Genomic DNA, 56926 nt, shown 5'->3' with positions numbered 1-56926 from the left:
GGCCGTTGCGGCACAGACGCATGCCTAAAGCCCGTCCCTCCGAGAGCAGTTTCTCCGGCGCACAGAGCCGGTGCGCCACGTTGAGGCGGCAGGCGGTGATGGCATCGAAGGGCTCGGCGCTCAGCATGTAGCGGCGGGCCTGGCGCATCCCCATGGCGCGCACCACATAGGGGCTGATCACCGCAGGCACCAGCCCCAGGCTCACTTCTGAGAGGCAGAAGCGGGCGTCGTCGCTGGCCAGCACTATGTCACAGGCACAGAGCAGGCCGAGCGCTCCGCCATAGGCCGCCCCCTGCACCAGGGCCACGGTGGGGAAGGGCAGCTCGTCCAGGGCTTGCATCAGCCTGGCTAGCACCCGGGCATCCTCCCGGTTTTTTTCAAACGAGCTGGGATCGAAGTCGCCATTGAGCTGGTTGCGCATCCAGTTGAGATCGGCACCGGCGCAAAAGTGCCTGCCCTCTGCCCGCAGCAGCAGGACATGGGGGCGTTCGGCCAGTGGCTGGCCGTGGCGATGGGCCAGATCATCCAGGCAATCGAGCAGCTCCTGCATCAGATCGGCATCGAGGGCGTTGTGGCGGGCGGGGCGCGCCAGCACCAGCTCAACCAGCGGACCGTGGCGCTCAAGCCGACAGCCAGCCAGGGGGTCATTGCACAGTGGATCGGACATGTCGAACTCCTTACATCCTGAAGATGCCGTATTGCTCGGGCCCGGGCTTGGCCCCCTGGCAGGCGGCCAGCGCCAGGGCCAGCACGGTACGGCTCTGGGCGGGATCGATGACGCCGTCATCCCAGAGCCTGGCGCTGGCGTAGTAGGGGTGCCCCTGGCGTTCATATTGCGCGATGACGGGGGCGCGGATGGCGTCCGCCTCCTGCTCCCCCAGGGTCTTGCCGTCGGCCGCCAGCTTGTCCCGGCGCACCTGCACCAGCACCCCGGCAGCTTGCTCGCCTCCCATGACGGAGATGCGACTGTTGGGCCAGCTGAACAGAAAATCGGGCTCATAGGCGCGGCCACACATGCCGTAGTTGCCGGCGCCAAAGCTGCCCCCGACGAGCAAGGTTATTTTGGGCACCCGGCTGCAGGCCACGGCGGTGACCAGCTTGGCGCCGTGCTTGGCGATCCCCTCTTTTTCCGCCTGACTTCCCACCATAAAGCCGGTGATGTTCTGTAAAAACAGCAGGGGAATGGCACGCCTGTTGCAGAGCTGGATAAAGTGGGCGCCTTTCTGGGCACTGTCGCTGTGGAGCACGCCGTTGTTGGCGAGTATCCCCACCGGCATACCCTGAATGCGGGAGAACCCGGTGACGAGCGTGGTGCCGAACAGGGCCTTGAATTCGTCGAACACGGACCCATCCACCAGGCGGGCGATGAGCTCCCGGGCGTCATAGGGGCGCTTGAGGCTGGTACCCACCAGGCCGTAGAGCTCCTCTATGGGGTAGAGGGGCTCATCGTAGCTTGGTGCTGAGCTTGCGAAGCCCAACACCGGAAAATCTCTCGATTGCGAGGAGGAAGCCCCAAGATTGCCAACCAGAGTGCGGGCTATGGCCAGGGCATGGGCATCGTCCTCGGCCAGGTGGTCGGCCACCCCGGAGTGGGCGCAGTGCACCAGGGCGCCCCCCAGGGCCTCGGCGCTGATCTCCTCGCCGGTGGCGGCTTTGACCAGGGGCGGACCCGCCAGGAAGATGGTGGCCTGTTCCCTGACCATGATGGACTCATCCGCCATGGCGGGCACATAGGCGCCCCCGGCGGTGCACAGCCCCATCACCACGGCGAGCTGGGGGATATTCTGGGCCGACATCCGGGCCTGGTTGTAGAAGATGCGGCCAAAGTGCTCCCGGTCGGGGAACACCTCGTCCTGCATGGGGAGGAAGGCGCCGCCGGAATCCACCAGATAGAGGCAGGGGAGGCGCAGTCGCTCGGCGATGGCCTGGGCCCGCAGGTGCTTTTTCACCGTGAGCGGGTAGTAGGTGCCCCCCTTGACGGTGGCGTCGTTCACCACCAGCAGGCAGAGCCGGCCCGCAATCTGGCCGAGCCCTGTGATGATGCCGGCGGCGGGCACGGGTTCCTCATAGACCTGCCAGGCGGCCAGGGCCGAGAGCTCGAGGAAGGGGGAGCCCGGGTCCAGCAACTGATTGATGCGTTCGCGGGGCAGCAGCTTGCCACGGCCCTGATGGCGGGCGTTGTTGGCCGCGCCGCCGCCCTGGGCTATCTCGGCGAGGCGGGCGTTGAGATCGGCCACCAGGGCCTGCATGGCCTCCCGATTGGCGGCAAAGTCGGCGCTCGTTGTATCCAGGCGGGAGTGGATCTGGCTCATGGGTTCTCTCCCATCTGGTTGTTGCTGCCAATGGCAGGGGGCAAAGAGAGAAGCATCATGCGTTATCTCCCATCAGCTCGCGGCCGATGAGCCAGCGGCGGATCTCCGAGGTGCCGGCCCCTATCTCGTAGAGCTTGGCGTCCCGCAGCAGGCGGCCTGTGGGGTATTCGTTGATATAGCCATTACCGCCGAGCAGCTGGATGGCATCCAGCGCCATCTGGGTGGCATTCTCGGCGGCAAAGAGGATGGCGGCGGCGCAATCCTTGCGGCTGGTATGGCCCTGATCGCAGGCCGCAGCCACCGCATAGACCAGGGCGCGGCTGCTGGCGAGCCGGGTATACATGTCGGCGAGCTTGCCCTGCACCAGCTGGAAATCGCCGATGGCCTGGCCGAACTGCTTGCGTTCGCGCACATAGGGGAGCACCACGTCCATGCAGGCCTGCATGATGCCGAGGGGGCCGGCGGCCAGCACCACCCGCTCGTAGTCGAGGCCGCTCATCAGTACCCGGGCCCCGCCGTGCAGGGCGCCGAGCAGGTTCTCTGCCGGCACGGGGCAGTTGTCGAACACCAGCTCGCAGGTGCTGGAGCCGCGCATGCCGAGCTTGTCGAGCTTCTGGGCGGTAGAAAAACCGGGAGTCCCCGCCTCGACGATAAAGGCGGAGATCCCCTTGGCCCCGGCATTGGCATCCGTCTTGGCATAGATGACGAAGGTGTCCGCATCCGGGCCGTTGGTGATCCACATCTTGTTGCCGTTCAGCACGAAGTGATCGCCTTCGCGCACCGCGGTGAGCCGCATGCTGACCACGTCGGAGCCGGCCCCCGGCTCGCTCATGGCCAGCGCCCCCACATGCCTGCCGCTGACAAGATCAGGCAGATAGCGCGCCTTCTGATCAGGGGTGCCGTGGCGGTGGATCTGGTTGATGCAGAGGTTGGAGTGGGCGCCGTAGGAGAGGCCGACCGAGGCGCTGGCGCGGCTCACCTGCTCCATCACCAGCACATGGGCCAGATAACCCAGATCCACCCCTTCATACTCTTCCGCCACAGTGATGCCGTGGAGCCCAAGCTCACCCATCTTTGGCCAGAGGTCGCGGGGGAAGGCGTTGCTCTGGTCAATCTCGGCGGCGCGCGGGGCTATCATTTTCTGGCAGAAGGCCTCGACCTGTTCGGTCAGGGCGCGGAGGGTTTCATCCATCAGGGCATGCATCCTTGCTCTCCTTGGTCTCTGGTGCTCACCAATCTCGCGCTCTCGAAACAGAGGGAAACTGGTCAGTCCATTCGTGATTTAAGTTTACGTTAGCGTAAACGTAAATGAGTTGTTAGTCTAAGGTAAATTCGTTGAGTGCCGACTGCAAGGGGCATGCCCCCGAGCGGGCAAACGCAAGGAGTGAGCAAGATGATCAGCGAGTGCATCCGGTCTGCCGGCCTGCCTGAGGGGCTCTGGCACAGTGCCAGCCCCCGGACAGCCAAGGAGAGTGCGGCATGAGCCAACACCACACCCAGTACGGGGATCTGCCGCTTTATATCGGCGGCGAGGCGTACCCTTCCGCGAGCGAAGCCTGGATCGAGGTGACCAACCCGGCGGATCAGAGCCTGCTGGCGCGGGTGCCGAGAGCCACCCCGGCCGAGGTGGAGCTTGCGGTGCGCCGCGCTCACGACGCCTACCTGCTGTGGCGGGAGGTGCCGGCCCCTGAGCGGGCCCGGGTCATGTTCAACTACCAGCATCTGCTCAAAGCCCATCACGACGAGCTGGCGACCCTGCTGGCCCAGGAGACAGGCAAGAACTTTGCCGATGCCAAGGGGGATGTGTGGCGCGGCATCGAGGTGGTGGAGCAGGCCTGCGGCGTCGCCAGCCAGACCATGGGGGAGACCATGGGCAACGTGGCGCGCCGGGTGGATGGCCACTCCTGGGTGCAGCCGCTGGGGGTCTGCGTCGGCATCACGCCGTTCAACTTCCCCGCCATGATACCGCTCTGGATGTTCCCCCTGGCGGTGGCCTGCGGCAACGGCTTCGTGCTCAAACCTTCCGAGCAGGATCCCCTGACCCCCATGCGGCTGGCCGAGCTGTTCACCGAGGCGGGGGCGCCAGCGGGCATCCTCAGCGTGGTGCACGGGGGCGCCGAGCAGGTGGATGCGCTGCTCGCCCACCCGGACGTGAAGGCGGTGAGCTTCGTGGGCTCGGCCCGGGTCGGGGCCCATGTCTATCGCATCGCCACCGACCACCTCAAGCGTGCCCAGTGCTTCGTCGGTGCCAAGAATCACATGGTGATCATGCCGGACGCCAACAAGGCGCAGGTGCTGAGCAACCTGGTGGGTGCCGGGGTGGGCGCTGCCGGTCAGCGCTGCATGGCCATCAGTGTGGCGGTCTTCGTGGGCAGCTCCCGCGACTGGATCCCGGATCTCGCTGCCGAGTTTGCCAGGGTCAAGCCGGGTGTCTGGCACGATCCAGAGGCCGCCTATGGCCCCCTTATCAGCCCTGAAGCCAAGGTTCGAGTCGAGGGGCTGATTGAAGCAGGCATGGCAGAGGGAGCCCAGTGTCTGCTGGACGGGCGTTTTTGCGACGTGCCCGGCTACCCGGTGGGCAACTGGGTGGGGCCGACCCTGTTTCGCGGCGTGACCCCCGAGATGCGCATCTATAAGGAGGAGATCTTCGGCCCCGTGCTCGCCTGCCTGGAGGTGGAGAGCCTGGACGAGGCGCTCGCCCTCATCAACGACAACCCCTATGGCAACGGCACCTCCATCTTCACCGGTTGCGGCGCCGCGGCCCGCAAGTTCCGCCACGAGGTGGCGGTGGGTCAGGTGGGGATCAACGTGCCGATTCCTGTGCCGCTGCCCTTCTTCTCCTTCACCGGCTGGCGCGGCTCCTTCTACGGTGATCTACACGCCTACGGCAAGCAGGCGGTGCGTTTCTACACCGAGACCAAGACGGTGACGGAACGCTGGTTCGATGAGGACATACCAACCGGACCCAACATGACCATCCACCTGCGGTGAGCAATGGCCGATGGGCGACGGCACTCCCGCCAGCGCGCAAAACACGATCATCCACCTGCGTCGAACGGTGGATCTGCGACAAGCAATCGAGATAACGAGGAAGCGAACAAGATGGATTTTACCCTGACCGAATCCCAACGGGCCTGTGTCGACTCGGCCGGTGCCTTCGCCGATCTGGCGCTCAAGCCCCATGCCGCGCGCTGGGACAGGGAGCACGAATTCCCCATCCCCACCATCAAGCAAGCGGCGGCGCTGGGTCTGTGCGGCCTCTACACCCCGGAGCAATATGACGGCCTGGGCTTGAGCCGACTCGACGCCAGCCTCATCTTCGAGCGCCTGGCCATGGGCTGCACCTCCACCACGGCTTACCTGACCATACACAACATGGTGAGCTGGATGCTGGGCAGCTGGCTGCCGGCCGAGGTGGCTGCAGAGTGGGTGCCGAGGCTGGCCAGCGGCGAGCTGCTGGGCTCTTACTGCCTCACCGAGGCGGGGGCGGGATCGGACGCCGCCGCCCTCAAGACCCGTGCGGTGCGGGACGGCGATGACTACCTTATCGACGGCAGCAAGGTCTTCATCTCGGGGGCGGGCAGCACCCAGGTGCTGGTGGTGATGGCCCGCACCGGGGGCGAGGGGGCCAAGGGGATATCTGCCTTTATGGTGCCCGCCGAGACGCCGGGTGTGAGCTATGGCAAGGCGGAGGAGAAGATGGGCTGGAACAGCCAGCCGACCCGGGAGGTGAATTTCAGCGCCGTGCGCATTCCCGCCCGCTACCGGCTGGGGGAGGAGGGAGAAGGGTTCAGGTTCGCCATGCAGGCGCTCGATGGGGGACGCATCAATATCGCCAGCTGCTCGCTGGGCACAGCCCAGCAGGCGCTGGACGACGCCCTGGCCCATGTGCAGCAGCGCCAGCAATTTGGACACCCGATCAGCGAATTCCAGAGCGTGCAGTTCCGCCTCGCCGACATGGCCACCGAGCTGGCCGCCGCCCGTCTGCTGGTGCGCCAGGCCGCCGCCAAGCTCGACAGCTGCAGCCCGGACAAGAGCGCCTGGTGCGCCATGGCCAAGCGTTTTGCCACAGACGTGGGTTATCGCGTTTGCGATGAGGCCCTGCAACTCTTTGGTGGCTATGGTTATATCCGCGAGTATCCGCTCGAGCGCTACCTGCGCGACACCCGGGTGCACCGCATTCTGGAAGGCACGAACGAAGTGATGCGGCTCATCATCGCCCGCCGTCTGCTGGGGGATCCCGGCCTGTCGCTGGAGTAAGGGGGGCAGCGCGTCCTCCGCCTCTTGTTGCTGGGGGGCGGCGGACTGGCGCCGCGCCGTCGTCAGGCTTTGTGAGCCAACCGAATTTCGGCTCCATTCAACCCTGTCATCATGGCGGCAGGTTTAATGACAAGGACAGTGCAATGACAAGGATCAGGCTCGAATATCACGGTCACGTGGCCTACATCACGCTCGACCACCCGCCTGCCAACACCTGGACTCTGGCCAGCCTGCAAGCCTTCTTGCAGATGATGGTGGAGCTCGACAGTCGCCCCGACGTGGTGGCCCTGGTGATCCGCGGGGCGGGGGACAAGTTCTTCTGCGCCGGCGCCGATCTCAAGATGTTTGCCGACGGCAATGTGGAGCACGCCCGCGAAGTGGCAGAGGCCTTCGGTCGCGCCTTCGAGGCGCTGGCCCGCTTCCACGGGGTGAGCATAGCCGCCATCAATGGCTTTGCCATGGGGGGGGGCCTCGAGGTGGCGCTGGCCTGCGACATTCGCATCGCCGAGCAGCAGGCGCTGCTGGGGTTGCCTGAGGCCTCGGTGGGTTTGCTGCCCTGCGCCGGTGGCACCCAGCGTCTCACCGAGCTGGTGGGGCCGGGCTGGGCCAAGCGGATGATCCTCTGCGGCGAGAAGGTGAGCGCCACCCTGGCCTACGAGATGGGGCTGGTGGAGGAGGTGGTGACCGAAGGGCACGCCTGGACGGCGGCGCAGCAGATGGCCCAGCGGGTGGAGCGCCAGAGCCCCAGCGCCCTGCGCGCCTGCAAGCAGCTCATCAATCAGGGGCGCAGCGGCCACAGGGATGCGGCCCTGCCCCTGGAGCGCAGCCTGTTCCTCGCCCTGTTTGACGATGCCAACCAGCGCGAGGGGGTGGCGGCCTTCCTCGAGAAGCGTGCCCCGCGCTGGCGCTATGACAAGAGCGCGGGAGAGTCCCATGACTGAACCCGTGCGCCTGGCAACCCATCCCACGGCGGACGGGCACCTCATCGGCATCCTGACCCTGGACAGCCCCGCCTCCCTCAACGCCCTGAGCCTGCCGATGATCCAGCGCCTGCAAGGGGCGCTCACCGCGTGGGAGCAGGATCCTGCCATCGTCTGCGTGCTGTTGCAGGGGGCCGGGGAGAAGGCATTCTGCGCCGGCGGCGACATTCGCTCCTTCTATTACCGCCAGCAGGAGGAGAGCGAACAGGCGCTCTTTGCCTATGCCCGCGACTTTTTTGAGCAGGAATACCGGCTGGATCAGCATATCCACAGCTACAGCAAGCCGCTCGTCTGCGTGGCGGACGGCATCTGCATGGGGGGCGGTATCGGCCTCTTTGCCGGCGCCGATTTTAGGGTGGTGACCGAGAAGAGCCTGTTCGCCATGCCGGAGGTGACGATCGGCCTCTACCCGGACGTGGGGGCCAGCTGGTTCTTGAGCCGCATGCCCGGGCGACTCGGGCTCTGGCTTGGTCTGACCGGTGCCCGTTTCAACGGGGCGGACGCCCTGGGGCTGGGGCTCGCGGATCACGCCATGGCGAGCCGTGAGCGGGCCGAGCTGCCGGCGCGGCTCGCGGCCCTCGACTGGGCCGATCAGGGCGATCCGCGCGAGCAGATAGATAGGCTGCTGGGCGGGCTGCACGCCGAGGCCGGCGAGCAGCTGCCGGCTCCCGTGATCCTGCCCCATCAGGCCAGGATCCATGCCCTGCTGGCCGGACGTACCCTGCAAGGGGTGCTGGACAGGCTGGAGCATGCCGTCTTCGATCCCGCCCTTGGCGAAGGGAGCCTGGCACAGGCCAGCGACAGCTGCCGCACCGGCAGCCCCATCAGCCGCGCCATCCTCTGGCGCCAGTACTGGACGGCGCGCCGCCAGTCCCTGGCCGAGGTGTTTGCCGACGAGTTGGCGCTCTCGGTCAACTGCGTGCTCAAGGGAGATTTCGTGGAAGGGGTGCGGGCCCTGCTCATCGACAAGGACAAGTCCCCCCGCTGGCAGCCGCCCCGGCCCGGCACTGACTGGCTTGAGGATTTCTATCGCTGGCCCGAGGGAACAAATCCCCTGGCCTAGCGCTGGCCAAGGTGCTGCCAAGGGCGCGCCGGACGAGGGGCCGGATAACGAACGAAGCAAGGAGTGAAGAATGACAAGGATTGGATTTATCGGGCTCGGCAACATGGGGGGGCCCATGGCCGCGAACCTCGCCAGGGCGGGCCATGCAGTGCAGGTCTTTGATCTGGTGCCCGAGAGCCTGGAGCGGGCCATCAAGGCCGGTTGCATCGTCGCCGGGGATGCCCGGGAGGCGGTCACCGGCTGCGATGTCGCCATCAGCATGCTGCCGGCCGGGGATCATGTGCGCGGGCTCTGGTTGTCAGAGGGGGGCGGCCAGGATCTGTTGGGGACCTTGTCGGCGGGGGCCCTGGTGATCGACTGCTCCACCATAGACGTGGCTTCGGCCCGCGCTGTGGGGGCTGCGGCCAAGGCGCGGGGCATCCGCTTCCTCGATGCCCCCGTCTCCGGCGGGGTGGCAGGCGCCGCGGCGGGCACCCTGACCTTTATCGTCGGTGGCGAGAGCGCCGATTTCGAGGCGGCCAAACCCATCCTGGCTAGCATGGGGCAGAACCTGTTCCATGCCGGGGCGCTCGGGGCGGGGCAGATCGCCAAGATGTGCAACAACATGCTGCTCGCCATCCACATGGCGGGCACCGCAGAGGCCCTGGCGCTTGGGGTCAAGGAGGGGCTGGATCCGGGCGTGCTCTCCACCATCATGGGCAAGAGCTCGGGCAACAACTGGAGCCTGGAGCGCTACAACCCCTGGCCCGGGGTGATGGAGAATACCCCCGCATCCCGCAACTATGAGGGGGGCTTTATGACCCGGCTGATGGTCAAAGACCTGGGGCTCGCGATGGCGCTGGCCGAGCACGCCCACAGCGCCGTGCCCATGGGGGCGCTGGCCCGCAACCTCTTTAACCTGCACGCAAGCCAGGGCCAGGAGAGCAAGGATTTCTCCAGTATCCTGGCGTTGTATCTCGGTAAAGATCAGGGTGAGAAGTGAGAGCGCTGGCCTCCCATCATTCTCTTTAACCTGCACGCAAGCCAGGGTCAGGAGAGCAAGGATTTCTCCAGTATCCTCGAGCTCTATCGGGACAAGACAGATCCGGGTTAAGCGCCGCTATCAAGCTTTTTACGCGATAGTCTTTTACTCGACAGTCACCGGCCATCTCATCAGGAGCATTCATGGACATTCATAACAGAGTCATTGCCATCACGGGGGCGGGACGGGGGCTCGGCCGCGCCATCGCCCTGCGTCTGGCCAGCCAGGGGGCCATATTGGCCCTGATCGACGTCAACCGCGCCGATCTGGAGGTGACCGAGGCCGAGGTGCGCAGCCGGGATGGTCGCTGCGCCCTGTTCGTCTGCAACGTGGCGAGTGAGCCCGAGGTGGAGGCGACCTTTGCCGCCATGGAGGAGCAGCTCGGCGCCCTGCATGGCCTGGTCAACTGCGCCGGCATATTGCGGGACGGCATGCTCATCAAGGTGAAAGAGGGGGCGCTGGTGGAGAAGATGAGCCTGGCCCAGTGGCAGGCTGTCATCGACGTCAACCTCACCGGCACCTTCCTCTGCGGCCGCGAGGGGGCGGCCTTGATGGCGAAAGGGGGGCAGGGGGGGGTCATCATCAACATCTCCTCCATCGCCCGCGCCGGCAATATAGGCCAGAGCAACTATGCCGCCAGCAAGGCGGGGGTGGCCTCATTGGTGGTGACCTGGGGGCGGGAGCTGGCCCGTCACGGCATCCGGGTGATGGGCATAGCCCCCGGGGTCTTTGCCACCGACATGACGGCGGCCATGAAGCCCGAGGCGATGGCCCGGATGCAGCAGGCCATTCCGGTCGGCGCCCTGGGGCAAGGGGAACAACTGGCCCAGACGGTGCAATTCATCTTCGCCAACGACTATCTGTCCGGGCGGATCATCGATCTCGACGGCGGCTTGCGACTCTAACCCCGGCGGCGATCCGCCCATGCCCCTTGCCACCGGCACAGGGGCATTTTTATGGCCGCTTTACCCAAAAGACCTGCCTGACACCCAGGGAGACCCGTTGCATGGGCATGCAGGGCTTCTTTGAAAAATAGGGCTGACATCATGGAAAAACGTGAAAGATCAACGGGTCTTTCTGAATTTGAACCAGCTCACAGGCCGGGTGAGTGAGTGCTGTAGAATTGCGCGCGGTCAAGGCGGTGCATGATTGGCACTGCGAAGGATTGCGGTCGGAATAGTCATGCAATATAGTTGCCGCCTTTTTCACGGGGTACGGATTTATCGCCCCTCCCATGTCGCGCGCTGTATGAATACGGATGCTCAGCCGCCGCTTAATAAAACAGGTTTGAGATGGACAAGAAACTAGGGCTCGGCGCCCTCATTTCGCTGGTGATCGGCTCCATGGTCGGTGCCGGGGTCTTCAGTCTGCCACAAAACATCGCAGCGCACGCCAGCGCCGGGGCCGTCGCCCTGGGGTGGGCCATCACCGGTCTTGGCATGATCTGCCTCGCCCTGGTCTACCAGAACCTCTCCATGCGCCGCCCGGATCTCGACGGGGGCATCTTCAGTTACGCCAAGGCCGGTTTCGGTGATTTCGTCGGTTTCAACGCCGCCTGGGGCTACTGGCTGTGCCAGCTGCTGGCCAACGTCTCCTACGCCATAGTGGTGTTCAGCGCCCTGAGCTACTTCTTCGACACCCCGGACAGGGTCATCTTCGGTGACGGCAACACCCCGGTCGCCATCACCCTCGCGTCTCTCCTCATCTGGTCGGTGCACGCCCTGGTGCTGCGCGGCATCCAGGTGGCGGCCCTGGTGAACATAGTCACCACCATCGCCAAGATGGTGCCCCTCATCGTCTTCTGCGTCGCCGTCCTGCTCGCCTTCAACATGGAGACCTTCACCCTGGACATCTGGGGGCAGGGCAACACCGAGCTGGGCTCGGTGATGGATCAGGTCAAGTCCACCATGAAGGTGACGCTCTGGGTCTTCATCGGCATCGAGGGGGCCGTGGTGGTCTCCGCTCGTGCCCGTCACCGCAAGGACGTGGGCCGTGCCACCGTACTGGCGCTGCTCGGCGCCCTGGCGCTCTACGTCATGGTGACCCTGTTTTCGCTAGGGGTGATGAACCAGCCGCAACTGGCGGCCCTGAAGAATCCCTCCACCGCCATGATCCTGGAAGCCGTGGTCGGCCCCTGGGGCGCCTGGCTCATCAACATCGGACTGGTGATCTCCGTGATGGGGGCCCTGCTGAGCTGGACCGTGCTGGCGGCGGAAGTACCCTATATCGCGGGCAAGACAGGGGTCTTCCCGGCCTGGTTTGCCAAGGAGAACAAGAACGGCTCCCCCCAGGTGTCGCTCTGGTGCTCCACCTGCCTGGTGCAGGTTTTCCTCATCATCATCTACTTCCAGAGCAGCACCTACCTGGCGCTGGTGAACATCGCCACCTCGGCGGCCCTGGTGCCTTACGTCTTCTCCGGCGCCTATGGCCTCAAGCTGGCGCTGCAGGGCACCACCTACGAGCACCAGCCCCATCAGCGCAAGCGTGATCTGCTGCTGGCCCTGGTGGCAACCGTCTACGGCTGCTGGCTGGTCTATGCCGCCGGGGTGGAGTACCTGCTGCTGGTGGCCCTGCTCTACAGCCCGGGGATCTTCATCTACTGGAAGGCGCGCCAGCACCATGGCCTGCGCAGCCTCAACCGGCTGGAGCGGGGGATGACGGCGGCCCTGCTCGGTTGCGCCGTGCTGGCCTTCTACAAGGTGATGGACGGTACCATTCCCCTGCATTAATCGGCACAATAACGAGATGGCGCAACGCCATCTCTTTTTTTATGGGCAATGGCGGTCAAGTTGACCGCCATTTAGCTATATAAGGAATTTTTATGCTGTTTGTGGGTTATCTGGTGTTGGGAGCCTTCGCGGGCATGCTGGCGGGACTGTTCGGGATCGGCGGCGGGCTCATCATAGTGCCTGTGCTGGTGCTGAGCTTTCATGCCCAGGGGGTGGCCCCGGAGATCATTACCCACCTCGCCCTCGGTACTTCTCTGCCCACCATGATCTTCACCGGCTTCAGCTCCCTGCGGGCCCACCAGGAGGCGGGGGCGGTCGACTGGGTGATGATACGGCGCCTGGGGGCCGGCATGCTCATCGGCGCCTGGCTCGGCGGCCTGACCGCCAGCCAGCTCAGCGCCAGCACCCTCAACATCATCATCGGCTGCTTCGCCTGGACCATGGCGCTGCAGATGGGGCTCAACCTCAAGCCCAGGGCGGAGCGCCACATGCCAGGGCCGGTCGGCACCGGCATCGCGGGCACCATCATCGGCTGGCTCTCGGCGCTGTTTGGCATAGGAGGGGGCTCCATGACGGTGCCTTATCTCAGCTGGAACTCGGTGCCCATGCGCAACGCCGTGGCGGCCTCCGCCGCCTGCAGCATGCCCATCGCCCTGGCGGGCAGCCTGAGCTACCTCTATGCCGGCTGGGGCCATGCCGGCTTGCCCGAGTGGAGTGTCGGCTACATCTATCTGCCGGCCCTGCTTGGCATAGTGCTGACCAGCACCCAGTTTGCCCGCGTCGGCGCCAGGCTGGCCCATCGCCTCTCCCCCAAACGGCTCAAGCAGGCGTTCGCCCTGCTGATGCTGCTGGTGGGCGCCAAATTCATGCTGTTTAGCTGATCCATTCGGCAGATTGTTGAAAAATAAGGCGAACGGTTCGCCTCCTGGCAGAAAGCCATTGCATTGGCAGGCCAGTTTGCCTATTCTCCTCGCCGGTGGTCCCATTGGTCCTCTCGCATTGATAACTCGTCAACCTGGTCAGGACCGGAAGGTAGCAGCCAAGGCGGGGGACTCGAGTGCCGGGATGTGGCTGGTGGGGCCACCACCTGTTTCTGCAATTCAATAAGTTAGCTTCCTAAAGCCCTTGGTCATCCACTTTGTGTGGACGACGAGGAGCTCATCGATGAATCTCTGGCTCAGTCCCCACGGCATCTGGTATTACCGGAAAGTCACCACGCTCCCCTGTGGTCGTCGTAAAGAGATCAAAAAATCCCTGCATACCCGAGACAAGCTTACGGCACGAAGCAAGGTTGCCCAGTTGCTTGCCTGTGTGCGTTCCAGAGCTCAGCCAGTCGTGCAATCCGCAAGCGAGCCAGAGAACCCTCAACCTCAGTCGCACATCAAGCCTGCTGTTCCGGCGGCCAAACCGCTTGCTCCGCTCTTGTCGGTCTTGAGTGACCGCTATCTGAAAGAGAAGGCCCTCTCCTGGGCACCGAAAGAGCTCAGCAACCAGAAGAACTACATCGGCTGCTTCATCAAGGCGCTGGGTGATAGACCGGCCGCTGACTATGGGAAAGCGGATGTGGTCAAGTTCAAGGAGGGCCTGCTGAACTCCGGCAAGAGCCCGACCACCATCAACAAGTATCTCCAGAAGCTCTCCCTGCTGTTTAACTGGCTGGCTAACCATCAGGATGGGGTCATCAACCACTTCGCCGGATTGAAGCTACAGCGAGCCAAGGAGGTGAACTCACGAAGTGGGTACACAGCGGAAGAACGTCGCAAGTTTATCGGGTGGGCTAAGCAGCAAGAGCCCCACCGTAGGTGGATTGCTCTGCTGGGTCTGTTCACCGGAGCTCGTGCCAACGAAATCTGTCAGCTCTATGCCGATGATGTGCAACAGGTTGACGGTATATGGTGCCTGAATATTCGCAGTGGACGGCCAGACCAGAAACTCAAGACGGCCAATAGTGCTCGTCTCGTTCCTCTCCATCGGCACCTTCTCCAGAGCGGTTTCATCGAGTTTGTGAAGGGGAGGATAGGGGGACGCATCTTCCCTGAGCTTCCCCATCGACAGGACAGTTACAGCCACCTGTGGGGGCAGTGGTTTAGCCGCCATCGCCCCGTCGACAAGGACTTCCACAGCCTGCGGCATACCGTGGGGGCAGCACTCAAAGATCACGGAGTGCCATTGCAGTATGCGGCGGCGATCTTGGGTCACACCAACGGGGCGATCAGCTATGACCGATACGGTGGGGATGTCTCGCTGGAGAAGCTCAGCGAGGTGATAGAAGCGGCCCTCTCATCCTTTGCTGATGCCGGATAAAAGGAGGGATGGGTCTGCCGATCTGCTGAAATTTTGGCAGATTTAAGAACTTTTTCTACGAGATTTCATACAGAAAAAGTTCTATAAAATGCTGAAATTTCTGCAGATTGACTGCTTGGTTTGGGCCCTTTGCTTTTGTTGGCGGGGAAAGCAGGGAAATCAAAAACGGCAGAGGGGCCCGCAGGCCCCCCATTCGTCATACAGTGTAGTTCGCTCCTGTTTCCGGCTGCTCCCTACGGACTGAGACCGTCATGTCAGCCATCTCGCTATCGAGCAGGGTCAACCCGATGATGGTGTCCTTGCTGTTATAGCGGGGGATCAGATAGCCCTTTTCTAGCAGCTTCTTCTTGAGGGCCAGCTTCTTCATGGCCCATTCACCGTTCTGCTGTGCCCATCGGCTGTAGACCGCGTAGACCTCGCTCATGGGCACTTTGGCCCCTGCTCTGGCCTGGGTGCACTCTTCAAGGAAGCAGCCAACCATATCTGACTCGGCACGGTAGGTCTCGACATCCTGCTTGAGACGAGCAGGAATCGATGCCTTGAGCCTCTGCTCTTGCCACATCTGGCAGCCCTGGATGGCCCAGTTCAGAATGCCGGGCATCTCGGCCCGCAGCTTCTCCATCAGCATTGGGTCCAGCTGTTCCTTCGTGAAGGAGGCATTGAAGGGCAGCATCAGCATCCGACGCCACATACCATTGCTGGTATCGCGGATCTCGGGCTTGTGGTTGCCCACCATCACCAGAGAGAAGGTTGGACGGAACTCCATCTCCTTCTTGGCGTAGGGAGCACGAGCGACAATCACGTCATCCCCCGTCATGGCCTTCACCAAGTTCTCATCCATACGGGCCCCCTCTGGCAGCTCGTTGGCGACCACCAGACGTGCATCCACCAGCTTGGTCAGGGACGGGTTTGGACCAGTATTGCCGTTGCGGTTGAACAGCAAGACGTTACTGTTGATCTGCCGACTGAACTCCCCCAGCAACTGCTGAATGATCGACATGAAGGTACTCTTGCCGTTACAGCCGCCCCCGTGGAGGAAGAACAGGAGCTGTTCGTCAGTGCGGCCTGTGATCCAGTAGCCCACACAACGTTGCAGGAAGGCCGCATACTCGGCATTACCACAGCAGATCTCGTCGATGAACTGCTCCCATCGCTGGCAGACAGCAGCTGGGTCATAGGCCACCGGGCTATGGTGGGTCATCATGAATGCCCGTCTCGGTGCCAACAGGCGACCCGACTTCAGGTCGATGACACCGTTCGCCGTGCCCAACAGCATCGGATTGGCGTTCAGCTCGTGCAGTCTTGCCGTCATCATCGGCTTGGCCAGCTCCAGCATGTTCTGAATGCCTGCTCGGTTAAGGCTGCTAGAACCGTGTCTGAGCACCGAATATGCCCAAGACAGCTCCTCTTTCTTGCACGCCTGCTTGATCAACATCTGTCCGATTTCCTGGATCTCTTTGCCCACGGTTTGAGCAAGGATCATGGGCGTCAAGTCATTCTGGGTCCAGTGCGTACCATCGAAGTGGATGAAGCCACCTAACTCAGGGACGAACTTCAGGTTATGCCCGTGCATCTGCACGAACCGTTCAGCGTTGGCTGAATCGTTGAGCTCGTTTTCAAAGATGGCAGTACGTGGCATGACCTTGACTACTTCCGGCTGCTGATCATCGTCCTGAACGGCTTCGGCTTCGGCTTCGGCTTCGGCTTCGGCTTCGGCTTCGGCTTCGGCTTCGGCTTCGGCTTCGGCCTCAGCCACAGGCTCAACTAGGGTGAATGCCGCCACCAGTTCGGCCAGAGGCAAGGGGTTGTCGCCATGCAGGTATTCGTCGATGTCCTTGACGCTATCCGGCAGCTTTACTTGGGTCAGTTTGAGACCGAGTTGGGCCACCTTTGAGCGGTACTTGTCGCCCGCGTCATCAGTGTCGAAGAAGGTGACAACATCACTGTCAGCCAGCTCACGCTTCAACCACTCCAGCTGGGTCTGTGACAGCGTGCCAATGCTAGCCAGCACAGGGCCCGGCCAACCGGCATCCACCAGCGACAGGCGGTCATTCTCCCCTTCTACCAGGGCGACAGGGCCGGGGGCATTCAGACACTCTTCCCCGTAGAACTGCACCCCGTTAAGCCAACAGGCGCTCGGCAGTTGGTACTGGTGCTGCTTATTTGGGTCCTTGAAAGTGAAGCGGCTGACTTGTCCGTTGCGGTCGAAGTGCGGGAACACATAGACACCGCTCGGGAAGTAGTCACGAAGCAGATCTGGGGCATCGTTGCGAAGCTTGACCAGACCGGAGGCCAGTCGCTCCTCTTGGCTGAACCCTGCATCCTTCAGAACCTTGTTCAGGCCACCGGAGAAGCCGATATCCAGCCCCGCCAGCACCTCCTCAGAGTGGCCACGCCGCTCCATCAGTTCGTCTACATCCAGACGGGACTGATAGTGACTAGCTGCGAGATTGAAGAGTTCTTGCAGGCGAGCAGGTGGGGCCGTGTAGATCGGCTGCTCCAGCTTCACCACTTTGCGAACGGTTGGGGTGACTGCCAGTTCTCCCAGCAGGAGCAGACGAGCAGCATCAGATGCCTTGTCGGCTTGACCGCACTTGACGACTAGATCGAACACGTCGCCTCTTTCCTCGCAACTGAAGCAGTGGAAGCTATCGTCGTCAGGATAGAGGGTGAAGCAGTCGTTATGGCCACATAGTGGGCAACTGGCATCGTCCAGTCGATAGGTGTTGGAGCCGACTTTCTTTACGTCTTGCCCGGTCAGGGCCGAGGCGACATCCATGATGGGGAACTGCTCTTTGATGGCAGCAAAGTCGATAGTCAGGGAGTGGCCTGCATCGGCCAGGGCAAATTCAAGGTCAAACTTGGTGGATTGAGACATGATGTCTCTCCTCTTAGATGACCGCTGCTGTGGAACTAAAATTAGGTTGTGTGTGTTCCAAGCGGCGGTAATCAGATCGGGTAACAGCGCCCCCCGTGGGCCTATGGCGTGAGCCAAGGTGCGATGTGCGGGGGCGTCTGCCCGCCGACAACCCCGACTATACGGATCGGCAGAAGCAATACAACCCCTCTTTTTTCCTCCCCAAGGTCCCATTTCGAGTTTTCGTTGTGAACAACGCAAAAACGGCTATTCATGAAATATTCTAATGATTGACAACAGGTGATGTAGTGACATTCCTTGCTAAGTTGATAGCTGGCCTCCGCCCCCGCCAAATAGGTGGGATATGAGGTCTGCCGATCTGCTGAAATTTTGGCAGATTTAAGAACTTTTTCTACGAAGTCTCACACAGAAAAAGTTCTATAAATAGCTGAAATTTCGGCAGATTGAGCACCCTAATTGGCCCCTTTGCCCTTGTTGGCGGGCCAAACGGGAAAATCAAAAACGGCAGATTTTCACAGCCAGCACCGAGGCCACGACTGGAGGCCAGATGCTGTGATAGGATCACGCTATTTCGAGCGTCCCACGGGGTTTCCATGACAACCAATATCTCATCCCTTGCCAACCTTATCTGGTCGGTGGCTGACCTCCTGCGAGGTGATTTCAAACAGTCCCAGTATGGCCGCATCATCCTGCCATTCACCGTGTTACGTCGTCTTGAGTGCGTACTGGCCCCGACCCGTGACAAGGTGCTGGCCACCGCCGAGAGCACCAAGGCCATGCCCGAGCTGGCCCGCCATAAGCTGCTGCTCAATGCCGCCGGGCAGAGCTTCTACAACACCGCCAAGCTCACCCTGAACAACCTTGGCGAGAAGCAGATTGGCGATAACCTGGATGCCTATGTGCGGGGCTTTTCCCGTGAGGCATTCGAGGTGTTCGAGCACTTCAACTTTGCCGCCAGCATCGATCTGCTGGAAGATGCCGACCTGCTCTACAAGGTGGTTCGCAACTTCGCCAACGTCGATCTCTCCCCCGAAACCGTCGACAACTACCACATGGGTCTGGTGTTCGAGGAGCTGATCCGCAAGTTTGCCGAGAGCTCCAACGAGACCGCCGGTGAGCACTTCACCCCCCGTGACATCGTCCGCCTGACCACCTCCCTGGTGTTTGCCGCCGATGACGAGGCCCTGACGACTGCGGGCGTAGTGCGGACCATCTATGACCCCACGGCGGGCACCGGTGGTTTTCTCTCCTGCGGCATGGAGTACCTGCACGAGCTGAACCCCGCCGCTCGTCTGGCCACCTTCGGGCAGGAGCTCAACCCCGAGTCGTTTGCCATCTGTAAGGCCGACATGCTGATCAAGGGGCAGGACATCAGCAACATCAAGCTCGGCAATACCCTCTCTGACGACCAGTTGCCGACTGATCGGTTCGATTACTGCCTCTCCAACCCGCCATTCGGGGTGGACTGGAAGAAGGTCGAGAAGCAGGTACGAGACGAACACCTGCTAAAGGGCCACAGTGGCCGCTTTGGGGCGGGTCTGCCCCGTGTCTCTGACGGCTCACTCTTGTTCCTGCAACATCTTATCGCCAAGATGAAGCCGGAAGGTTCCCGCATCGGCATCATCCTCAACGGCTCCCCGCTCTTTACTGGTGGGGCAGGCAGCGGCGAGAGCGAGATCCGCCGCTACATCCTGGAGCATGACCTGCTCGATACCCTGGTGGCCCTGCCCACCGATATGTTTTACAACACTGGCATCGCCACCTATATCTGGGTACTGTCGAACCACAAACCGGCCGAGCGTAAGGGCAAGGTACTGCTCATTAACGCCAGCGACTTGCACAGCCCGATGCGAAAATCCTTGGGCTCCAAGCGTAAGCAATTGAGCGACGAGGCTATTGAGCAAATCGTCCGCCTTGCCAGCCGTTATGAAGAAGGGCCCATCGCCAAGATCTTCCCCACCACCGCCTTCGGTTATCGCCGTATCACGGTGGAGCGGCCGCTGAAACTTGCATTCTATCCGCAGGATGCCGAGCGGCTCGCTAGCCTCACTGCCGACAAGGGCTGGGACAAGCTCGATGGCACTTTGCAGTCCGCCATCCTGACTGCCTTGGGTCAGTTCGCTGAGGCCAAGTTGCTCTCTCGCGACAAATTCAAAAAGCAACTGACCAAGCTGCTAGGTGAGGTCAAGCTGCCAGCCCCAGCCTTTAAGCTGTTGGTGAGCCATCTGGGTGAGCAGGACGACGCCGCCGAAGTGTGTAAAACCAAGGGCGAGCAGGAGGCTAATGCGGATCTGCGGGATAACGAAAATGTGCCGCTGGGGGAAGACATTCATGAATATCTCAAGCGTGAGGTGTTACCCCATGTGCCGGATGCCTGGATTGACACCAGCAAAACCGACCCGCTCGATGGGCAGGTCGGCATCGTCGGTTATGAGATCCCCTTTAACCGCCACTTCTACCAGTACCAGCCGCCCCGCGAGCTGGCAGCGATCGATGCCGATCTCGATGCAGTGGCCAAGGAGATTATGCAGTTGTTGGCGGAGGTGCATTCATGAGTCAGGCAGTGGCAACTCAGCAGCAGAAACTGATAGGAAGGTATCGTCCCTATCCGGAATATAAGGATTCGGGGGTAATTTGGTCAGGTTTTATACCGTCACATTGGGAGCCGATTCGTTTCAAGCATGTGTTTGTTGAAAAGCCAAAAACATCGAACATTGAATTACCTGCTGGCTCAATCAGTTTTGGGCAAGTTGTATTCAAAGATGAAGAGAAACTAGCGGAAGAAACAAAGGCTTCATATCAAGAGGTTAAGGTTGGTGAATTTTTAGTCAACCCCCTTAACTTGAACTTTGACTTAAAAAGCTTGCGAACAGCGTTATCAGAAATTGATGTAGTGGTAAGCACTGGCTACATCGTTTTGCAATGCTACAGACAACTAGAAGCTAGATATGCCCGCTGGCTTTTACATGAATTTGATGTTGCTCATATGAAATCACTTGGGGCAGGGGTGAGGCAAACTATTGGTTTTAACGATATCGGTAACAGCTACTTCTGCATGCCTCGGTTGGAAGAACAACTTACTATCGCCGCCTTCCTAGACCACGAAACTTCCCGAATTGATCGGCTGATTGCCCAGCAGCAGCGGCTGATCGAACTGCTTAAAGAAAAGCGGCAGGCGGTGATCTCCCACGCCGTCACCAAGGGACTGAACCCCAATGCCCCCATGAAAGACTCCGGCGTCGAGTGGCTCGGCCAAGTGCCGGAGCATTGGGTGGTTGGCCCAATTAAATACACCCTCCAATCGAAAAAAGGAGCTTGCAAAGCAGGCCCCTTTGGAAGTCATCTTACTAATGCTGATATGACAGGGTCAGATGTAAAGGTAATCACTCAGCGGAACGTCATTGATGATGACATGGAGGTGGGGGACTCATATATCAGTTCAGACAAGTACAAAGAGCTGCGAGCGTTTACTATCCAAAAAGGCGATATATTGGTTACGACGCGTGGGACTATTGGCCGGACGGCACTTTTTCAGCAAGAGTACACCGCGATCCTTCACCCATGCTTAATCAGACTGCAGGCGGACGGTGCGATACTCATACCCGAATGGCTGTCACTACTTATCCAAGAAAGTGGCTATGTGGTGGAGCAAATTCTGATTAAGAGTAATGCTACCACAATTGAGGTTATCTACAGCGAAAGCCTTTTAAATGTTGACATCGCTTATCCCCCGAGCGAATCAGAGCAAATTGACGTTCTCGATTTCATCAATTGCCAAAAGATGAAGTTTCAACATCTGATCTCGGCAGCAGGAAGAGCAATTTCTCTTATGCAAGAACGCCGCATCGCACTTATCTCCGCCGCCGTCACCGGCAAGATCGATCTGCGTGGCTGGACACAGCCTGCCGAAGAGGTGGCCGCATGACGCTAACGGGGTTGGCGTGCTACGACTTTGTCAGCCAACTGGCAGCCTTGCCGTTTGTCGAGGCGATCTGGCTGTTTGGTTCACGGGCCCGTGGCGACCACCGTGAGCGTTCCGATATCGATCTCGCCATCGAGTGCCCCGGTGCCTGCGAGGCGCAATGGCAGCAGGTGTTGGCGATCATCGATGAGGCCGATACCCTGCTCCCTATCGATTGTGTGCGACTCGATGAGGAGTCGCCCCAGAGCCCGCTGTATCAGGCCATCCTGTGTGACAGGGTGCCGCTCTACCGTCGAATGACGCCTTAAGGATGTGTTATGAGTCTGGATCTGAATCTGGTTGCCCTTGGCAACGCCCTCAAACGCCTCGCCGAATCCCTGAGCTATGACGCGAGCCAACCGCTGGTGGTCGATGCCAGCATCCAACGCTTCGAGTTCTGTATCGAACTGACCTGGAAGACCCTGAAAAAGGCGCTGGCCGCAGAAGGGATTGAGGCCAATACCCCCCGTGAGTGCATGAGCCAGGCCTATGCGGCCCACTGGCTGGCCGATGAGACGGTCTGGTTGTCGATGCTCAAAGATCGCAACCTGACCTCGCATACCTACAAGGAAGATCTTGCGGTCGAGATCTATAGCCGTCTGCCGGGGCATCTGGCGGCGATGCAGTCGCTTTATCAGGTACTGCTGGCCCGAGGGGGTCAGCCATGAGCCTGGACCTCAGTTTGGATAACAAAGCACGGGAAAAAGCCTTTCAGGACCATATCATCGAGCAACTGGTCGCATCAGGTTGGTTGGTCGGTGAGTCGGCACGCTATGACAAAGAGCGAGCCCTCTACCCGGAAGATGTGATCGCCTATGTGCAGGAGAGCCAGCCAGAGGGGTGGCAGAAATACTGCAAGACCTACGGTGAGGAGCCCGAACGTCACCTGCTTAACGCCGTGGTCAGGGCCCTTGAGAGCGATGAGCGGGGCACCTTGTGGTTACTCCGTCATCAAGTAGAGGACAGAGGGCATCGGCTGGCAGTGGCCACCTTCAAGCCCGACCATGACCTTAACCCAGAGCTGGTTGAGCGGTATGCCAAGAACCGGCTGCGGGTGGTGCCGGAGCTGGTCTACAGCCCCCATGGCTATGATGGACGACTCGATCTCACTCTGTTTCTCAACGGCATACCGGTGGCAACGCTGGAGCTCAAGTCTTGCTTCAAACAGAGCCTGGAGAACGCCAAGCAGCAGTACCGCTTCGACCGCCCACTGGTGACGGCGGGCAAGCGTGAGCCCTTGCTGGCTTTTCGTCGCGGAGCACTGGTGCACTTTGCCGTCAATCAGTTTGAGGTGGCGATGACCACTCGGCTGGCCGGAGCAGATACCTTCTTCTTGCCGTTCAACCGTGGCACCGCCAAGGGCGGGGCAGGGAACGATCAGCCTGAGACAGGCTATGCCAGCGAGTACCTATGGCAGGAGATTTTCGCGCCCGAGACCTTCCTCAATATTCTGGGTCGCTATCTACATCTGCAGGTGAAGCACGAAGAGGACGCTCTGGGCCGCCTCAAGAAGAAAGAGACGATGATTTTCCCCCGCTATCACCAGTGGAAGGTGGTGGAGACGCTGCTTGCAACGTTGAGCCAAGAAGGGAGCGGCCAGAAGTACCTGATCCAGCACTCGGCGGGCTCTGGCAAGTCGAACTCTATCGCCTGGTTGACCCATCAGCTCGCATCGCTGCGGCGTGACACCGATGCCGGAGAGAGTGAGAAGCTATTCAATTCCGTCATCGTCGTCACCGACCGGACCGTGCTCGATAGCCAGTTGCAGGAGACCATCGCTCAGTTCGATCACGCATCCGGGGTGATCTCCCGCATTAATCGGGAAGAGGGGGATGGCAGCAAATCTGCTCAGTTGGCCGAGGCACTGACCAACGGCACTCCCATCATTATCGTCACCATTCAGACCTTCCCCCATGTGCTCAAGGCGATTCAGGAGAGCTCCAGCCTGAAGGCCAGCCGCTTTGCGGTGGTGGCCGACGAGGCTCACTCCAGCCAGACCGGCAAGACTGCCCGTCAGCTGCGTGAGGTGTTGATGGCCGAGCAGTTGAATGATGAAGAAGAGCTCTCGGCCGAGGATGTGATGAACCTGACCTTGGCTGCCCGTGGCGGCAGCCAGAACATCAGCTACTTCGCCTTCACTGCTACCCCGAAGGCCAAGACGCTGGAGCTGTTCGGTCGCCCGCCCAAGCCCCATCTGCCCATTTCTGATGAGAACAAACCCGAGCCATTCCATGTCTACACCATGCGCCAGGCGATCGAGGAGGGGTTCATCCTTGACGTGCTGCGGAACTACACCAGCTACCAACTGGCCTATAAGCTGGCGATGGAGAGCGAAGCGGCTGATGCAGAAGTGGACAGCAAGAAGGCCAAGCGCAAGCTATCCCAGTGGGTCCGGCTGCACCCGCACAACATTGGCCAGAAAGTGCAGGTAATTGTCGAGCACTTCCGCCAGCACGTTGCACCGCTGCTGGCCGGGCAAGCCAAGGCGATGGTGGTGACCAGCAGCCGGATGGAGGCGGTCCGCTACAAGCTGGCGTTCGACAAATACGTTAAGGACCAAGGCTATCAAGCCATTCGGGCCATGGTGGCCTTCTCGGGCGACATCGAGGACGAGGGGCAGACGTGGAACGAGCGGAACATGAACCCGGAGCTGAAGGGCCGGGACATGCGTAAGGCGTTCGATACGGCTGACTATCAGGTGATGCTGGTGGCCAACAAGTTCCAGACCGGGTTCGATCAGCCCAAGCTGTGTGCCATGTATGTGGACAAGAAGCTGACCGGGGTGGACTGCATCCAGACCCTCTCGCGGCTCAACCGCACCTATCCGGGCAAGGAGAGTACCTATGTGCTCGACTTCGTGAACGACCCGCAGGATGTGCTGGAAGAGTTCCAAAAGTATTACGAAACCGCCACGCTGGATTCAGTGTCGGACCCGAACCTTATCTATGACCTGTTCCACAAGCTCAAGGGCGAAGGGATCTTCACCTGGCCCGAGGTGGTAGCGTTTACCGATGCCTACTTCGACCCCAAACGGGGGGCCGATGCCTTCTTGCGGCACGCCGTTCCGGCCAGAGATCGCTTCGCCAAGCGTTACCGGCTGGCCATCGATGCTATTCGGGAGTGCCGGACCCAGCTCAAGTGGCTGATCGAACAGGGCGGCTCAGGGAGTGATCAGGCCAACGCCGAGCGGCGGTTGAAAGAGGCCGGGGAAGCCCGTTCGGTGTTGGAGCTGTTCAAGAAGAACCTCAACGGCTATGTGCGGTTCTACGAGTTTGTCTCCCAGATCACCCCCTTCGACGATTACGACATGGAGCGGCTGTGTGTCTTTGCACGCCACCTGCTGCCCCTGCTGCGGGAAGAGGTGTTGGATGAAGAGCAAGTAGACCTTTCATCGGTGATGCTGAGCCACTACCACCTTAAGGCCAAGCGGACACAGGATCTGCAACTCAAAGAGAATGCGGCCGGTTATGGGCTGGAGGGGATCGCCTCCCTCGGCAGCGCCAAGCCGAAAGAGGAGAAGAAGGATTTCCTCTCCGAACTGCTGGCTCGGATGAACGATCTGTTTGGCCTGGAAGTGACTGATGGGGACAAGCTCGACTGGGTGCAGGGGATGGTCAGCAAGCTAAGCGAGAACGGCCCCCTGATGGAGCAGGTCCGCAATAACCCACGGGAATCGATTCTGCATGGCGATTTCCCGAATGCGGTGGATGAAGCCGTCATCGGGCGAATGGAAACCCAGCAGGGCATGTCGCTGACGTACCTCTCTCACCCCGATAAGGCCAGGGCATTGCAGAATATGCTGCTGGACTTGCTGCTCGAGGGGTTGGCTGGCCATCAGTCATTACGGACACAGAGCCAGTAGGCGTTTGCTGGAGAGGCATGTCAGGGTTGACGTGCTCCTTCAGCAGGGACAACGAGACCGAGCACAAGAAGTGGGAACCTGCACGAGAAACCCATCTGGGGCAGGTCGAGTCGGTCTGCCGATCTGCTGAAATTTTGGCAGATTTAAGAACTTTTTCTACGAGATTTCATACAGAAAAAGTTCTATAAAATGCTGAAATTTCAGCAGATTGAACATCCTAAATGGCCCCTTTGCCTTTGATGGCGGGCAAAAGGGCCAGATTCAAAATCAGCAGATATTAGCCTTGCGGGTTCCGCAGTGGACGCCAGACGTATCCTGATAGCTCTTTGGCATTTGCCGGGGGCAGAGTATGCAGATCATCTGCTTCGAAACCGAAATGGTTCATCATCTCTGACAGGGAGTAGCAGAGTTGATCTCCTTCCGCTTGACTGAAGGTGCCGTCATAGCGCTGGATGAAGTTCGGGGTGAAGCTCTCACCTGTTGTGCAGACCGGCAGCGTCTGTATCTTGAGATCTTCTGGCCCACCTTCTGTAATCTTGACGGCGTACCCGAGCAATGGGTAACGCTCAAGGGTCGTTTCTCCGTTGTCGTTTGGTTCGACAATGATGTAACCGTACTCACTGGGCTGAGCGGGGATAAAATGAGTAGTTGCCACTGGTGTTCTCCTTCACACAAAACGAGACGATATTGCTAAAAAATGGTCTCAAGTGAGTTTTAATTCCTCTTTTTTGACCACGAGTGGAAACATATCGCGTCATAAAAGGGAAAACCGTGAAATCCGTCTAAAAATTTCTAAGAGGGCTCATAGGTGAATGTGGGCCCCTGCACCCCTTATACCAGTTCCGTTCGGATTCAATAACAACCAAGCCCCCTGGCATAAGTAACTCGTGTACCCAAACGACGCGAGGTTACTGTTATGTCACAACACTATGATGATCAACCCGGACAGGGCGATCACATCATCAATCAGGCATTGGCCATTCTGGAGAGCCGACAGCGGCATCTGGGCCACGCCTTCACTCAGCCCAAAGCGGCAGCAGACTTCCTTCGGCTCAAGATGGGGGAGTACGAGCGGGAAGTGTTCGCCGTCATGCTGCTCGACAATCAACACCGACTGCTCGATTACCAGGAGCTGTTCTTCGGCACCATCAATGCAGGCACCGTTCACCCCCGTGAGGTGGTCAAGGCGGCCCTTAACAGAAACGCCGCTGCGGTCATTCTGGCCCACAACCACCCCTCCGGTATGGTCGACCCCTCGGACGCCGACAAGGCTGTCACTGTTCGTCTCAAGGATCTGCTTGAGATGGTAGACGTGCGAGTGCTCGACCACTTTGTGGTGGGACAGCACGACATCGTCTCGTTTGCCGATAGGGGGTTGCTATGACCCCATCCAAACCGCTACAGGCTTTGTTCACCAAGATCATCGGCAGCTACCCCGACGCCACCGCCCTGACCCTCAACTTCCGCAGTCACGATTATTCCGCCGACACCGGTGGTTACCGTCCGGTCGAAATCCGTCTGGAGAAACGGGCTGGCAGCTGGGGGATGGCCTACGTTACTGAGTTCACTTACCTCGGTGGCGAGCTGGTCAAGGATCTCGATTTTGACTTCAACGCCGGGCTGGCATCACAGCTCTGGAGTGGAGAGCGGCCACTGGCCACCACCATGGACCTCTACCGGCTCTGGGAGAGGAACTTTCTCGACTATCACCGGATGGAGGTCTACCGCCTGAAGATAACCCCTGAGTAATCGCCATGAATGACTTCATGAAAACCTTGCTGCTGGACGCCTTGAAGGCAGCCCTGACGGCATTTGCGTCGGTCATCGTCAACGCGATGATGGCCCGCTACATGCCGCCACACTTCTACAACATGAACGAAGAGGACTACCCATGAACAAAATGATCCTGACCTCGGTGACTCTGGTTGCCATTGCAGGGGGAACCCTGATGATCCGCCTAATCGCCCGTGACAAGGCTCACGCTGAGGAGCTGGCCAAGGTATTACGGATGCCTGGCGGGTCGACGCGTCATTGAGATCCCCTGGTCGGCACCCTGCATGACCAATAGATAGAGCAGCCAGAGCATCTGGTTGACTACCCCTGCGGGCCCTCCATCACGGAGCGGCCCGTTTTCATTTGTATCACTGGCTCAGGTCAATAGACCAAGCCCGTGTGACGCGAGCGAAAGTGCCACTTTTTGCCGGTCATATGGGTTCCTTTCGACCTTCTGACCGGTCGCGTCAGTGTACCTTGCCCTATTGACCAGGAGGAGACCATGGCACTGGTGGGATATGCACGTGTCAGCACTGTGGGGCAGAGCCTGGATGCCCAGCTTCAGGCACTGGCCGAGTGCAGCAAGATATTTCAGGAGAAGGTGAGCGGGGCCAAGGATGATCGCCCGCAGCTCTCGTTGATGCTGGATTTTGTTCGTGAGGGAGACGTGGTGATGGTGACCAAGCTGGATCGCTTGGCTCGCAACACTCGCCACCTGTTGGAGATCTCGGAGTACCTGCACGCTAAACGGGTTGCTCTGAGGATTTTGAATCTGGGTATCGATACCTCGACACCGACCGGAAAACTGATGCTAACCATGATCGGTGCCATCGCCACGTTTGAGCGGGAGCTGATGCTGGAGCGACAGGCAGAAGGGATTGAGCTGGCTAGGCAGCGTGGGGTCTATAAGGGCCGCAAACCGACAGCCATGGCGAAGGGAGACGAGGTGCAAGCATTGGCAGCAAGGGGGCTCGCCAAGGCCGAAATCGCACGCAGGACGGGGATCAGTCTCTCCAGCGTGCAGCGTATCTTACGTGGTGGGGGATAAATTCAATGAAATCATGATTATAGAAAGAAAAAATATCATGAAATCGGTATCAATCACAAAAATCAATTCCCAGACTCTTTAGTATCCCGCTTTTGTATAGGCTATTGAGTCGCGTTGAGTCAATAGAGAACAAGGAGAAACTGATGACAGTTCGTTCGTTAATTAGTGTAGGGGTAAGTCTGGCTCTGGTAGCTTGTGGCGGCGGTGGAGGTGATGGTGGGTCTGATACCCAACCCGTCACCAAGACGGCTATTCAGGGCAAGGCCATCGACGGCTATGTGCAAGGGGCAACCGCCTATCTGGATTTGAACTTCAACCGCCAGTTGGATGAGGGGGAACCCAACGCGGTGACTTCTAACACCGGCGATTATCGGCTAGAACTCACCGAAGCTCAGGAGGAGTGTGCCCAATACGTACCCTTAGTGGTCGATGTTCCGGTGGGAGCGGTTGATTTGGATCTGGGGCCGGTCGAGCAGGCTTACCAGATGGTATTGCCGCCGAAGTTCACGCCTATCACGCAAGACGATTTCTATCATGTAACTCCACTGACCACGGTTTTGTGGAGTGCTGTCGAGAAAGAGCTGGCTGCGGGGGGATCTCTGACTTGCCAGAGTGTGATGGCCGATCAGCTAAAGCGTGAGCAGCTGATGAACTCGTTGAAACAATCGGTTGATCGGGTTGTGTCCCACTACAACATTCCTGAGCAGAAGCTGTTTGATGACTTCATCGCTACCGGTGATAGTGCGACAGCCACCAAGGCTCAAGAGATCGTCCGTGGTTTGCAGAAATCGTTCAGTGCCAGCGAAGAGTTAAAACGTGCTCATCCTGATGCGTTCTATGCCTATGTGGATTACCACCAAGGGGACTATAGAGACCACAATAATGCCTATCCGCAGGCTTGGTATCGTGATCAGGGGATCTATTGGGCCAACAAGAGCCGGACTGAGCTGGTCAAGGTCAGCGATGATTTCAGTGAAGACGTCAGAACCATCATCTATGGCGAAAAGACCAATGTTGCAGGCAAGGGATACAGCTACAGCAATAGCTACGAGTTTGAATCTCGTGGTGGTGATGATGCCCCCTACTCCTGTGACATTAAGGAAACCATTTCCACGACGGCAGATGGGAAGGAGTATGAGCTGGTGAACTTGGCCGGAGGTGAGGCAGGCATCTTTGCCGACTGCATCCCTGAGAGTTTGGCTGGAGCGATTACTGGCCGCTATGCGACGGTCGGTTACAAGGATGCCGAAGCTGACTATGGCAGCCAGTTTGTCTATTTCCTCGGTGGCTCTAACAGCTTCCCCTTCCTGAACGATTGGGTAGGGATGGCGGATGATCATGCAACCCGCAACATGAGCGAACTGGTCGCTGCCTTTGAGAAACTACCGTACCGCTATGATGACAAGACGCCGGAGCCGGATGCTGGTGCTTGGTTCAAGAAGCAGACCGTGACTGACAGCAACAAGGTCACCACCACTATCAGCTATGACAACCAAGGGCGTTACCGCAAGTTCACCGTCTTTGCTGATGGGACGCACAAAGAAGAGTGCGGCACTGATGGTATTGCGTGGGGATCATGTGGCAACTAATGATCCAAAAGGAGCCTGCGACCGGGCTCCTTTTTACTGACATCTGACACGATTATTTTTTACTTTCATCGCTACCTTTATCTTTATCCTCATCTAGGTGATGGCCCAAGGCACCACCGACACCACCGCCAATACTTCCTCCAATTACAGCGCCCGGAAGTCCCGCAAGTACGCTACCTAGTACAGCAAACAAACCTGCTCCAGCCCCGGCAAACTTCCCAACATTAGCATGGTCAGATGATCTTTTGGCCATATTGCACTCCCTAAATGCTTGATGTTTGACCGATGGTTAGTCTAGCAGGGTTTTGGCTAAGTCCAATTTGGGGTATGAGAAGATGATTAAATGCTCTTTCCGAATTGATTTATCTAGGGGCGGGCGGGTAGGATTACCCCCGTTTGTTACCAATTTAAGCATGTCCACTTGATGTGGATGACCGTACTTCCGGCGGGTTCTCGCTTGTTGAGGTTTCAGAACACTGTGATGGAAATCAGTTCCATCCCTAAGTGCCTGATTTATTTGGGCTCGCATTGATAACCCGTCGACCTGGTCAGGACCGGAAGGTAGCAGCCAAGGCGGGGGACTCGAGTGCCGGGATGTGGCTGGTGGGGCCACCACCTGTTTCTGCCATTCCCGTTTAAGATCAGTAACTTAGCTTGTTGAAGGCAAGCTGTTTGTGTATCACTGTCACACAAACTGGCACACAATCCTCATAGGGGGTGCCATGTACTTATTGATTAGAAACGGCATTTACTACTACCAACGAGTGACCATGTGTAATGGTCGTTGTCAGACCTTCCGTAAATCCCTCAAAACAAGAGACAGGGCAAAAGCTCAGCTCTTAGCGCTCCAAATTCACTTCAATCATTCCAGCCCTGTGCAGCAAGCTGCATGCATCTCCGATGCTGCTTGCCGTGATGTCATGTCTAAACCCGTTGGGTTTGAAGCTGAAGCATCAACGACACAACATCCCCCGCTAAACGGGCACGTTCACATCCCTGCTTGCACCGGCAGCCCCTCTGGGGTCGAGTCCCCCGCTGTACCTTCTGAACACAATCAAATTCAGCCAGACCAAGAAGAAAAGTTTTCCGGTCACGTAGAGTCATACATTGCTGAAAAGCAATTGTCATGGGCTCTGAATCGCCCCTACTTTCCTAGACACCTCAAGAGCCTCAAACTGAGGTCATTCAGGAGGTGTTATGAGCAAGCACAGCTACCAGACACAGAGACGGCGGGTTCACACCGAGTCAAATCTTGAAGATGGAGGTGGCTTTTTGCGCCTCGGCAATCAAGGCGTCAATGACAATGCGTTGCCGTGGTTTCAAATATCGGGAGCGAGGCCATACCGCATGGATTGGCATCTCCGCTCCCGCATATTCATCCAGTACTGTCACCAGCGCATGGGTGGCGAGGTGTTCGTGGATAAGCCAGGTGGGTAACTGGGACAACCCCATCCCATCCAGCGTTGCGGCCACCATGGCATCCCCATCGCTGAATCGATAGCGACCCCTTATCACCTGCGAAAACGTGTCGCCATTCGGGCGGCGCAACAACCAGGTCGGTTGCGTGCTGCGCTGACTGCCGAGGATACAGTCGTGCTCGGCGAGCTCTGCAGGCAGGCGCGGTCTACCTTTGCGCGCCAGGTATTCCGGGCTGGCACAGACGACCAGTCTCTGGCATCCCAGTTGCCGGGCAACCAAATCAGCGTCGTCTTCCATTGACCCGATCCGCACCACCAGATCGACGCCCTCGTCGATGAGATTGATCCGTTTCTCGCTAAAGGCGACGGCCAGATCCAGATGGGGGTGCTGTTTGGCCAATTCGAGCAGGACGGGCATCACATGGCGACGGCCAAAGGCGGCCGGAAGGTGGACATTCAGGCGCCCGGAGACCTGGCGGCTGCCTGCAATCACTCCCTGCTCCAGGCTGTCTATTTCGTCCAGGATGGCAATCCAGCCGTCGAAGTAACGCTGGCCTTCCGGGGTCGGGGTCAGACTGCGGGTGGTGCGATGCAGCAATTTGGTGCCGAGCTTCTGCTCCAGCCGGGTTACGCTCTTGCCAACGGCGGAACCGGTCAATCCCAACCGGTCACCCGCCGCGGTAAAGGTGCCTGTCCGCAGTGTCTCGACAAACTCCACGACCCCCAAAAAGATCGTCTCGCTCTGTTTCATTGTGGAATTAAATGACTAAATGAGTGGAATATGAACTCTATTATGTTTTTTTTGATAGTCAATATACTGGCCGTCAATCACCTCGTCCTTGTGTCGGCGTGTTATCGGTGCCGTGGAGGCACTATCTGAGAACCAGCCGTCTTGGCTGGTTGCTTTCAACCCCTTAGCCAGAGGATCAGCATGACTGACAAACTTGATATGGAGCGCGTCAACGCCCTGTTGGATCGCGAAGAGATCCGCGCCCTACGCCTGCACTACAGCCAGCTTCTGGATGGCAATCAGGCCGATCGCCTAGGAGAGGTCTTTACCGAGGATGCCGAAGTGCGGGTGACCGTCGGTACCATGAAAGGGTTGGCCGAGATAACGCAAAGCCTCAAAGAGGCCTATCACGTCTTTGATACCCAGCAGCGCGAGCACTTTCCTTTCATGCACGCGGTGACCAATCACGACATTACCCTGATCGATGAGAGCATGGCCAGCGGCAGTTGCTACCTGCTGGATCTGGTGACAGACCGGGACGCCATGCAGCACCCCTTCTTGCTGCTGGGACGCTACCTGGATCGGTATGTCCGCGTGCAGGGGCAATGGCGCATTGCCAGCAGTGTGCTGGATGTGGTCTGGCCTGAACCGTCTAACGGATAGGACACGGCAGACACATCAACGTCATCAAGGTGGTTACATGACAGACAAGAAAAGAACGCTGCCGGACAGCTTTCATCGTGTGTTTGGCGAGACGCAGCTGACGGTGGGGTTGTTGACCCCGGTAGAAGCGTATCCGGACACTCCTTTTCCCTCTTTAACCGATCATGGGAGTCTGGTCCAGCGAGCGGAGGAGGCCGGTTTTGCCAGTATCTGGCTGCGGGATGTCCCATTCTATGACCCTAACTTTGGCGATGCCGCCCAAGTCGTGGATCCCTTCGTCTATGCGGGCTATCTGGCTGCCATTACTCGACAGATCACCCTGGGGTCGGCGGGAATTGTATTGCCGTTGAGAGATCCCATCTCGGTGGCCAAGCAATCCGCATCGACCGACTTGCTGACCGCGGGACGCTTCATCTTGGGGGTGTCCACCGGGGATCGCGCGGCGGAATACCCGGCTTTTGGCATCGACTTTGCCGAACGTGCCGAACGCTTTCAGGAGTCGGTGGAGATGATCAAACGGCTACAGCAGGAGCATTTTCCATCTCAGGCATCCCGTCATTATGGGACCCTGTCCGGCACCCTTGATCTGCATCCCAAGCCCAGGTGCGGGAGTCTGCCTATGGTCGCGGTGGGCCGTGCCCGCCAGTCTATCGCGTGGTTGGCGAAGAACATGGATGCCTGGATCTGGTCCGTGGATGAGGACAGTGCCATCACCGGCATTCTCTCGGCGTTGGCGGAGGAGGCGGGAGACAAGCCATCACCCAAATATGGTTATGCCACCTTCTTTGATCTGGATGCCAACCCCGATGCGCCCTATCAGCGCTATTACAACGTGGTACGGATCGGTCGCAAGGCATTGATCGAGCGACTGTTACGGCACCAGGCGCTGGGCGTGAGCCATGTCGCGCTTAACCTCAAGCCCTCACGACGGGAGGCCAGGGCAGTGATCGACGAGATGGGGGAACATGTGCTACCGGCGCTTGCTCGCCCGTGAGCTCAAGGATGATTCATCCCGCCCGCCGCGCGTACTCGATGAATGCCTTCAACTTGGACGGTTGATCATGCCGGCTGGGGTAGTACAGAGAGAAGCCTGGAAAGGTCGGCGAGAACGGTGCCAGGACTCGCGTCAGGCGCTTTGCCTTGATGTGTGGCAGGGCCAGCTGCTCAAAGGTGTAGGCGATCCCGACGCCTTCCAGTGCCGCCTCCGTACTGAACAGGGTGTCCGTGATGGTCAGGTTGCCCTTGACCTCGTACTCGACGATTTCCTCATTCACCTTGAACTCCCATTTGTGGATCGCGCCTGTTCCGGCGAAGCGGAAGCGGATGCAGTTGTGCTGCACGAGGTCGTCCGGATGGCTGGGCGCGGGGAAGCGCGCGAGATAATCAGGAGAGGCGACGATGGCGACTGTGATGGGGCCGCCAAGGGGAAGGGAGACCATGTCCTTGTGCAGATCTTCTCCCATGCGAATGCCCGCATCGAAACCCCGCTCGACGATGTCGACGAAGCCTTCGTCATTGGTCAGTTCAAGTTTCACGTTCGGATGCTCACGAAGGAAACCTGCCAACAGCGGTTGCAACACCATTGAGGTCGAAATGCGTGCGGCATTGATGCGCAATGTGCCGGTGGGTCCGCCCTGCAGGACGTTCAGCTCTTCACCCGCCACAATGACCTGACCGAGTGCCGGGCCGATGCGGGCAAGATAGTCCTCCCCAGCCTCCGTCAGGCTCACGCTGCGGGTCGTGCGATTGAGCAGGCGTACGCCGAGACGCGCTTCCAGCTGCCTGATCGCCTGGCTCAGCGCCGAAGGCGATACCTCCAGTTCGGCAGACGCGGCAGTGAAGCCGCGATGCTCCGCGACTTTCCAAAAGGCCATCAGGCCGTCGAGTTGATTGAGTTTCATATCTTGAAGCATAACTTCATATGGTGTGCAGGATTAAGCTATTTTTCTGCACTAATACGGCGCCTATAGTTGCCTTCACCGTGAAGGAGGCACCCATGAAAATCAATCCGCAAGATTGCCATGCCCTCGGGCCTCTTTCCCTCAGGTGTCAGCGTGATGGACCCCACGACGCCGAAACCAACATGCAAGTGAGAAGGCGCATCAGACCATTGATTATTGAGGAAAAGAAGACGATGAAAAACGTATTGATCATCAACGCACATCAGTTTTTTGAAGGCATCTCCGGCGGCAAGCTGAACAGCACCCTGGCAGGCGTCATCAGGCAAGAGATGGCAGCGCGCGGCTATGGGGTGAAGGAGACATATATAGAGCAGGGCTACGACGTTCAGGGCGAGGTCGACAAGCATCTGTGGGCAGATATCATCATCCTGCAATCGCCGGTCTTCTGGTTCGGCATGCCGTGGATCTACAAGAAGTATGTCGATGAGGTATTTACCGCGGGCATGTTCCAGCAGCGCTTCCTGTCGGGTGATGGCAGGACGCGCGAGGATCCGCGCAAGCAATATGGCTCTGGCGGCAAGATGCATGGCAAGCAGTACATGCTGTCGCTGACCTGGAATGCGCCGAGGGCGGCATTTGGCGATGCTGGGCAGATGTTGTTCGAGGGCAAGACGGTGGATGACGTCTTCGTCAGCAACACGGCCAACTACAGGTTCTGTGGCGTAGAGGTGTTGCCCTCCTTCTCGTGCTTCGATGTGATGAAGCAGCCGGATGTTGCAGGGGCTATTGAAGAGTTGCGTGGCCATCTGGATGCCATCCTTGATCCCGTGGCGAGCCCCCAGCCTCAGGTGCAGAGCAAGATGGACGAGGCACTCACATCTCCTTGACGACGTCGGATACTGGTCGACAACGAGGTGACGGTGACCGCTCAGTGGCTGGGCGTTCACCGTCTGCCTTGGCCTGTGATGTGCGATGAGCTGTCGCCACCAGTGACTACCGTACTGGCCAACCTCGCCAACCTCGCCAACCCCCTGCCACCCGGCGTATGCGTCAAGGATCTCGAAGGCTCAACAGGCGTCTCCTGGCCGACGACCAGGTTGTCATTGGCGTCGAAGTAAAGCCCGGGTCAGTCAACCAGGCTCCTTGGGCTGATGCTGGAAATATCCTGGGGCACCCTTGCGTCACCGTGAGCCCGCCTATCTTTCGTGGAGGGCTCCTCGTCAGTCAGTCGTCGCCTGGTACTCCGGTCTTGGTGACAGCTCGATCACCGGCTTATCGCCCCTTATCCGGGCATTGCATCCCCGACTCCCCGAGCATGGGCAAGGCGCAGCTCCTCGGCGCCGAGCACGAACTCCGGGCTGTCGGTGAGGCGCTCGACCGCCAGATCGATGAAGCGACGTACCCGGGCGGGCTGGGCCGCACGGCTGCCGTAGTAGAGAAACAGGCTGTACATGTCTGTCATGTGGTCGAGCAGCAGGGGAACCAGGCGGCCGGCCCGGATGTGCGCCGCCGCCGTCGGCCCGGCGATCTGGCCTATCACTTCCCCCGCCAGCACGGCGCCCAGCTCCACCGTCTCGTCATTGGTGGATATCGCCGGACGAACGAGATGGTCCTGCACGCTCTCACCAAGCCTTACATGCCAGGGAATAAGGTGGCCGGTGCCGGCATGACGAAACACGCTGCAGCGGTGCACGCCCAGATCGTGCAGCGTGTGCGGCACCCCATGTTTGCGCAGATAGGTGGGGGAGGCGCAGATGATGAGCTGCAAGGGAAACAGGCGGCGTGCGATCAGCCCATCCTGTGGCGAGAGACCGATCCGCAAACCCACATCGACCCGCTCCTCCACCCAGTTGCCGATGCGGTCATCGAGCTGTACATCGGGCTGGACCTCGGGGTAGAGCCGGCAGTACTCGTCCAGCACTGGGCCGATGATCATCTGCGCGACCGAGCGGGGCCCCACGATCCGCAGTGGGCCGGCGAATGCTTCCCGGGTCTGCCTCGCGGCCGACAGGGCCTGTTGCAGGCCCAGCAGGGCGGGTTGGGCTGCCTCCAGGAAGCGTTGGCCCTCTTCGGTCAGCGACATGCTGCGGGTGGTGCGATGGAACAGCCTCACCCCGAGATAGGTCTCCAGCTGCCTCAGTGCCTTGCTGGCGGCCTGAGGGGAGATCTGCTGGGCCTCGGCGGCCTTGCTGAGGCTGCCCAGTTCCACCGTGCGCACGAAGGTGGTGATGGATCTCAATTCGCTGATCATGCTCTTTCTCGTCGATTTACATCATTTAGTTGTAACTGATTCATCCATTTGCCGTCTAGTTCGATGTTTGTTGCCCATTTATAGTTCAGTCCATCGAGATGCCACCCGGCATGCCCCCAGACAGCGAGACGAGCAAGATGGACAATTTCAGCTTTTACAACCCGACCCGGATCGAGTTCGGCACCGGCAAGGAGCGCCTCATCGGCGAGATCCTGGCCCAGCACGGCATCAAGAAGGTGCTGCTGGCCTATGGCAGCGATCGCATCAAGGGCGATGGCCTCTTTGCTACCGTGAGCGCCAGCCTGGGCGAGCAGGGGATCCCGTTCGTGGAATGCGGCGGCATCGTCAGCAACCCGCTCATCTCCAAGGTGCGTGATGCCATCGCCCTGGCACGGGAGCAGGGGGTCGACGCCATCCTCAGCGTCGGCGGCGGCTCCGTGCTCGACAGCGCCAAGGCCATTGCCGCAGGCAGCCTCTATCAGGGGGATGTCTGGGATCTGTTCGTCGGCAAGGGGCAGATCGAGGCGGCGCTGCCGGTGTTTGCCATCCTGACCCTGGCTGCCACCGGCAGCGAGATGAACAGCGGCGCCGTGGTGACCAATGATGACACCAAAGAGAAGTTCGCCATCAACTCGGTGCACACCTTCCCCAGGGTCTCCATCGTCAATCCGGCGCTGATGCAGACGGTCTCTCGCGACTATCTGGTCTACTCGGCGGCGGACATCATAGCCCACTCCATCGAGGGCTACTTCACTGCCAAGGTGCAGCCGACAATCCAGTCCCGCCTGGTGGAGTCCGTCATCGCCACCGTGCTGGAGACCACGGAGCAGTTGCTGGCAGACCCCGAAAATTACAACGCCCGCGCCGAGTTCGCCTGGGCGGCGACCCTGGCATTAAACGGCCTGACCTATGCGGGGACGTCGGGCTTTGGTTACCCCAACCACATGATCGAACACGCGCTCTCCGCCCTGTTCAATGTGCCCCATGGCGCAGGCCTGTCGGTGGTGATGCCCGCCTGGATGAAGTGGTACCAGGGCCAGAATCCGGCTCAGTTCGAGCGCTTCGCCCAGCAGCTGTTCGGCTTGAAAACCGCCGAGGAAGGCATTGCCGCCCTGGAGACATGGTTCGACAAGATTGGCACGCCGACCCGCCTCTCCCAGCTCGGCATCACGGAGGCGGACCTGCCCGCCATCCTGGAGAACCTCAAGGGCAACGCCCGCTGGTTTGGTCTGGCCGAGACCTACACCCAGGAGGTGCTGGCCAGCATCCTTCGCAATGCCATATGAGTGGCGGTGCCTGCCGCTCCGGCGTCAGGAGCGAGCCGCGAGTCGCCAACCATCACACCAGGCGGGTGCCAGGCACCCACACCATGGCGCTTTCCCAGGAGAGCGCCTTCCAGGAAAAGGGATCCATCATGCAAACACGTACTTTGGGTAACAGCGGGCTGACGGTGTCGGCCATCGGTCTGGGCTGCATGGGGCTGAGCTTTGGCTATGGCCCGGCCACGGACAAGGGGCAGGCCATCAACCTTATCCGCCGCGCCCATGAACTGGGAGTGACCTTCTTCGACACCGCCGAGGCCTATGGCCCTGGCGATAACGAACTGCTGCTGGGGGAGGCGCTGGCCCCGTTCCGGGACAAGGTGGTGATCGCCACCAAGTTCGGTTTCAAGAACGGCAAGGTGCCCGATGGGCTGGACAGCCGGCCGGAGAATATCCGCGCCGTGGCCGAGGCCTCCCTGCGCCGGCTCAACACCGATGTGATCGATCTCTTCTATCAGCACCGCGTCGATCCCGATGTCCCCATGGAAGAGGTGGCTGGCACAGTGCGAGACCTTATCCAGGAGGGCAAGGTGCGCCACTTCGGTCTGTCCGAGGCCGGTGTCGACTCCATTCGTCGTGCCCACGCCGTGCAGCCGGTGGCGGCGCTGCAGAGCGAATACTCCCTCTGGTGGCGCGAACCGGAGCAGGCCATTCTGCCGCTGCTGGAGGAGCTGGGCATCGGCTTTGTGCCGTTCAGCCCCCTCGGCAAGGGCTTCCTGACCGGGGCCATCAAGGCCGATACCCGATTCGATGATGCGGATTTTCGCAACCAGGTCCCACGTTTTGCCGAGGCGGCGCGCCAGGCCAACCAGCATCTGGTGGAGGTCTTGAGCGACCTTGCGGCCAGCAAGGGGGTGACCTCTGCCCAGATCGCGATCGCCTGGTCGCTGGCACAAAAGCCCTGGATCGCCCCCATACCCGGCACCACCAAGCTGCATCGGCTCGAGGAGAACCTGGGCGCAGCCCGGGTGGCACTGAGCGCCACCGATCTGGGAGACATCCAGCGTGCCCTGGCCGGGATCAAGGTGGAGGGGGATCGCTATCCGTCACACCTGCAGAAGAACGTGGGTCGCTAAGGCAGGATCCTCAACAGGAGTCTCATGAATGCAGAACCCCTCTGTACTCTCTCGCGCCGTCCCCAGGGGCCGGCGCGCTCTCTGGTTGCTAACAGGAGCCGTGATGGCAGGCATTATCTCCTATGTACTGAAACCGGGTCTGCCAGCGCACCCTGACTCTTCCCAGTATCAGGGGGGTCGGTTCAGCAATGTCGTGGCACTGCCGCAGCGCAGCACCTGGGAAGGGGTCCGGCTCTGGTGGGATTTTCTGTTCGCCAAGCCTGAGGGCACAGTGCCGGATAGCGCCATCCCGGTGCAGGCCATGACCCGGGAGGGGCTGATGGCTGCCCCGGACAACAACGTGTGGCGCCTCGGCCACTCCAGTCTGCTGTTCAAATGGCAGGGCAAGTTCTGGCTGACGGATCCCGTGTTCAGCGAGCGCGCCTCGCCGGTGCAGTGGTTCGGTCCCAAACGCTGGCATGCGCCGCCCATCACCCTGGATGCGCTGCCCCCCATAGAGGCGGTGATCCTCTCCCACGATCACTACGACCACCTCGATCATGACGCCATCCTGGCGCTGCAAGAGAAGGTCGGCCACTTCATCACGCCGCTCGGGGTGGGGGCGCGCCTGGTTGCCTGGGGTGTCCCCCAGCACAAGGTCAGGGAGCTGGATTGGTGGCAGCAGACCCGGGTCGGCGGCATCGAATTCATCGCCACCCCGGCCCAGCACTTCTCCGGCCGTGGCCTTGGGGATGGCAACCAGACCCTGTGGGCCTCCTGGGTCATTCGTGGGGAGGGAGCCACTCTCTTCTTCAGCGGTGACAGCGGCTACTTCGACGGCTTCAAGGAGATCGGCAGGCGCTACGGCCCGTTCGACATGGCCTTCCTCGAGACCGGGGCCTACGACAAGCGCTGGGAGTACGTGCACATGTTGCCGGCGCAGACGGCGCAGGCGTTTCACGATCTGCGCGGGCAGTGGCTCTATCCAGTGCACAACGGCACCTTCGATCTGGCCATGCACCAGTGGGATGACCCCCTCGAGCAGATAGTCCGGCTGGCCGCCGAGCAGCAGATCCCATTGACCACCCCGATGATGGGCGAGCCCCTGAACGTGCTGGCCCCCCACGAGGGCAGCGCCTGGTGGCGCGAGTGACACATTTTTAATACGCAGGAGTCGACAATGAACCCAATATCCGCCACCACGCTCGCCGCCGCCATGGCGCTCGGCCAGGCCGAGGCAAAGGAGCAGACGATACAGGTATTTTCCCCGGGGCAGGTGCCTGCAACCCAGGGTGCCAGCGAGTTCTTCGTCGGGGATGTCTATGTGGATCAGCGCTATCAGGGCACGGCGCCCGCCGCTATCTCCGGTGGTCTGGTCAGCTTCACGCCGGGGGCGCGCACCGCCTGGCATACCCATCCTCTGGGCCAGACCCTCTATGTGGTCAGTGGGGTGGGGCGGGTACAGATGGCGGGAGGTCCTATCCGGGAAATCCGGCCAGGGGACCTGGTGTGGATCCCGGCTGGGGTGAAGCATTGGCACGGTGCGGCGCCAGATACCCCCATGACCCACCTGGCGCTGGCAGAACAGCAGGATGGCAAGGTGGTGACCTGGCTTGAGCAGGTGAGCGAGGGTGATTATCGCGCCGCCGTCGCCGGGGGGCGGGATTGAGCATGCGGGGGAATAACAGTCAGCCCGCTGCCGGACCGGCACACCAAGGTAGCCTGCCCGAACGCGCTCATGCCCAGGAGCTCAGGATCCTGATCATCCTGAGCGCCTTGATGTCGTTTGCCTCCATTTCCACCGACATGTACCTGCCGGCGTTGCCGCAGCTGGTCCATGACTTGAACACCGACATGACCCAGATCGAGCTGACCATCTCGACCTTTCTGATCGGTTTCAGCCTGGGGCAGCTGTTCTGGGGGCCGGCGAGCGATCGCTATGGCCGGCGCTTGCCCATCATGCTCGGTATCGGACTCTTCATCCTGGGCTCGGTGGGTTGCGCCTTGGCCGAGACCGCCCCTCAGATGCTGGTGTGGCGCGTCATTCAGGCTCTGGGGGCTTGCGCCGGTCCCGTGCTGGCTCGGGCCATGGTCCGTGATCTCTATGCCAGGGAGCGGGCGGCCCAGATGCTGTCGACCCTGATCCTGATGATGGCGGTCGCGCCGCTGCTCGGGCCGCTGCTCGGGGGGCAACTGCTGCTGTACTGGTCCTGGCGAGGGATCTTCTGGGTGCTGGCCATCATGGGGGGCGTGGCCCTGATCGCCATGCGCTACCTGCCCGAAACCCTGGCACCGGCGAGCCGAAGCCAGGCGTCTCTGGCCGTGACAATGAAAGACTATGTCGCCCTGGCGATGGACGGACGGTTGCTGCGCTATGCCCTCGCCGGCGGCTTTTATTACGGCGGTTGCTATGCCTTTATCGCCGGAACCCCGTTTGCTTACGTCGATTACTACCAGGTGTCGGCGCAGGCCTATGGCCTGCTCTTTGGCGCCAATATCCTTGGGTTGATGGTGCTGAATTTCGTCAACACGCGCCTGGTGGCGAAATGGGGGCCCGAGCGCCTGTTTCGCTACGGTGCCTGGGCTGCTGCCGCCTCCGCTCTCTGGCTGGCCCTCGATGCCTGGTGGGGACTGGGTGGGGTCGCCGGGTTGGCCGTGCCCATCTTCTGCTACATGTCGGTCAGTGGCTTCATCGTCGCCAACTCGGTGGCCAGCGCCTTGGCGCTCTTCCCGAAGCAGGCGGGCGCGGCCTCCTCTCTGGTTGGCGCCATGCACTACGGCAGCGGGGTGTTCAGCGCTGCCCTGCTCGGCTGGTGCACCGATGGCACCCCCTGGACCATGGGCTGGATAGTGGCGGCAGGGGGAGTGGGCTGCCTCGTTTTTGCACTGTGGCGAAGCACCGAGCCCGAGGCGTCTTGCGAGCCGATGCCGCAACCCGAGCCGGTGCGATGAGAGCGCGATGCCTTCACGTCAATAACAGCAGGACCGGGTGCAAGTGGGGGCAGCATCAGATGGTGCCCCGGGAGGTGGCGGGTACAGTCTAAGGCCTGGCACCGACGCTTTATAAATGAGAGTGAACCTTACCCCACCAAGGGGGATGAATGAGAGAGGCTATATCATGGCTAAAAAAGAAGTGGTTGTGCTGGTTGGGGCCGGGTCCATTGGGCAAGCCATTGCAAGGCGGATAGGGGCAGGCAAGCATGTGGTACTGGCGGACATCAGCCAGAAAAATGCAGAGACAGCGGCCAAGACCCTGGAAGAGGCCGGTTTTGACACCAGCGTGCTGGTCGTGGACCTGTCGTCACGGGCGTCGATCATCGAGCTGGTGCAACATGCCCAGAACCATGGCACCGTCATGCAACTGATCAATGCGGCCGGTGTCTCCCCTTCCCAAGCCTCCGTGGAAACCATCCTCAAGGTTGACCTGTATGGCACTGCGGTCTTGCTGGAAGAGTTCGGCAAGATCATCGGCGAAGGGGGCTCAGGGATTGTCATTTCGTCCCAATCGGGGCACAGGCTCGGCAACATTCCCCCCGAGGAGAGCGAGAAACTTGCCATGACACCCACGGAGGAGCTACTGGCACTCCCGTTGATACAAGGCATCGACGATACCCTGAAAGCCTACCAATACTCCAAGCGCTGCAATGTGTTGCGGGTCATGTATGAGGCGACGGCCTGGGGCAAGCGTGGTGCCACCGTCAACTCGATCAGTCCAGGTATCATCATCACACCGCTGGCCAATGATGAACTGAAAGGACCCCGTGGCGAGGGGTACCGGACCATGCTGGGCCTGTGTCCCGCAGGCCGCGCGGGCACACCTGACGAGGTCGGGGATCTGGGGGAGTTCTTGATGAGTCACAAAGGACGCTTCATGACGGGGACCAACTTCCTGATCGATGGCGGCACCACCGCCAGCTACTGGTTCGGCGAACTCCAGTATTTGAAGACAACACACTAGGTTGACCGGGATGAGAGTTCCCCCGTGATCAAACACTCCCTGAGTAGATGATCTGGCGGCCAGGCGGCTCGAACCTTTCATCACCAAGGTGAAAGACATCGTCGCCTTCGTGCCTGGCAGCGGATCTGTCTCCTCTGGGATCCCTTTGTCGCGCCAGTCACACCACAGCGAAAGGAACATGAGATGAACACAGTCAGACTCAACAAGGGTATCGAGATGCCCCTGCTGGGCTTTGGAGTCTTCCAGATGACGGAGGCGGCAGAGTGCGAGCGCGCCGTCATCGAGGCCATAGACAGCGGCTATCGGCTGATCGATACCGCCGCCTCCTATCAGAATGAGACCCAGGTCGGGAACGGGATCAGGCAGAGCGGCATAGGGCGCCGCGAGCTCTTTGTCACCACCAAGCTCTGGCTGCAAGACGCCAGCTATGAGGGAGCCAAGGCGCAGTTCGAGCGCTCCTTGAATCGCCTGCAGCTCGATTATGTGGATCTCTATCTTATCCATCAGCCCTACGGGGATGTCCACGGCGCCTGGCGGGCAATGGAGGAGTTGCAGCAAGCCGGCAAGATCCGGGCAATTGGCGTCAGCAACTTCCAGCCGGATCGGCTGGCGGATCTCATGGCATTCAACAAGCTGGTGCCTGCCGTCAACCAGATAGAGGTGAACCCCTTCAATCAGCAGCTGCATGCCGCCCCCTGGATGCAGAGTCGACAGATACAGCCACAGGCATGGGCCCCCTTCGCGGAGGGCCGAAATGGTCTGTTCCAGCACCCGGTACTGACCGCCATCGGCGCGAAGCGGGGAAAGAGCGTGGGACAAGTGGTGTTGCGCTGGATCTTCCTGCGCGGCATAGCGTCGCTGGCCAAGTCGGTGCGCAAGGAGAGGATGAAGGAGAACCTCGATATCCTCGACTTCGAGCTCAGTCCGGATGAGATGGTGCAGATAGCTGCGCTGGATACGGCAACCAGCGCCTTCTTCTCTCACCGCGACCCCGCCAAGGTGGAGTGGCTGACCCAGCGCAAGCTTGACGTCTGACAAGGGCACAAGCGGCGCGCAATATGGCGGATATAAAACGCTTGAGAATAGCCGTTAACATCGGACTTTTTCATTCGCCCCGGCGTTCGTCAATTTTGGTATATCCAAGGGATATCTTGTGCTTTGTACTCCTTGCATCGACCCCGTAATCTCGGGGGCGTCATCACTTATTGCCAAGGAAACAGCCATGTTGAAAACCATATTTAAATTGACGCCGTTGGTTGCCGCCATCATTGCAGGATATGCCAATGCCGGGGAAACCATACGGCTGGGTATCATGAGCGGAGAGGATGAAGATGTGTGGGCCGTTGCGTCGGCACAGGCCAAAAAACAGGGGCTGGATATCGAGCTTATCAAGTTCAATGACTATATCTTGCCCAACGAGGCACTGGAAAATGGCGAAATAGACGCCAACGCATTCCAGCACAAACCTTATCTGGACAATCAGGTGAAGAGTCGCGGTTATCATATAGTGCCGGTCGGCAATACGGCGGTGTGGCCCATCGGGCTCTACTCGAAGAAATTCAATGCGGTCAGCGCCTTGCCGGAAGGGGCCATCATAGGGGTGCCCAACGATCCCAGCAATGAGGGGCGTGCGCTGCGGGTGCTGGCGTCGGCCGGCGTCATCAAGCTGCGTCCCGGCTCGGGCATATTGGCGACCACCACGGATATTATCGACAACCCCAAGAAATTGCAGATCAGGGAGCTGGATACCGGCATCATAGGGCGCTCAGTGGAGGATCTGGATGCCGCCGTGGTCAATACGGACTGGGCACTGAAATCCGGCTTGAGCCAGCAGCAACGTATTTATTCCGAGACGGCCAAAGAGAATCCTTACAATAATTTCATCGCGGTCAAAAGCGGCAATGAAAGCGCCCCCTGGGTGAAAACTCTGGTGGCATCCTATCAGAATGAGGCCGTCAAGGCGGCGCTGGACAAATACTATAAAGGGACGGCTATCCCCGCGTGGTAATTAATGGCCGGTGATCCATCACTAATGATTTATTGGTTATCGATGCTGCCTTCTATCGGGGCCGCCTTCTCGGAGTGCGGCCATTTTGCAAGACGACCCGGGCAGATGACAGACGTCGCCCTTGCAGACACAGACATGAGCAGGATGCACCATGAGGTTCCGTTATTTTCCCCGCAGTGAAGAAGCCAATGGCTGGGCCGCCATCTTGCCCGAGCGGCTTCCCAGCGCGCCTTTGCAGGGGGTGGTCCAGGGGGACTGGGTGGTGGTGGGGGCGGGTTATGCCGGGCTGGCCTTTGCCCATGCGCTGGCCGAGCATCAGCCACAGGCCCGTATAGTGCTGCTGGAGGCGGGTGTGGTGGGGGACAACGCCGCAGGGCGTAACTCGGGGTTCGCCATCGACTTGCCCCACAATATCGGCAGTGGCACCGCCGAGCTGGCCAAGGCCAGCCACTACCGGCAGTTGCTGAAAGGGGGGCTGGCCCAGCTGGCGCATTGGGTCAGCCGCTATCGCATCGATTGCGACTGGCAACAGAGCGGCAAATACCACTGCGCCGTCAAGGCAGGATCCGCCGGCTTGCTCAAGCAATACGCCCGCGAGCTGGATCTGCTGGACGAAGGCTATGAGTATCTGGAGGAGGCGGCGCTCTCGGCCCGCCTTGGTACCGGCTTCTACCACTCCGCCATCTATACCCCTAATACCGTGTTGCTCAATCCGGCCGCCCTGGTGCGGGGATTGGCCGACAAGCTGCCGGACAATGTGACCCTGTATGAACGCAGCCCGGCATTGCGGGTGGACAGCGCAGGCGGCGTTCGCATCACCACGCCCCATGGCGAGGTGGTAGCGGGCAAGGCCATGTTTGCCATCAATGGCGGTGCGGGTCAGCTGACCCCCTTTGCCGGCAAGCTCGCCTCCCTGGCGACTCATGCCACCCTGACCGAGCCGTTGACGCCCGAGCAGCGGGCCAGGCTGGGGGACATTGCCCCCTGGGGACTGACCCCGGTCAACGCCATCGTCGGCGCCACCTTTCGCTACACCCGGGATCACCGCATTCTGATCCGCCAGCATGTCGCTCATGCGCCGACGCTGCACAGCGATGGCGGGGCCAGGGAAGCCATAGTGCGGCGTCACCGCCAGCTGTTTCTGTCCCGCTTTCCCGAACTTGGGGAGCTGGCCTTCGCCCACAGCTGGTCCGGGCTCATCAGCGTGAGTCGCAACGGGGCGCCGTTGTGGGGCCAGTTCGGAGCAGATCTCTACGCTGCGTTGGGATGCAACGGTGCCGGGATCAGCAAGCAGACCATGGCGGGCAAGGCGCTGGCCGATCTGGTGTGCGGGGTAGAGAGCCCCTGGGGCGAGCAGATGCGCGCCCTGGGCACGGCAAACTATCTCCCGCCACGGCCCTTGCTGGATCTGGGGGTGCAGGGTTATCTCTGGAAGGAGCGGCTGCAGGGGGCGGGCGAATACTAGTGTCTGGCACCATAAAGGCGTGTTATCGCGGGGCCTGTGCCTGGGTTGATCGGGTGCAGGCCCCGCGATGTTGTCACTCAAGGGGGGCGACGGGGACCTGCCGCTTGAAGGGGGTGGCTTTATTGGCCTTGCGGTGTTCCGAGACCAGGATCAGCAGGCGCTGCAGGGCGATGAAGCAAAACAGCAGCAGGCCTATGATGATCTTGGTCCACCAGGAACTGAGGGTGCCGTCGAAGTTGATGTAGGTCTGGATCAACCCCTGGATCAATACCCCGAACAGGGAGCCGAAGACGGTGCCCACCCCGCCGCTCAGCAGGGTGCCGCCGATGACCACGGCGGCGATGGCATCGAGCTCCACCCCGACGGCGGCGAGTGGATAGCCCGCCGAGGTGTAGAGCGCAAATACGATGCCCGCCAGGGTGGCCAAGGTGGTGGAGAGCAGGTAGATGCGAATGGTGGTGTGGCGTACCGAGATCCCCATCAGGGCCGCCGAGGTGGCGTTGCCGCCGATGGCGTAGACGTTGTTGCCAAAGCGGGTGCGGTTGGCGAGCAGTATGCCAAGCACCACCACCGCCAGCATGATGAGGGCCAGCAGGCTCAAGCGCCCGCCTCCCGGTATCTTCCACGACAGGCTCGACAGGTAGGTGAAGCTGGGGTGATCGATGGGCAGGGACTGCTCCGAGATGAGGAAGCTGGCCCCCCGCAGGAAGAACATGCCCGCCAGTGTGATGATGAAGGCGGGGATCTTCAGGGTGTCGATGAGCCAGCCCATGAGGGCGCCAAAGCCCGCTCCAAGCACCAGCACCAGGGGGATGGCCAGCAGTGGACTGACCCCCAGATCCCCGATGAGTTTGGCCAGCAGCACGCCGGTGAAGGCGATGACGGCCCCCACCGAGAGATCTATGCCTCCCGAGAGGATGACGAAGGTCATGCCGACCGCCACTATGCCCAGAAACGCATTGTCCGTCAGTATGTTGCAGATGATGCGGGTGGACATGAAGGCGGGGAAGGAGGCCAGGCAGAGCAGATAGCCCAGCACGAAGACCATGATGGTCACCATCAGGGGGAGGTTGCGTTTAAACATGGCGAGTCCCTCGCTGGAACAGGTGGTTGAGGGCCGGCGACTGCATGACCAGCACCGCCAGCACCACCATGGCCTTGACGATCTGGTTCCACTGGGGCTGGTAGCCGGAGAGCAGGATCCCTGTGTTCACCCCCTGGATGATCAGTATGCCGATCAGGGAGAGGGCGAGGTTGAAGCGCCCCCCCATCAGGGAGGTGCCCCCTATCACCACCGCCAGGATGGCGTCCATCTCCAGCCAGAGCCCGGCGTTGTTGGCATCGGCACCGCGGATGTCGGCGGCGACTATCATGCCGGCGACGGCGGCCATGAGGCCGCTCAGCAGGTAGGTGGCGATCACCACCATGGGGGTGTTGAGCCCGGCGTTCTTGGCGGCCTTGATGTTGATCCCCACCGCCTCGATGAAGAGGCCGAGGGCGGTGCGCTTGGTCAGCAGCCAGAGCAGCAGCGCCATCCCCAGGGTGATGATGACGGGAGTGGGCAGATAGAAGAGGGCGCCGCTGCCGATCCAGGCCAGGGCCTCGTTGTTGAAGGTGATGATCTGCCCCTCTGTGATGAGCTGGGCTATGCCCCGGCCCGCCACCATGAGGATCAGGGTGGCGACTATGGGCTGGATCTTGAACACCGCCACCAGCAAGCCGTTCCACAGGCCGCACAGCAAGCCCACCCCAAGCACTGAGGCGACGATGACCGGCAGGCTGTGACCGCCGGTGGCCAGGCTGGCCATGGTGGCCCCGCTGATGGCCATCACGGCCCCCACCGACAGATCGATGCCGCCGGTGGCGATCACCAGCGTCATGCCGAGGGAGAGCAGGGCCACAGGGGCGCAGCGGTTGAGTATGTCGATGAGGCTGCCAAACAGCCGACCATCCTGGACATGGATGGCGAAGAAGTTGTCGGCAACCAGGGCGTTGATGAGCAGCACGCAGAGCAGGGCTGTGCACTGGGCCGTGCCCGTGGGCAGGGCTCTGCGGGGGCGCGCCGGCCCGCCAGGAAGGGGGAGGGTGGATGACGTCATATCAGGCCTCGCATGCAATGGCGTTCATGATGGCAGGGACGCTGAGGGCGTCCGTCGCAAGCTCTGCCACCTGTTTTCTGTCGCGCAGGACTATTACCCGATCGGCATAACCCACCAGCTCCTCGAGCTCAGAGGAGATGACCAGCAGGGCCAGCCCGTTGGCGCAGAGGGATTCGATGAGGCGGATGATCTCGGCATGGGCCCCCACATCTATGCCGCGGGTGGGTTCGTCCAGGATCAGGAACTGCGGCTTGGTGAGCAGCCAGCGGGCCAGCAACACCTTCTGCTGGTTCCCCCCTGACAGAAACTGGATGGGCTGCTCCGGCCCCGGGGTCTTGATGGCCAGCTGCTCGATGAGGCGGGCGGTGATCTCGTCCTGCTCCTTGCGGGGCAAGGGGCGCAGCCAGCCCCGCTGGGCTTGCAGGGCCAGCATCATGTTCTCGCGCACCGAGGCCGAGGCGATGATGCCGGCGCTCTTGCGATCCTCCGGGCAGAAGCCAAAACCGTTGGCGGCGGCCTGACGCGCACTGCGGATGGTCACCGGCTTGCCCCGCACCCGGCACTCGCCACTGTCCCTTGGCTCTATGCCGAACATCAGCTCGGCGGTCTCGGTGCGACCCGACCCGAGCAGGCCGGCCAGACCCACTATCTCCCCGGGCATGACGTCGAGACTGAAGGGGGCTATGACCCCGCGCTTGCCATAACCCCTGAACGACACCGTGGGCTGGTTGCTGCGCAGTGTCTTGCCCGCCCGCTTGAGGGCGTTTTCGTCAAGCTCGTGCCCCAGCATCATCTTGACCAGATCCAGTTGCGGCAGCGCGGCCGTGTCGCGGGTGCCGACCAGCTCGCCGTTGCGCAGCACTGTGATGCGATCGCTGATGGCGTAGACCTGATCGAGAAAATGGGTGATGAAGATGAGGCTCACCCCCTGATCTCGCAGGTTCCCCATGAGGGAGAAGAGCATCTGCACCTCGCTGGCATCCAGGCTGGCGGTGGGTTCATCGAGGATGAGGATCTTGGCCGACAGTGAGATGGCCCTGGCGATGGCCACTATCTGTTGCATGGCGACCGAATAGTGGCCGAGGGGCAGGGAGACATCCATCTCGAAGCCGTATCCCGCCATGATGGTCTGGGCCTGCCGGGCCATGGCGGCTCTGTCGATGAGCCCGAAACGGCGGGGCTCGTGGCCGATGAAGAGGTTGTCTGCCACCGACATGTTGGGCAGCAGGTTGACCTCCTGATAGACGGTGCCAATCCCCAGACGCTGGGCATGGGCTGTGTCCGTGGGGGAGATGGGGACGCCATCGAGTTCGATACGGCCCCCGTCGGGCTGATAGACGCCGGTGAGGGTCTTGACCAGGGTGGACTTGCCGGCGCCGTTCTCGCCGAGCAGCGCCATGATCTCCCCCCTTCGCAGGGAGAAGTCCACCTGATGCAGGGCACGCACCCCGGGAAAGGCCTTGCAGATCCCGCGGGCGTTCAACAGGACATCCTGAATGTTTTCTGACATGAATAGGGGCTCTCCGATATAAGACGCCATATCGCAACCCAGCCGATATGGCGTCTTATTCAACTGGCAGGCTCAGCGGGCGAGCGGCATTAATATCCCATGTCTTTTTTCAGCTCGAGCTGGGCCTCGGCACTGGCAGGCTCGAACAGAATAGACTCCGTCTTGATATGTTTGGGGGGCAGGGCGCCATCCTTCTTATAAGCCAGCAGGGCATCGAAGGCGGGGCCCGCCATATTTGGCGTCAATTCCACCGAGGCATTGGCTTCGCCGGCCATCATCGCCTTGAAAATATCCGGCACCCCATCGATGGAGATGATCTTGATATCCGTGCCCGGTTTCAGCCCGGCCTCTTTAATGGCCTGGATGGCGCCTATGGCCATGTCGTCGTTGTGGGCGTAGACGGCGCAAATATTCTTGCCGTTATTTTCCGCCTTGATGAAGCTCTCCATCACCTCCTTGCCCTTGCTGCGGGTGAAGTCGCCGGACTGGGTGCGGATGATCTTGATGGTGGGCACGGCCGCGACGGTGTCGAGGAAGCCCTTCTTGCGATCCAGCGCCACGCTGGCCCCCACTGTGCCTTGCAATTCAACCACATTGCAGGCCTTGCCATCCTGCTGCTTGATAAGCCACTGGGCCGCCACTGCCCCTTCGTGGACGCTGTCTGCGGCGACCCCGGTCATGAAGAGGGCGTCATCTTTCACCGTGATGTTGCGATCCAGCAGGAACACCGGGATCTCGGCCTCTTTCGCCTCCTGCAATACTGGATCCCAGCCGGTCTGCACCACGGGGGCAATAAAGATGGCATCCACCCCCTGGGCAATGAAGGAGCGAATGGCCTTGATCTGGTTCTCCTGTTTTTGCTGGGCATCGGCAATTTTCAGGGTGATGCCGCGTTTCTGCGCTTCCGTCTTGGCGACCGAGGTTTCCGCTGCCCGCCAACCGGATTCAGATCCTATTTGAGAGAAGCCCACCGTCATCTCGGCAGAATATGCAGAGGCAGAGAGAATAAGGGTGCTGATAATGCCCGCCAGTTTCACTTTTTTATACATGTGACACTCCTTTGTGATGCATGGTGAAATAAACCGGAACGCGTCAGGTTCTTATTGTACGGGTCAAGGTTATAGGCTCTTGGCTTTAACGACGGGAGGTGGCTCACAGAAAAATTTCAGCAGCATGATGCTTCATACAAACAGCAGACAAGTTCATATATGGCGCCATGCTTATGCTGATTTATATGCATATTTATTTCGGTGGCCATAGCGTCCGGTCCGCCATGGAAGGGGTTGTCATTCTCTTGCGGGGTCGATCGTCCCGGGGGAATGAAGTGCCGCCAGGCGAGGGAAGGCGATCCCGGTCGGTCGGAGCCTAAAATGGGATTCGTTCAGGGTTGAAATTACGCAGCACGCCCCCTACACTGCCCGCCCCAAACAGCCTGGTAGAGAGGAGGATAGAAGATGAGAAGAGTCATTCTCACACCCTTGCTGGCCCTTGCCATGAACGGATGCGGGGGTGGAGAGGGCGGGAAAGACGATGCCATTCCCCCCACGATAACAACGTATTTCGAGGCATCCACCCAGAGCACCCAGGGTGGGCAGTTGAGCCCGGCCAGCCTGCGCCTGAGCGCCGGTGAGCAGGGCAGTTTCACCCTAGCACCCGACGCCGGTTATGTGTTGGCGCAGATTGCGGGTTGTGAGGGGACGCTGGACGGCCTCACCTATACCACGGGCCCCATGCGCGGCGATTGCCAGGTCTCGGCTAGCTTCACTCAGGAGACGGCCCCCGTCTATTTCGAGGCCACCACCCAGAGCAGCCAGGGTGGGCGGCTGAGCCCGGCCAGCCTGCGCCTGAGCGCCGGTGAGCGGGGGCGTTTCACCCTGGCGCCCGACGCCGGCTTCGTACTGGAGCGCATAGAGGGCTGTGACGGCACCCTGCAGGGGCACGACTACATCACAGGCCCCATGGGCGCCGATTGTCAGGTGTCGGCTCGCTTTATCAAGCATGCCGCCCATGCCATTGCCCGCGAGGATCACGCCCTCGCCAGCGACGTGGAGCTGATCGCCCATGCCCGTGGCGCCATCGCCGACAGCGAGGCGCGTCGCACCGAGCTGGTCCGCACCCTCTATCAGGGTCTGGGGGCCATCAGCTGGAACCCGAGCCACGACTCCATCACCTTCTCCAGCTTCCAGCCCGAAAACACAGTGACCTTGCTTCCCTCCAACATCAATGGCAAGGGGGAGAGCGAGATCCGCGGCCTGGTGATGGTCTCCGAGCAAGATGACTATCGCCGGGCAGCCATGGGGGCGAATCTGTTTGCGGTGGATCGCACGCCCCAGAGCGAGGCACTGCTCAGGGGTCTGATCGGCTGGCTGACCCGGGGGAGGGATAGTGATGACGATGGTCTTCGCATCCTGACCGCCCAGGTGCCGAGTCGCGCCGACAGCTGGTATTTCCCCCATAACGAGGGGATCCGGGACTGGCTCAAGGCCATGTATCCGGACGCGCACAGCATCAACCAGGCCGATGAGTGCGATTATCAGGCCCTCGGCGCCTGCATCGACCGCATGGCGCCGGATCTTATCGTGATAAGCGACCTCGATCGCCAGGGGCTGGGATACCAGGGCATAGCCCAGGCCATCGCCAAGGCGAAGGCCGCCGGGATCCCGCTGCTGCTCTCCAACTACCGGCGAGAGGCGAGCCCCCTGCTGGCGCCCCTCTATCTGGAGATGGGGCTGGTGACCTGGGGCAACTACTGGTCGAAGCTCAAGGTCAGCAATCTGGCGGCGAGCACCATCATGGCGCCAGATCCCCAGCTGATGGCGGTCGATACGCTGCTGAGCAACCTTAAGGAGGGGGAATTCAGCACCCAATGGCTGGATGCCTGCAGCGGCAACTTCCTCAACTGCGGCGGTGTCGATGAGTTCAATCTGCAGTTCAAGAATGGCGCCGACTGGCTCAGGAATGCCGCCATCACCCTGGACAAGGCGGGGATCAGCCCCTTCGCCCGCGACGGCTTGGCACTGTTGCCGGCCAGCCTGCTGCTGGCCGACAAATACCGCGCCGCCATCGATTACCCCATCGCCTGGGACGAGCATCAGGCCTGGCAGCGGGCGATGTTTGCCGACTGGCTGGTGAACTATGCCCGTGTTCGCAACCTGGCCCAGCCGGATCTGGGGGAGTATGTCGTCGATCGCAGCCAGGTGTTCAAGGGAGATCAGGCCCATTACGCCTATCCCGCCGTCATCAGTGACAGCCGCCGCATCTCGGTGCCCTATTCCGGGCAGTGGACCTCGACGGGCTGGTATGCCCTGCCGGGGCAACGTATCACCCTGAGTCGCACGGATGCTGCGGATGTTTCCGCTACCATTCGGCTCAATTACCACAGACCCAACACCAACAGGGCCTATGAGCAGAAGGTCTATCGGGCGCCGCTGGAGTTGGCCAGCGGGCGGCTTCCTCTGAACAAGGGCGGCAGCGTCAGCTTCACCTCCCCCTATGGGGGCCCTGTCTATCTCTATCTGGAGGGGGGAGACGGGACGCTGCAAGTGGAGGTGGCCGCCACCGGCGTGACCCATCATCCAGCCATTCTGGACTTCAGTGATGAGCAGCAGATCCGGGACTTCAACGAGCGGCTGGAGCAGACCGAGCTGCCCCATGTCGATCTCAGGGCCGATGGCGCCGAGCAGCATCTGCGGCGGGATCGCTTCACCGGGGCCATCGGGGGGGCCATTGCCGACACCGATGCCCTGCTGGAAAGCATCTCCCGGGATCATATCAACAGCGTCTATACCCTGGCGGGCTTCAAGATCCAGGGCAAGCGCCTGGAGGAGTCGCTGCCTGACGAGGTCAGGCGCGCCTGTGTCGCGCTGCTGGGGGCTCAGTGTCTCGACGAATCACTGCATACCCGCACTATCATCCAGCATGCCAACTACGACCAGAATGCCCATTGCGGGGTCGGCTGCAGCGGCAACCCCTGGGACTCTTCCGGCAGCATCAGCCCGACCGGTTGGCTGGACAATCACGAGCTGGGGCACAACCTGCAAACCCAGCGCCTGAATGTGCATTATGCCGCCGCCAGCGATGCCGACAACTGGCGCGGCTATGGCAGCCGGGCCGGGGAGAACTCCAACAACATCTTCCCCTATGTGGTGAAGTGGCAGGCCCACTATCTGCGCGACGGCAACCAGGCGCCCATCAAAGATGGTCACATGAATCACAAGGATCTGTTCTACGCCTTCATGTCCGACGCGGCCGGGGTGAAGGATAAGAGCGGCAACCGGGTGGTGCTGGGGGCCAACTGCAAGGTGTTGGATGCGGGGGAGAGCCGCTACGAGGCGCCCTGGCAGAGCAATGCCTATGCGATCCACAACGGCTATCGCATGGCATTTTATATCCAGATGGCGCTGCGCGCCCACGGCATGAGGCTGGCGGATGGCACCCGCCTGAGCAACGGCTTCAATATCTTCACCCTGCTCTACCAGCATTCACGGATCTTTGGCGCCGTCGCCGACAACGAGAGCGACTGGAATGCCAACAGGGACAGGCTCGGCTTTGGCCTCTTCCCCTTCCAGGGGCATGGGGTCTATGGCGGCAAGCAGGTGAGAGACATACCGGGCAACGACTTCATGCTGGTCGCCCTCGGCAGGCTAACCGGCCTGGACTGGCGCAGCCACTTCGATCTGCTGGGTCTGCGCTACTCGACGCTTGCCGCCGCTCAGGTGGAGGCGAACCAGCCCTCGGGCGTCCTGCCCATGGGGATGTACGTGCTGGAGGACGATCTCCCGCCCGCCAACATGAGCGAGGGGCTGACATTCCTGCCCCTCTCAAGTACGGATGGCAGCACCCTCTGGCCTCGCGACCAGGGATCGCCGGCCAGCTGTCCTATTCCCTAATAAAGAAAAAACGCCCTCAGGGGCGTTTTTTCTTGGTCAGCGCAGGCTTGTCGGAGCAGGCGGGCGGTACTCGCGTTGAGCCTCGTAGCCCTGCGGGGTGACTCACTCCTGCAGCAGGGCGAGAAAGGCCTTCATGGCCGGGGTGACGCTGTGCTTGCGGGTGATGAAGGCGATGGTGCCGGCGCTCGCATCGACCAGGGGTTGGCAGGGCAGCTTGAAGAGCTGCTGGGCGGTGGCGGCGATGCCGGCGCTGACCACGGCGCAGCCGAGCCCATGGCTCACCCCGTTGGCCAGGTGGAACAGGGAGTCTGTCTCCAGCACCACCCGCAGGCTGAGCTGCTGGCGGGCGGCGGCCTCGTCGAGATAGCGACGAAACTGCATGGTGGTGCTCGGCAGTATCAGGGGGAGATCCTGCAAGTCCGCCAGCCTCAGGGGCTGGCTCGGGGAGAGGTGCGGGGGCAGGGGCCCCAGCAGCGCCATGGGATTGGGGTGGCGCAACTGGACGTCGAGGGCGCGGCGCTGATGCTCGGTGAGCAGCTCGTCAAAGCCGAGGCCGATGTCGGTCTGGTGCAGATCCAGCTGCTCGAGCAGGGTGCCGTGGGTCATCACCGACAGGCGCAGGCTGACCTTGGGGAAGGCGTCGTTGAAGCGCTTGAGCAGCGGCATGATGTCGATGCTCGACTGGGGCACCATGCCGATGCGCAGGACCCCAGAGAGCGCGCCGCCAAACAGGCTCAGCTCCTGGCGCATGGCGTCCTGCTCCAGCAGCATGCGCTCGGCGTGGCGCAGCACCACTTCCCCCGCCTGGGTCAGCGCCACGAACTGGCTGTTGCGCACCACCAGCTCGGTGCCGAGGGATTTTTCCAGCGCCGTGATGCTGGCGGACAGGGTCGGCTGGGTGATGAAGCAGGCCTTGGCCGCCTTGGCGAAGTGGCGGTGCTGGGCCAGCTCGTAGAAATAGTGCAACTGCTTGATGTTCATCGAAGAGGAAGCGCCTGGCGTGGAGGATGGCTGACAAAGTTAATCAATCGACATCGCAATGGCAATAGAGGTTTTCTATCGGTGAATAGATTTGTTTCATTGGTTTTGGGGGAGCGACTTATCTAAACTTGAGGCCCGAATACACGTTATAAGCGTCTCGCATGATCCCATTCAATTCACGGTTGCCCAAGCTGGATGAGCTGGTGGAAGAGGTGGCCGTGTCCGTCAACATCAATGGCATCAACCACGCCGTCATGATGGCGACCCCGGATGATCTCGACGACTTCGCCATCGGCTTCCTGTTTGGCGAGGGCATCATAGGGGGCAATCACGATGTGCACGACATCCAGATCACCCCCTCTGAATACGGCGTCGTGCTCGACATCACCATAGCCAACCGCTGCCTGGCTGCGCTTGGCCAGCGCAAGCGTCGCCTGGCCGGGGCGAGCGGCTGCGGCATCTGCGGGGTGGAGGCCATAGAGCATGCACTGCCCGAGTTGACCCCGCTGACCCCGGGCGCCCCCTTGGATACCGCGCGTCTGCGGGACTTGCGTCAGCGCATCGCCCCCTGGCAGAGCAAGGCCCGCCAGAGCGGCGCCCTCCATGCCGCCCTGGCGCTGGATGAGGGCGGCGAGATCCTGGCCTGCCGGGAGGACATAGGCCGCCACAACGCCCTGGACAAGCTCATCGGCATGCAGCTGCGCCAGCCCGCGCAGGCCCACACCCTGGTCATCACCAGCCGCTGCGGCAGCGAACTCATTCACAAGGCGGTGCAATTTGGCGCCGCCCACCTCATCAGCCTTGCTTCTCCCAGCCAGCTCGCGGTGCGACTGGCCCTGAAATACAACCTGACCCTCATTCATGTGCCCAGATCCGATGCCCCGGTCTGCTATGCC

Annotated in this window: 48 protein-coding genes and 2 other RNA genes (2 of these 50 running past the window's edge); 36 read left to right on the top strand and 14 right to left on the bottom strand. The window is 60.6% G+C overall.

Going from position 1 to position 56926, the window contains the following annotated elements; all coding sequences use genetic code 11:
• The 3 genes in view from AB5Y91_RS10260 to AB5Y91_RS10250 are tightly spaced (at most 55 nt apart) and all read right to left on the bottom strand, a layout consistent with a single transcriptional unit that may run on beyond the window.
• On the bottom strand, positions 1-667 hold the 5' portion of the coding sequence (locus AB5Y91_RS10260; RefSeq protein ID WP_234677485.1) for an enoyl-CoA hydratase-related protein. Its footprint begins 188 nt before the window's first position; 667 of the gene's 855 nt are visible here — the first part of the coding sequence; its start codon is at positions 665-667; its stop codon lies beyond the left edge, outside the window.
• Positions 668-677: 10 nt separating this feature from the next.
• The gene (locus tag AB5Y91_RS10255; protein WP_368169705.1) at positions 678-2312 is read right to left on the bottom strand and encodes a carboxyl transferase domain-containing protein; all 1635 of its coding nucleotides are present in this window, start codon (positions 2310-2312) and stop codon (positions 678-680) included.
• Between the two features lie 55 nt (positions 2313-2367).
• Positions 2368-3516, bottom strand: coding sequence for an isovaleryl-CoA dehydrogenase (locus tag AB5Y91_RS10250; protein WP_368169704.1), 1149 nt, complete (start codon positions 3514-3516; stop codon positions 2368-2370).
• A 275-nt stretch (positions 3517-3791) separates the two neighbouring features.
• Here AB5Y91_RS10250 and AB5Y91_RS10245 point away from each other — a divergent pair, with 275 nt between their 5' ends.
• From AB5Y91_RS10245 to AB5Y91_RS10200, 10 genes are all read left to right on the top strand, one after another.
• On the top strand, positions 3792-5303 hold the full coding sequence (locus AB5Y91_RS10245) for a CoA-acylating methylmalonate-semialdehyde dehydrogenase (RefSeq protein WP_368169703.1): 1512 nt from the start codon (positions 3792-3794) through the stop codon (positions 5301-5303).
• 111 nt (positions 5304-5414) lie between these two features.
• The gene (locus AB5Y91_RS10240; RefSeq protein WP_368169702.1) at positions 5415-6572 is read left to right on the top strand and encodes an acyl-CoA dehydrogenase family protein; all 1158 of its coding nucleotides are present in this window, start codon (positions 5415-5417) and stop codon (positions 6570-6572) included.
• Positions 6573-6715: 143 nt separating this feature from the next.
• Positions 6716-7513: an enoyl-CoA hydratase gene (locus AB5Y91_RS10235; RefSeq protein ID WP_262110055.1), complete on the top strand. Its 798-nt coding sequence runs from the start codon at positions 6716-6718 to the stop codon at positions 7511-7513.
• Positions 7506-8615 carry an enoyl-CoA hydratase/isomerase family protein gene (locus tag AB5Y91_RS10230; protein WP_368169701.1) on the top strand — a complete coding sequence of 370 codons (1110 nt, stop codon included), beginning with the start codon at positions 7506-7508 and terminating at the stop codon, positions 8613-8615. The genes AB5Y91_RS10235 and AB5Y91_RS10230 overlap by 8 nt, the downstream gene beginning before the upstream one ends.
• Positions 8616-8685: 70 nt before the next feature.
• A complete protein-coding gene (gene mmsB / locus AB5Y91_RS10225) occupies positions 8686-9597 on the top strand; it encodes a 3-hydroxyisobutyrate dehydrogenase (RefSeq protein ID WP_368169700.1) in 912 nt (303 codons plus the stop codon).
• A gap of 182 nt (positions 9598-9779) precedes the next feature.
• A complete protein-coding gene (locus AB5Y91_RS10220) occupies positions 9780-10541 on the top strand; it encodes an SDR family oxidoreductase (RefSeq protein WP_368169699.1) in 762 nt (253 codons plus the stop codon).
• A gap of 387 nt (positions 10542-10928) precedes the next feature.
• Positions 10929-12365 carry an arginine-ornithine antiporter gene (gene arcD, locus AB5Y91_RS10215; RefSeq protein ID WP_368169698.1) on the top strand — a complete coding sequence of 479 codons (1437 nt, stop codon included), beginning with the start codon at positions 10929-10931 and terminating at the stop codon, positions 12363-12365.
• A 92-nt stretch (positions 12366-12457) separates the two neighbouring features.
• A complete protein-coding gene (locus AB5Y91_RS10210; protein WP_163155089.1) occupies positions 12458-13246 on the top strand; it encodes a sulfite exporter TauE/SafE family protein in 789 nt (262 codons plus the stop codon).
• Positions 13247-13348: 102 nt separating this feature from the next.
• Positions 13349-13445, top strand: an RNA gene (ffs, locus tag AB5Y91_RS10205) — signal recognition particle sRNA small type.
• 84 nt (positions 13446-13529) lie between these two features.
• Entirely contained in the window at positions 13530-14669 is a 1140-nt protein-coding gene (locus AB5Y91_RS10200) for a site-specific integrase (RefSeq protein ID WP_244776030.1), read from the top strand.
• Between the two features lie 196 nt (positions 14670-14865).
• Here AB5Y91_RS10200 and AB5Y91_RS10195 read toward each other — a convergent pair whose 3' ends face one another.
• Complete coding sequence (locus AB5Y91_RS10195; protein WP_368169697.1) at positions 14866-17547, bottom strand: phage/plasmid primase, P4 family; 2682 nt, start codon at positions 17545-17547, stop codon at positions 14866-14868.
• A 593-nt stretch (positions 17548-18140) separates the two neighbouring features.
• Here AB5Y91_RS10195 and AB5Y91_RS10190 point away from each other — a divergent pair.
• The 5 genes from AB5Y91_RS10190 to AB5Y91_RS10170 are packed head-to-tail and all read left to right on the top strand — an operon-like array spanning position 18141 to position 25370.
• Positions 18141-20102 (top strand): N-6 DNA methylase, encoded by a 1962-nt coding sequence (locus AB5Y91_RS10190; RefSeq protein ID WP_368169696.1) that lies wholly within the window; start codon positions 18141-18143, stop codon positions 20100-20102.
• Positions 20099-21472 carry a restriction endonuclease subunit S gene (locus AB5Y91_RS10185; protein WP_368169695.1) on the top strand — a complete coding sequence of 458 codons (1374 nt, stop codon included), beginning with the start codon at positions 20099-20101 and terminating at the stop codon, positions 21470-21472. Before AB5Y91_RS10190 ends, AB5Y91_RS10185 begins: the two co-directional genes overlap by 4 nt.
• Positions 21469-21777, top strand: coding sequence for a nucleotidyltransferase family protein (locus AB5Y91_RS10180; RefSeq protein WP_042650359.1), 309 nt, complete (start codon positions 21469-21471; stop codon positions 21775-21777). The genes AB5Y91_RS10185 and AB5Y91_RS10180 overlap by 4 nt, the downstream gene beginning before the upstream one ends.
• 9 nt (positions 21778-21786) lie before the next feature.
• Positions 21787-22176: an HI0074 family nucleotidyltransferase substrate-binding subunit gene (locus AB5Y91_RS10175; RefSeq protein ID WP_368169694.1), complete on the top strand. Its 390-nt coding sequence runs from the start codon at positions 21787-21789 to the stop codon at positions 22174-22176.
• A 14-nt stretch (positions 22177-22190) separates the two neighbouring features.
• Entirely contained in the window at positions 22191-25370 is a 3180-nt protein-coding gene (locus AB5Y91_RS10170) for a type I restriction endonuclease subunit R (protein WP_368169693.1), read from the top strand.
• 277 nt (positions 25371-25647) lie between these two features.
• Here AB5Y91_RS10170 and AB5Y91_RS10165 read toward each other — a convergent pair whose 3' ends face one another.
• Positions 25648-26025, bottom strand: a complete 378-nt coding sequence (locus AB5Y91_RS10165; protein WP_024943929.1) for a hypothetical protein — start codon at positions 26023-26025, stop codon at positions 25648-25650.
• A gap of 261 nt (positions 26026-26286) precedes the next feature.
• Here AB5Y91_RS10165 and radC point away from each other — a divergent pair, with 261 nt between their 5' ends.
• The 6 genes from radC (at position 26287) to AB5Y91_RS10135 (ending at position 29780) form a co-directional block, all read left to right on the top strand.
• Complete coding sequence (gene radC, locus AB5Y91_RS10160) at positions 26287-26754, top strand: DNA repair protein RadC (RefSeq protein WP_368169692.1); 468 nt, start codon at positions 26287-26289, stop codon at positions 26752-26754.
• The gene (locus AB5Y91_RS10155) at positions 26751-27119 is read left to right on the top strand and encodes a DUF2787 family protein (protein WP_043852068.1); all 369 of its coding nucleotides are present in this window, start codon (positions 26751-26753) and stop codon (positions 27117-27119) included. The genes radC and AB5Y91_RS10155 overlap by 4 nt, the downstream gene beginning before the upstream one ends.
• Before the next feature lie 17 nt (positions 27120-27136).
• Complete coding sequence (locus tag AB5Y91_RS10150; RefSeq protein WP_254902196.1) at positions 27137-27265, top strand: hypothetical protein; 129 nt, start codon at positions 27137-27139, stop codon at positions 27263-27265.
• Positions 27262-27405 carry a hypothetical protein gene (locus tag AB5Y91_RS10145; RefSeq protein ID WP_167332170.1) on the top strand — a complete coding sequence of 48 codons (144 nt, stop codon included), beginning with the start codon at positions 27262-27264 and terminating at the stop codon, positions 27403-27405. Before AB5Y91_RS10150 ends, AB5Y91_RS10145 begins: the two co-directional genes overlap by 4 nt.
• Before the next feature lie 240 nt (positions 27406-27645).
• A complete protein-coding gene (locus AB5Y91_RS10140) occupies positions 27646-28191 on the top strand; it encodes a recombinase family protein (RefSeq protein WP_236766823.1) in 546 nt (181 codons plus the stop codon).
• A gap of 143 nt (positions 28192-28334) precedes the next feature.
• Positions 28335-29780, top strand: a complete 1446-nt coding sequence (locus AB5Y91_RS10135; RefSeq protein ID WP_005345170.1) for a hypothetical protein — start codon at positions 28335-28337, stop codon at positions 29778-29780.
• Between the two features lie 52 nt (positions 29781-29832).
• Here the strand turns inward: AB5Y91_RS10135 and AB5Y91_RS10130 are convergent, their stop codons facing one another.
• The gene (locus tag AB5Y91_RS10130; RefSeq protein ID WP_144406139.1) at positions 29833-30033 is read right to left on the bottom strand and encodes a hypothetical protein; all 201 of its coding nucleotides are present in this window, start codon (positions 30031-30033) and stop codon (positions 29833-29835) included.
• Positions 30034-30295: 262 nt separating this feature from the next.
• Here AB5Y91_RS10130 and ffs (AB5Y91_RS10125) point away from each other — a divergent pair.
• An RNA gene (ffs, locus tag AB5Y91_RS10125) (signal recognition particle sRNA small type) lies at positions 30296-30389 on the top strand.
• Positions 30390-31025: 636 nt separating this feature from the next.
• On the opposite strand, the gene AB5Y91_RS10120 is transcribed toward ffs (AB5Y91_RS10125), so the two are convergent.
• Positions 31026-31949 carry a LysR family transcriptional regulator gene (locus AB5Y91_RS10120; RefSeq protein ID WP_163155087.1) on the bottom strand — a complete coding sequence of 308 codons (924 nt, stop codon included), beginning with the start codon at positions 31947-31949 and terminating at the stop codon, positions 31026-31028.
• A gap of 180 nt (positions 31950-32129) precedes the next feature.
• Here AB5Y91_RS10120 and AB5Y91_RS10115 point away from each other — a divergent pair, with 180 nt between their 5' ends.
• Together AB5Y91_RS10115 and AB5Y91_RS10110 are read left to right on the top strand one after the other, a co-directional pair.
• Positions 32130-32591 carry a nuclear transport factor 2 family protein gene (locus AB5Y91_RS10115; RefSeq protein WP_163155085.1) on the top strand — a complete coding sequence of 154 codons (462 nt, stop codon included), beginning with the start codon at positions 32130-32132 and terminating at the stop codon, positions 32589-32591.
• A 37-nt stretch (positions 32592-32628) separates the two neighbouring features.
• Positions 32629-33585 (top strand): TIGR03571 family LLM class oxidoreductase, encoded by a 957-nt coding sequence (locus AB5Y91_RS10110; RefSeq protein WP_163155083.1) that lies wholly within the window; start codon positions 32629-32631, stop codon positions 33583-33585.
• Between the two features lie 13 nt (positions 33586-33598).
• On the opposite strand, the gene AB5Y91_RS10105 is transcribed toward AB5Y91_RS10110, so the two are convergent.
• Positions 33599-34492 carry a LysR family transcriptional regulator gene (locus AB5Y91_RS10105; protein WP_368169691.1) on the bottom strand — a complete coding sequence of 298 codons (894 nt, stop codon included), beginning with the start codon at positions 34490-34492 and terminating at the stop codon, positions 33599-33601.
• Between the two features lie 95 nt (positions 34493-34587).
• On the opposite strand from AB5Y91_RS10105, the gene AB5Y91_RS10100 reads away from it, so the two are divergent.
• On the top strand, positions 34588-35379 hold the full coding sequence (locus AB5Y91_RS10100; RefSeq protein ID WP_197720925.1) for an NAD(P)H-dependent oxidoreductase: 792 nt from the start codon (positions 34588-34590) through the stop codon (positions 35377-35379).
• Between the two features lie 395 nt (positions 35380-35774).
• Here AB5Y91_RS10100 and AB5Y91_RS10095 read toward each other — a convergent pair whose 3' ends face one another.
• The gene (locus tag AB5Y91_RS10095; protein WP_202045443.1) at positions 35775-36743 is read right to left on the bottom strand and encodes a LysR family transcriptional regulator; all 969 of its coding nucleotides are present in this window, start codon (positions 36741-36743) and stop codon (positions 35775-35777) included.
• Between the two features lie 137 nt (positions 36744-36880).
• On the opposite strand from AB5Y91_RS10095, the gene AB5Y91_RS10090 reads away from it, so the two are divergent.
• From AB5Y91_RS10090 to AB5Y91_RS10050, 9 genes are all read left to right on the top strand, one after another.
• Complete coding sequence (locus tag AB5Y91_RS10090) at positions 36881-38029, top strand: iron-containing alcohol dehydrogenase (RefSeq protein WP_163155078.1); 1149 nt, start codon at positions 36881-36883, stop codon at positions 38027-38029.
• A 128-nt stretch (positions 38030-38157) separates the two neighbouring features.
• Complete coding sequence (locus AB5Y91_RS10085; RefSeq protein WP_368169690.1) at positions 38158-39141, top strand: aldo/keto reductase; 984 nt, start codon at positions 38158-38160, stop codon at positions 39139-39141.
• 103 nt (positions 39142-39244) lie between these two features.
• On the top strand, positions 39245-40273 hold the full coding sequence (locus tag AB5Y91_RS10080) for an MBL fold metallo-hydrolase (RefSeq protein WP_368169689.1): 1029 nt from the start codon (positions 39245-39247) through the stop codon (positions 40271-40273).
• A 27-nt stretch (positions 40274-40300) separates the two neighbouring features.
• Positions 40301-40789: a cupin domain-containing protein gene (locus AB5Y91_RS10075; RefSeq protein ID WP_163148195.1), complete on the top strand. Its 489-nt coding sequence runs from the start codon at positions 40301-40303 to the stop codon at positions 40787-40789.
• 2 nt (positions 40790-40791) lie between these two features.
• Positions 40792-42072, top strand: coding sequence for a Bcr/CflA family multidrug efflux MFS transporter (locus AB5Y91_RS10070; RefSeq protein ID WP_289982789.1), 1281 nt, complete (start codon positions 40792-40794; stop codon positions 42070-42072).
• Positions 42073-42238: 166 nt separating this feature from the next.
• Positions 42239-43078, top strand: coding sequence for an SDR family oxidoreductase (locus AB5Y91_RS10065; RefSeq protein ID WP_368169688.1), 840 nt, complete (start codon positions 42239-42241; stop codon positions 43076-43078).
• A 183-nt stretch (positions 43079-43261) separates the two neighbouring features.
• Positions 43262-44113: an aldo/keto reductase gene (locus AB5Y91_RS10060; protein ID WP_368169687.1), complete on the top strand. Its 852-nt coding sequence runs from the start codon at positions 43262-43264 to the stop codon at positions 44111-44113.
• A gap of 187 nt (positions 44114-44300) precedes the next feature.
• Positions 44301-45086, top strand: coding sequence for a MetQ/NlpA family ABC transporter substrate-binding protein (locus AB5Y91_RS10055; RefSeq protein WP_139746022.1), 786 nt, complete (start codon positions 44301-44303; stop codon positions 45084-45086).
• A 151-nt stretch (positions 45087-45237) separates the two neighbouring features.
• Complete coding sequence (locus tag AB5Y91_RS10050; RefSeq protein WP_368169686.1) at positions 45238-46551, top strand: NAD(P)/FAD-dependent oxidoreductase; 1314 nt, start codon at positions 45238-45240, stop codon at positions 46549-46551.
• 73 nt (positions 46552-46624) lie between these two features.
• On the opposite strand, the gene yjfF is transcribed toward AB5Y91_RS10050, so the two are convergent.
• The 4 genes from yjfF to ytfQ form a co-directional block, all read right to left on the bottom strand.
• Positions 46625-47635, bottom strand: a complete 1011-nt coding sequence (gene yjfF, locus AB5Y91_RS10045) for a galactofuranose ABC transporter, permease protein YjfF (RefSeq protein WP_368169685.1) — start codon at positions 47633-47635, stop codon at positions 46625-46627.
• Positions 47628-48650, bottom strand: coding sequence for a galactofuranose ABC transporter, ATP-binding protein YtfT (ytfT, locus tag AB5Y91_RS10040; RefSeq protein WP_368169684.1), 1023 nt, complete (start codon positions 48648-48650; stop codon positions 47628-47630). Before ytfT ends, yjfF begins: the two co-directional genes overlap by 8 nt.
• Before the next feature lies 1 nt (position 48651).
• Entirely contained in the window at positions 48652-50160 is a 1509-nt protein-coding gene (gene ytfR, locus AB5Y91_RS10035) for a galactofuranose ABC transporter, ATP-binding protein YtfR (RefSeq protein ID WP_368169683.1), read from the bottom strand.
• An 89-nt stretch (positions 50161-50249) separates the two neighbouring features.
• Positions 50250-51209, bottom strand: coding sequence for a galactofuranose ABC transporter, galactofuranose-binding protein YtfQ (gene ytfQ, locus AB5Y91_RS10030; protein ID WP_289981483.1), 960 nt, complete (start codon positions 51207-51209; stop codon positions 50250-50252).
• Positions 51210-51755: 546 nt separating this feature from the next.
• Here ytfQ and AB5Y91_RS10025 point away from each other — a divergent pair.
• Positions 51756-55049, top strand: coding sequence for an ImpA family metalloprotease (locus AB5Y91_RS10025; RefSeq protein ID WP_368169682.1), 3294 nt, complete (start codon positions 51756-51758; stop codon positions 55047-55049).
• Between the two features lie 102 nt (positions 55050-55151).
• Here the strand turns inward: AB5Y91_RS10025 and AB5Y91_RS10020 are convergent, their stop codons facing one another.
• Positions 55152-56030 (bottom strand): LysR family transcriptional regulator, encoded by an 879-nt coding sequence (locus tag AB5Y91_RS10020; RefSeq protein ID WP_368169681.1) that lies wholly within the window; start codon positions 56028-56030, stop codon positions 55152-55154.
• A 161-nt stretch (positions 56031-56191) separates the two neighbouring features.
• Between AB5Y91_RS10020 and fdhD the strand changes: the two genes are divergently transcribed.
• Positions 56192-56926 carry the 5' portion of a formate dehydrogenase accessory sulfurtransferase FdhD gene (fdhD, locus tag AB5Y91_RS10015; protein WP_368169680.1) on the top strand. It continues 51 nt past the right edge of the window, so the window shows 735 of its 786 coding nt (coding positions 1-735); its start codon is at positions 56192-56194; its stop codon lies off the right edge, out of view.

The sequence above is a fragment of the Aeromonas sp. R4-3 genome (assembly GCF_040908275.1).
Taxonomy (GTDB): domain Bacteria; phylum Pseudomonadota; class Gammaproteobacteria; order Enterobacterales; family Aeromonadaceae; genus Aeromonas; species Aeromonas rivipollensis.
Note: the sequence above shows the minus strand (reverse complement) of the source record. Positions and strands in the feature narration are given on the sequence as shown.

Bases quoted from the DNA above. Each gene is read 5' to 3' on its own strand.
- AB5Y91_RS10190 (WP_368169696.1), top strand. From the start codon at position 18,141: ATGACAACCAATATCTCATCCCTTGCCAACCTTATCTGGTCGGTGGCT.
- yjfF (WP_368169685.1), bottom strand. From the start codon at position 47,635: ATGTTTAAACGCAACCTCCCCCTGATGGTGACCATCATGGTCTTCGTG.
- AB5Y91_RS10240 (WP_368169702.1), top strand. From the start codon at position 5,415: ATGGATTTTACCCTGACCGAATCCCAACGGGCCTGTGTCGACTCGGCC.
- AB5Y91_RS10230 (WP_368169701.1), top strand. From the start codon at position 7,506: ATGACTGAACCCGTGCGCCTGGCAACCCATCCCACGGCGGACGGGCAC.
- AB5Y91_RS10050 (WP_368169686.1), top strand. From the start codon at position 45,238: ATGAGGTTCCGTTATTTTCCCCGCAGTGAAGAAGCCAATGGCTGGGCC.
- arcD (WP_368169698.1), top strand. From the start codon at position 10,929: ATGGACAAGAAACTAGGGCTCGGCGCCCTCATTTCGCTGGTGATCGGC.
- ytfT (WP_368169684.1), bottom strand. From the start codon at position 48,650: ATGACGTCATCCACCCTCCCCCTTCCTGGCGGGCCGGCGCGCCCCCGC.
- AB5Y91_RS10245 (WP_368169703.1), top strand. From the start codon at position 3,792: ATGAGCCAACACCACACCCAGTACGGGGATCTGCCGCTTTATATCGGC.
- AB5Y91_RS10055 (WP_139746022.1), top strand. From the start codon at position 44,301: ATGTTGAAAACCATATTTAAATTGACGCCGTTGGTTGCCGCCATCATT.
- AB5Y91_RS10090 (WP_163155078.1), top strand. From the start codon at position 36,881: ATGGACAATTTCAGCTTTTACAACCCGACCCGGATCGAGTTCGGCACC.
- AB5Y91_RS10080 (WP_368169689.1), top strand. From the start codon at position 39,245: ATGGCAGGCATTATCTCCTATGTACTGAAACCGGGTCTGCCAGCGCAC.
- AB5Y91_RS10110 (WP_163155083.1), top strand. From the start codon at position 32,629: ATGACAGACAAGAAAAGAACGCTGCCGGACAGCTTTCATCGTGTGTTT.
- AB5Y91_RS10065 (WP_368169688.1), top strand. From the start codon at position 42,239: ATGGCTAAAAAAGAAGTGGTTGTGCTGGTTGGGGCCGGGTCCATTGGG.
- AB5Y91_RS10060 (WP_368169687.1), top strand. From the start codon at position 43,262: ATGAACACAGTCAGACTCAACAAGGGTATCGAGATGCCCCTGCTGGGC.
- AB5Y91_RS10105 (WP_368169691.1), bottom strand. From the start codon at position 34,492: ATGAAACTCAATCAACTCGACGGCCTGATGGCCTTTTGGAAAGTCGCG.
- mmsB (WP_368169700.1), top strand. From the start codon at position 8,686: ATGACAAGGATTGGATTTATCGGGCTCGGCAACATGGGGGGGCCCATG.
- AB5Y91_RS10135 (WP_005345170.1), top strand. From the start codon at position 28,335: ATGACAGTTCGTTCGTTAATTAGTGTAGGGGTAAGTCTGGCTCTGGTA.
- AB5Y91_RS10185 (WP_368169695.1), top strand. From the start codon at position 20,099: ATGAGTCAGGCAGTGGCAACTCAGCAGCAGAAACTGATAGGAAGGTAT.
- AB5Y91_RS10250 (WP_368169704.1), bottom strand. From the start codon at position 3,516: ATGCATGCCCTGATGGATGAAACCCTCCGCGCCCTGACCGAACAGGTC.
- AB5Y91_RS10195 (WP_368169697.1), bottom strand. From the start codon at position 17,547: ATGTCTCAATCCACCAAGTTTGACCTTGAATTTGCCCTGGCCGATGCA.
- AB5Y91_RS10255 (WP_368169705.1), bottom strand. From the start codon at position 2,312: ATGAGCCAGATCCACTCCCGCCTGGATACAACGAGCGCCGACTTTGCC.
- AB5Y91_RS10130 (WP_144406139.1), bottom strand. From the start codon at position 30,033: ATGGCCAAAAGATCATCTGACCATGCTAATGTTGGGAAGTTTGCCGGG.
- ytfR (WP_368169683.1), bottom strand. From the start codon at position 50,160: ATGTCAGAAAACATTCAGGATGTCCTGTTGAACGCCCGCGGGATCTGC.
- AB5Y91_RS10220 (WP_368169699.1), top strand. From the start codon at position 9,780: ATGGACATTCATAACAGAGTCATTGCCATCACGGGGGCGGGACGGGGG.
- AB5Y91_RS10145 (WP_167332170.1), top strand. From the start codon at position 27,262: ATGAACAAAATGATCCTGACCTCGGTGACTCTGGTTGCCATTGCAGGG.
- AB5Y91_RS10200 (WP_244776030.1), top strand. From the start codon at position 13,530: ATGAATCTCTGGCTCAGTCCCCACGGCATCTGGTATTACCGGAAAGTC.
- AB5Y91_RS10235 (WP_262110055.1), top strand. From the start codon at position 6,716: ATGACAAGGATCAGGCTCGAATATCACGGTCACGTGGCCTACATCACG.
- AB5Y91_RS10120 (WP_163155087.1), bottom strand. From the start codon at position 31,949: ATGAAACAGAGCGAGACGATCTTTTTGGGGGTCGTGGAGTTTGTCGAG.
- AB5Y91_RS10020 (WP_368169681.1), bottom strand. From the start codon at position 56,030: ATGAACATCAAGCAGTTGCACTATTTCTACGAGCTGGCCCAGCACCGC.
- AB5Y91_RS10155 (WP_043852068.1), top strand. From the start codon at position 26,751: ATGACCCCATCCAAACCGCTACAGGCTTTGTTCACCAAGATCATCGGC.
- AB5Y91_RS10095 (WP_202045443.1), bottom strand. From the start codon at position 36,743: ATGATCAGCGAATTGAGATCCATCACCACCTTCGTGCGCACGGTGGAA.
- AB5Y91_RS10150 (WP_254902196.1), top strand. From the start codon at position 27,137: ATGAAAACCTTGCTGCTGGACGCCTTGAAGGCAGCCCTGACGGCATTT.
- AB5Y91_RS10175 (WP_368169694.1), top strand. From the start codon at position 21,787: ATGAGTCTGGATCTGAATCTGGTTGCCCTTGGCAACGCCCTCAAACGC.
- radC (WP_368169692.1), top strand. From the start codon at position 26,287: ATGTCACAACACTATGATGATCAACCCGGACAGGGCGATCACATCATC.
- AB5Y91_RS10085 (WP_368169690.1), top strand. From the start codon at position 38,158: ATGCAAACACGTACTTTGGGTAACAGCGGGCTGACGGTGTCGGCCATC.
- AB5Y91_RS10210 (WP_163155089.1), top strand. From the start codon at position 12,458: ATGCTGTTTGTGGGTTATCTGGTGTTGGGAGCCTTCGCGGGCATGCTG.
- AB5Y91_RS10115 (WP_163155085.1), top strand. From the start codon at position 32,130: ATGACTGACAAACTTGATATGGAGCGCGTCAACGCCCTGTTGGATCGC.
- AB5Y91_RS10070 (WP_289982789.1), top strand. From the start codon at position 40,792: ATGCGGGGGAATAACAGTCAGCCCGCTGCCGGACCGGCACACCAAGGT.
- AB5Y91_RS10180 (WP_042650359.1), top strand. From the start codon at position 21,469: ATGACGCTAACGGGGTTGGCGTGCTACGACTTTGTCAGCCAACTGGCA.
- AB5Y91_RS10140 (WP_236766823.1), top strand. From the start codon at position 27,646: ATGGCACTGGTGGGATATGCACGTGTCAGCACTGTGGGGCAGAGCCTG.
- ytfQ (WP_289981483.1), bottom strand. From the start codon at position 51,209: ATGTATAAAAAAGTGAAACTGGCGGGCATTATCAGCACCCTTATTCTC.
- AB5Y91_RS10075 (WP_163148195.1), top strand. From the start codon at position 40,301: ATGAACCCAATATCCGCCACCACGCTCGCCGCCGCCATGGCGCTCGGC.
- AB5Y91_RS10100 (WP_197720925.1), top strand. From the start codon at position 34,588: ATGAAAATCAATCCGCAAGATTGCCATGCCCTCGGGCCTCTTTCCCTC.